Source organism: Oscillibacter sp. (genome assembly GCF_031978065.1).
GTDB lineage: Bacteria > Bacillota > Clostridia > Oscillospirales > Oscillospiraceae > Oscillibacter.
The window spans coordinates 1-43,259 of the sequence record NZ_DALZCH010000015.1 but is presented as its reverse complement, the minus strand read 5'-3'; the positions used below and the strand labels follow the sequence as shown (position 1 = coordinate 43,259).

34 protein-coding genes, 1 tRNA gene and 1 pseudogene are annotated in these 43,259 nt (G+C 52.3%); 16 read left to right on the top strand and 20 right to left on the bottom strand.

Going from position 1 to position 43,259, the window contains the following annotated elements; all coding sequences use genetic code 11:
• The 5 genes from RTK01_RS04025 to RTK01_RS04005 form a co-directional block, all read right to left on the bottom strand.
• Window positions 1-1,213, bottom strand: a 1,213-nt coding sequence (locus RTK01_RS04025; protein WP_312279742.1) for a malonate decarboxylase subunit alpha, incomplete at its 3' end; no start/stop codon positions are given.
• Window positions 1,214-1,225: 12 nt separating this feature from the next.
• On the bottom strand, window positions 1,226-1,951 hold the full coding sequence (locus RTK01_RS04020; protein ID WP_312279741.1) for an SDR family oxidoreductase: 726 nt from the start codon (window positions 1,949-1,951) through the stop codon (window positions 1,226-1,228).
• 29 nt (window positions 1,952-1,980) lie between these two features.
• Entirely contained in the window at window positions 1,981-3,264 is a 1,284-nt protein-coding gene (locus RTK01_RS04015) for a TRAP transporter large permease (RefSeq protein ID WP_312279740.1), read from the bottom strand.
• Window positions 3,261-3,761, bottom strand: coding sequence for a TRAP transporter small permease (locus tag RTK01_RS04010; RefSeq protein ID WP_312279739.1), 501 nt, complete (start codon window positions 3,759-3,761; stop codon window positions 3,261-3,263). The genes RTK01_RS04015 and RTK01_RS04010 overlap by 4 nt, the downstream gene beginning before the upstream one ends.
• A 138-nt stretch (window positions 3,762-3,899) precedes the next feature.
• On the bottom strand, window positions 3,900-4,976 hold the full coding sequence (locus tag RTK01_RS04005) for a TRAP transporter substrate-binding protein (protein WP_312279738.1): 1,077 nt from the start codon (window positions 4,974-4,976) through the stop codon (window positions 3,900-3,902).
• Between the two features lie 453 nt (window positions 4,977-5,429).
• On the opposite strand from RTK01_RS04005, the gene RTK01_RS04000 reads away from it, so the two are divergent.
• Window positions 5,430-6,890, top strand: a complete 1,461-nt coding sequence (locus RTK01_RS04000) for a sigma 54-interacting transcriptional regulator (RefSeq protein WP_312279737.1) — start codon at window positions 5,430-5,432, stop codon at window positions 6,888-6,890.
• Window positions 6,891-7,355: 465 nt separating this feature from the next.
• Window positions 7,356-8,426: a hypothetical protein gene (locus tag RTK01_RS03995; RefSeq protein WP_312279736.1), complete on the top strand. Its 1,071-nt coding sequence runs from the start codon at window positions 7,356-7,358 to the stop codon at window positions 8,424-8,426.
• A 48-nt stretch (window positions 8,427-8,474) separates the two neighbouring features.
• On the opposite strand, the gene RTK01_RS03990 is transcribed toward RTK01_RS03995, so the two are convergent.
• Both RTK01_RS03990 and RTK01_RS03985 read right to left on the bottom strand, forming a co-directional pair.
• The gene (locus RTK01_RS03990; protein ID WP_312279735.1) at window positions 8,475-10,316 is read right to left on the bottom strand and encodes a P-loop NTPase fold protein; all 1,842 of its coding nucleotides are present in this window, start codon (window positions 10,314-10,316) and stop codon (window positions 8,475-8,477) included.
• 206 nt (window positions 10,317-10,522) lie between these two features.
• Window positions 10,523-11,161: a hypothetical protein gene (locus RTK01_RS03985; protein ID WP_312279734.1), complete on the bottom strand. Its 639-nt coding sequence runs from the start codon at window positions 11,159-11,161 to the stop codon at window positions 10,523-10,525.
• A gap of 480 nt (window positions 11,162-11,641) precedes the next feature.
• On the opposite strand from RTK01_RS03985, the gene RTK01_RS03980 reads away from it, so the two are divergent.
• Window positions 11,642-11,977 carry a plasmid mobilization protein gene (locus tag RTK01_RS03980; RefSeq protein WP_312279733.1) on the top strand — a complete coding sequence of 112 codons (336 nt, stop codon included), beginning with the start codon at window positions 11,642-11,644 and terminating at the stop codon, window positions 11,975-11,977.
• Between the two features lie 4 nt (window positions 11,978-11,981).
• Window positions 11,982-13,847, top strand: coding sequence for a relaxase/mobilization nuclease domain-containing protein (locus RTK01_RS03975; protein ID WP_312279732.1), 1,866 nt, complete (start codon window positions 11,982-11,984; stop codon window positions 13,845-13,847).
• A 258-nt stretch (window positions 13,848-14,105) separates the two neighbouring features.
• Here RTK01_RS03975 and RTK01_RS03970 read toward each other — a convergent pair whose 3' ends face one another.
• Genes RTK01_RS03970 through RTK01_RS03960 form a run of 3 tightly spaced genes read right to left on the bottom strand, consistent with a single transcriptional unit; the run spans window position 14,106 to window position 15,373 of the window.
• Window positions 14,106-14,276, bottom strand: a complete 171-nt coding sequence (locus tag RTK01_RS03970; RefSeq protein WP_312279731.1) for a hypothetical protein — start codon at window positions 14,274-14,276, stop codon at window positions 14,106-14,108.
• A gap of 46 nt (window positions 14,277-14,322) precedes the next feature.
• Window positions 14,323-14,748: a hypothetical protein gene (locus tag RTK01_RS03965; RefSeq protein ID WP_312279730.1), complete on the bottom strand. Its 426-nt coding sequence runs from the start codon at window positions 14,746-14,748 to the stop codon at window positions 14,323-14,325.
• 37 nt (window positions 14,749-14,785) lie between these two features.
• Window positions 14,786-15,373 carry a hypothetical protein gene (locus tag RTK01_RS03960; protein WP_312279729.1) on the bottom strand — a complete coding sequence of 196 codons (588 nt, stop codon included), beginning with the start codon at window positions 15,371-15,373 and terminating at the stop codon, window positions 14,786-14,788.
• Between the two features lie 87 nt (window positions 15,374-15,460).
• Between RTK01_RS03960 and RTK01_RS03955 the strand changes: the two genes are divergently transcribed.
• From RTK01_RS03955 to RTK01_RS03940, 4 genes are all read left to right on the top strand, one after another.
• Complete coding sequence (locus RTK01_RS03955; RefSeq protein WP_312159416.1) at window positions 15,461-15,661, top strand: CopG family transcriptional regulator; 201 nt, start codon at window positions 15,461-15,463, stop codon at window positions 15,659-15,661.
• 144 nt (window positions 15,662-15,805) lie between these two features.
• Entirely contained in the window at window positions 15,806-16,870 is a 1,065-nt protein-coding gene (locus tag RTK01_RS03950; protein ID WP_312279728.1) for a Fic family protein, read from the top strand.
• 27 nt (window positions 16,871-16,897) lie between these two features.
• Complete coding sequence (locus RTK01_RS03945) at window positions 16,898-18,649, top strand: site-specific DNA-methyltransferase (protein ID WP_312279727.1); 1,752 nt, start codon at window positions 16,898-16,900, stop codon at window positions 18,647-18,649.
• 14 nt (window positions 18,650-18,663) lie between these two features.
• Entirely contained in the window at window positions 18,664-21,276 is a 2,613-nt protein-coding gene (locus tag RTK01_RS03940; protein ID WP_312279726.1) for a DEAD/DEAH box helicase family protein, read from the top strand.
• Window positions 21,277-21,503: 227 nt separating this feature from the next.
• On the opposite strand, the gene RTK01_RS03935 is transcribed toward RTK01_RS03940, so the two are convergent.
• Window positions 21,504-21,983: a helix-turn-helix transcriptional regulator gene (locus RTK01_RS03935; RefSeq protein WP_312279725.1), complete on the bottom strand. Its 480-nt coding sequence runs from the start codon at window positions 21,981-21,983 to the stop codon at window positions 21,504-21,506.
• Window positions 21,984-22,458: 475 nt separating this feature from the next.
• Between RTK01_RS03935 and RTK01_RS03925 the strand changes: the two genes are divergently transcribed.
• A complete protein-coding gene (locus tag RTK01_RS03925) occupies window positions 22,459-23,838 on the top strand; it encodes a site-specific integrase (protein WP_312279724.1) in 1,380 nt (459 codons plus the stop codon).
• 247 nt (window positions 23,839-24,085) lie between these two features.
• Here the strand turns inward: RTK01_RS03925 and RTK01_RS03920 are convergent.
• A tRNA-Arg gene (locus RTK01_RS03920) sits at window positions 24,086-24,162 on the bottom strand.
• A 386-nt stretch (window positions 24,163-24,548) separates the two neighbouring features.
• Here RTK01_RS03920 and ymfI point away from each other — a divergent pair.
• Complete coding sequence (gene ymfI, locus RTK01_RS03915; RefSeq protein WP_312279723.1) at window positions 24,549-25,286, top strand: elongation factor P 5-aminopentanone reductase; 738 nt, start codon at window positions 24,549-24,551, stop codon at window positions 25,284-25,286.
• A 78-nt stretch (window positions 25,287-25,364) separates the two neighbouring features.
• On the opposite strand, the gene RTK01_RS03910 is transcribed toward ymfI, so the two are convergent.
• From RTK01_RS03910 to RTK01_RS03885, 6 genes are all read right to left on the bottom strand, one after another.
• A complete protein-coding gene (locus tag RTK01_RS03910) occupies window positions 25,365-26,450 on the bottom strand; it encodes a branched-chain amino acid aminotransferase (protein WP_312279722.1) in 1,086 nt (361 codons plus the stop codon).
• Between the two features lie 443 nt (window positions 26,451-26,893).
• Window positions 26,894-27,430, bottom strand: coding sequence for a 2-oxoacid:acceptor oxidoreductase family protein (locus tag RTK01_RS03905; protein WP_312279721.1), 537 nt, complete (start codon window positions 27,428-27,430; stop codon window positions 26,894-26,896).
• Between the two features lies 1 nt (window position 27,431).
• Window positions 27,432-28,181, bottom strand: coding sequence for a thiamine pyrophosphate-dependent enzyme (locus tag RTK01_RS03900; protein ID WP_312279720.1), 750 nt, complete (start codon window positions 28,179-28,181; stop codon window positions 27,432-27,434).
• 1 nt (window position 28,182) lies between these two features.
• Window positions 28,183-29,253 carry a 3-methyl-2-oxobutanoate dehydrogenase subunit VorB gene (locus RTK01_RS03895; RefSeq protein WP_312279719.1) on the bottom strand — a complete coding sequence of 357 codons (1,071 nt, stop codon included), beginning with the start codon at window positions 29,251-29,253 and terminating at the stop codon, window positions 28,183-28,185.
• Between the two features lie 19 nt (window positions 29,254-29,272).
• The gene (locus tag RTK01_RS03890) at window positions 29,273-29,494 is read right to left on the bottom strand and encodes a 4Fe-4S dicluster domain-containing protein (RefSeq protein WP_349680149.1); all 222 of its coding nucleotides are present in this window, start codon (window positions 29,492-29,494) and stop codon (window positions 29,273-29,275) included.
• Window positions 29,495-29,523: 29 nt separating this feature from the next.
• Complete coding sequence (locus RTK01_RS03885; RefSeq protein WP_294852751.1) at window positions 29,524-30,213, bottom strand: hypothetical protein; 690 nt, start codon at window positions 30,211-30,213, stop codon at window positions 29,524-29,526.
• 230 nt (window positions 30,214-30,443) lie between these two features.
• Between RTK01_RS03885 and RTK01_RS03880 the strand changes: the two genes are divergently transcribed.
• On the top strand, window positions 30,444-31,127 hold the full coding sequence (locus RTK01_RS03880; RefSeq protein ID WP_312279718.1) for a FadR/GntR family transcriptional regulator: 684 nt from the start codon (window positions 30,444-30,446) through the stop codon (window positions 31,125-31,127).
• A gap of 136 nt (window positions 31,128-31,263) precedes the next feature.
• Here RTK01_RS03880 and RTK01_RS03875 read toward each other — a convergent pair whose 3' ends face one another.
• Window positions 31,264-31,869 (bottom strand): NAD(P)H-dependent oxidoreductase, encoded by a 606-nt coding sequence (locus RTK01_RS03875; RefSeq protein ID WP_312279717.1) that lies wholly within the window; start codon window positions 31,867-31,869, stop codon window positions 31,264-31,266.
• A 592-nt stretch (window positions 31,870-32,461) separates the two neighbouring features.
• Here RTK01_RS03875 and glnA point away from each other — a divergent pair.
• The 5 genes from glnA to RTK01_RS03850 all read left to right on the top strand — a co-directional run bounded on the left by glnA (window position 32,462) and on the right by RTK01_RS03850 (window position 42,494).
• Window positions 32,462-33,793, top strand: coding sequence for a type I glutamate--ammonia ligase (glnA, locus tag RTK01_RS03870; RefSeq protein WP_312279716.1), 1,332 nt, complete (start codon window positions 32,462-32,464; stop codon window positions 33,791-33,793).
• Between the two features lie 146 nt (window positions 33,794-33,939).
• Entirely contained in the window at window positions 33,940-34,488 is a 549-nt protein-coding gene (locus tag RTK01_RS03865; RefSeq protein WP_312279715.1) for an ANTAR domain-containing protein, read from the top strand.
• Between the two features lie 120 nt (window positions 34,489-34,608).
• Window positions 34,609-39,141 carry a glutamate synthase large subunit gene (gene gltB / locus RTK01_RS03860; protein ID WP_312279714.1) on the top strand — a complete coding sequence of 1,511 codons (4,533 nt, stop codon included), beginning with the start codon at window positions 34,609-34,611 and terminating at the stop codon, window positions 39,139-39,141.
• Window positions 39,142-39,154: 13 nt separating this feature from the next.
• On the top strand, window positions 39,155-40,558 hold the full coding sequence (locus RTK01_RS03855; RefSeq protein ID WP_312279713.1) for a glutamate synthase subunit beta: 1,404 nt from the start codon (window positions 39,155-39,157) through the stop codon (window positions 40,556-40,558).
• Window positions 40,559-40,736: 178 nt separating this feature from the next.
• Window positions 40,737-42,494 (top strand): ammonium transporter, encoded by a 1,758-nt coding sequence (locus RTK01_RS03850; protein ID WP_312279712.1) that lies wholly within the window; start codon window positions 40,737-40,739, stop codon window positions 42,492-42,494.
• A 132-nt stretch (window positions 42,495-42,626) separates the two neighbouring features.
• Here the strand turns inward: RTK01_RS03850 and RTK01_RS03845 are convergent.
• A pseudogene (locus RTK01_RS03845) lies at window positions 42,627-43,259 on the bottom strand (sodium:proline symporter); the annotation flags it as partial.

Sequence of the window (43,259 nt, the reverse complement as noted above, 5' to 3'; positions counted from 1 at the left end):
TTTTGACGTTTTGGGAGATGTCGATAAAGCCGCCGCAGCCGGTCACCTTTGTGCCGAAGCGGGATACGTTGATGTTTCCTCTGGCGTCGCACTGGGCAAGCCCCAAAAACGACATGTCCAGACCGCCGCCGTCGATGAAATCAAACATATAGGGCTGGTCGATAATCGCGTCAGGACAAATGCACGAGCCGAAATTCATATCACCCAGCGCAACGCCGCCGATGGCTCCGCTTTCGATGATGGAGGTAAAGCGCCCGCTTTGACCTTCCTCATTTAAAACAGCCATCACCGTTTCCGGTATGCCGATTCCAAAGTTCACCACCCGCATATCCCTGCCAAGGCACATGGCGGCTCTCCGTCCAATAATTTTGCGAACGCCCATTGGCGCTTGCACCGCCGCTCCCTCCACAACAATGTCGCTGCGGGTAAAGCGGGGGTCAAAATATGTACCATAGTTTTGTCGGTGATATTCCTCCGGCTTCGTGGTCACCACAATGTAGTCCACCAGAATGTGGGGAATCCGCACATTTTGAGGCAGAATCGCGCCTTTTTTCACCACCTTCTCCACCTGCACGATGACAATGCCGCCATGATTTTTCGCAGCGGTGGCAATGGAGATTCCCTCCAGCGTCAGCGGCTCGTTTTCAAAGGAGATGTTGCCCTGTTCGTCGGCTGTGGTGCCGCGAATCATGGCAACCGTCACCGGCGGAACGTGGTAGCTGAGATACTCCTCTCCGTCGATTTGTACCTTATCCACCATTGTCCCCGTCGTAATGCCGTTGACTCTGGCGCCGTCCAAGTCGGGATCCACAAAGGTTCCAAGTCCCACCTTGGTAATCAGCCTTGGGCGCATGGCCGCGCTCTCACGATAGAGATGGGAAAGGATGCCCTGCGGAATATTAAAGGCTTCGATTTTTTCCTGCTCCACCATGGCCCCAAGCTTTGGAATTCTGGCAAAGTGGCCGCCGATCAGCCGCTTTACCAAGCCCTCGTGGGCAAGATGGTTGTTTCCTGCGTCCTTGCCGTCCCCCACGCCGCCGGTATGAAGCAGCGTCAAATCTCTGGGGTGCCCCTCCGTGAGGAAACGGGTTTCAATGGCAATGTTGATTTCCTCCGCCGATCCGATGCCCAGAAAGCCGCCGATGCCGACATAGGCTCCGTCGGGGATTACACCGGCGGCTTCTTTGGCAGACACAAATTTTTCGTTTAGCATGGATGTACCGCCTTACAGCCGCAGGCCACCGTTTACGCAAACCACCTGCCCGTTGATGAAGGACGCTTCCTCGCTGGCGAGGAACAGCGCCGTATTGGCAACTTCAATGGGCTGGCACATGCGCCCGAGCGGCGTGCGGGCAATTAGGGGATCCAAAATCTTCGCTGGAATGGTTTTTGCCATTTCGGTTTCAATGTTGTCGGGTGCCAAAACATTGCAGCGGATTTGCTCACCGTGGAGATTCAGCTCCTTCGCCCAGGAGTAAGTCATGCCAATCAGGCCCGCCTTTGTGGCGGCATAGTTGGTTTGGCCGATGTTGCCGTAAACGCCGCTGCCGGAGGAGATGGAGAGAATGCAGCCCTTCTTTTGTTCACGCATGAAGGGCACCAATGCCTGCGTAATATTGAATGTCCCCTTCAAATTTACATCGATCACCGCGTCCCACTGCTTCTCCGTCATTTTATAAAGCATGGAATCTCTGGTAATGGCGGCGTTATTGACGAGCACGTCCACATGGCCGAACTCCTCTCTCACTTGCAGGGCAAAAGCCGCAAGAGACGTCCGGTCGGTAATGCTCAGCTTAACCGGGTGCACCAGCGGATGGGCATAGCCCCCGTCTGCCATATCAATGGAGTAAATTACCTCGGGATTTTCCTGCGCGAAGCGCTCGCACATACAGTAGCCAACGCCTCTTGCGCCGCCGGTAATTACAACAACTTTTCCTTTTAATCTGTCCATGACAGCCATATCCTTTCGAAGTCCGTGCTTTAAGCCATCATGTTCGGAAGGAACATCACCAACGGCTCGCAGTAGGTAATTATTAAGAGCGCGATCACAGAGGCAATAATGTAGTTCACCAAGTGCCTGTTGATCACCTTATCGACCTTATCGCGGGTAAGACCCGCCGCGACGTACAGGTTCACGCCCAGCGGCGGTGTTGCGCAGCCGATTGCCAGATTCACGCATACGATGATGCCAAAGTGGATGGGGTTGATGCCAAATGCCGCAACCGCCGGAAGCAGCACCGGCGCAATAATCAAAATTGCCGCCGTGGTTTCAAGGAAGCAGCCCACAATCAGCAGCATGATGTTCACCAGCAGCAGGAATACATACTTGTTCCCAGCCACGCTGATCAGCACTGCCGCCACTTTGGCCGGAATCTGTTCACGGGTCATGACCATGCCGAAAATACCGGCGCAGGCAATGATGATCATTACCATGGCCGAGGAGGACGCGGAGTCAACAAGAACCTTCTTCAAATCGGCAACCTTCAGCTCACGATAGAAGAAAATGCCGACAATCAGCCCGTAAATACAGGCAATGGCCGCGGATTCGGTGGGTGTAAAAATGCCGGTATAAATACCGCCGAGAATAATGACTGGCATTAAAAACGCGCCGATACCGCGAATAAAGGTCCGCCCCACCCGGCGAATGCTGAAGGGAATCCGGGTAATTTCCGCCTTGTGCTTTATGCCATAGCTCACCGCAATCACCATCATGCAAACGCCCAGCGCAACGCCGGGAAGAATGCCGCCCATAAACAAGGAGCCGATGGACACATCCGTGCAGGATGAGTAGGTAATCATAATCGTGCTGGGCGGGATAATTGTTCCCAGCAGACCCGCTACCGCGATGGTGGATAGTGCGAATTTTTTAGAATAGCCGTTTTCAATCAGCGCGGGTACCAAAATCCCACCGATGGCCGCCGTTGTCGCCGTGGGCGAACCGGAGAGCGCGCCGAAAATCATGCAGGACAAAATGGATGCGCAGGCAAGGCCGCCGGGAAGCCAGCCAATCAGGGAGTTTGCAAAATCGCAAAGGCGCTTGGATATGCCGCCGGAGGACATGAGATTGCCCGCAATCATAAAAAACGGGATTGCCATGAGGGTGAAGCTGTCGATAGAGGCAAACAGCCTCTGCGCACAGACAAACAGGTCCACGGTTCCGCCCACCATGGTCGCTAAAATACCGCCGCCGGCAAGGCAGAGCGCAATCGGCACGCTGAAGAACATGCAGATTAAAAAGCCGCCGAATAAAGCCGCCGTAATCATACGCTCTCCACCTCCCTGTCTTCGGGCTTGTCATGCAGGTGCATCAGAAGATGCACGATGTAGTGCCAGGTGGCCAGAAAAAGACCAATGGGCACACAGGAATACACAATGTTCATGGGAATACGCATGATGGTGGAAACCTGCCCTGTGGAGCCGTACTGCACAAACATCCGGCAGGAGAGCACAAACAAAACACCAAAAATCACCACCGTGATGGCATACTTTATTTTTATAGAAATACACTGTGCCGCTGCGGGAAGCATAGAGACGAATGCCTCCACGCCCACGTGGTTTTCTCCCTTGGCCGCAATAGAGCAGCCCCAGAATACGAACCAAATCATCAGATCTCTGGCTGCTTCCTCTCCCCATGGAAGCGGAGCCACCAGAATGTAGCGCCAAATGACAATCATACAGGTGACCACCAGCATGGCCCCACAGATAATGCCGCATATTACGCTTTCAACAATGTTTAAAGCGCGATCAATTTTTTTAAGCATACACGATCCCCGAACGGCGCCTGCCGAACGGGAATACTCCTTTCCTCAAATTATTTTCCCCATTCCCTGCTTTAGCGAAATTCTATCCGGGCGAGACGAGAAACGTCTCGCCCGGCGTTTATTTGTACAGACCTAAAATCAAGAAATCGCGGCCACCTCACTCTGGATTGCGGTAACCAGGTCCGGGTTAATCTGGTTTGCGCCAGTACCGACGTACTTTTCATAAATCGGTGCGCAGGCATCGCCCCATGCGGCGGTATCAATGTCATAGAACGTGACGCCGCCGTCTTCCAGTTCATCCTGCAAGGAGGTGAGCATTGCGTCAATGTATCTGTACTGATAGTCGCGGGCCTCATTGGCGCATTCCATAATCAGCGCCTGCGTGTCCGCATCCAGAGAATCCCACAGAGCCTGACTCATCGCAAAAAGGCAGGGGCTGTATCCGTGGTTGGTCTTGGTGATATACTTGCCGACCTCATAGAACTTCGCAGAGTACATGTTGGGAATCGTGGTGGAGGAAATCCCGTCGCAAACACCGGTTTGCAAAGAGGTGTAACAATCGCCCCAGGCGATGGCCACGCCGGTGGCGCCGAGGGCCGCGTATGTATCGGTTTGCAGGTTGGATTCAATGGCCCGGATTTTCTTGCCGCCCATGTCGCTGAGGTCTTTAATGGGTTCTTTGGAGATGATGGCATAAATGCCGTTTTCAAAATAGGTCAGGCCCTTGATAGAAGCATTGGACAGTTCTCCCAGAATCCCCTGACAGGTTTCGCCCTGCAAAACCTCGCGGGCCACTATGGAGTTGGGGAACAGATAGGGCAAATCATAGATGGTCTGAGATGCTGTGAAGTTAGAGCAGGTTGCGGTGGAGGCAACTTCAAAATCAACGGTGCCCATCTGCAGCCCTTCCATGCACTCCTTTTCGGTACCCAGCGTGCCGGCGTCAAATACTTTTATCGTAATTGCGCCGTCGGACTTTTTATTGATCAAATCTGCGAACTGATGCAGCGCGACGCCGTAAACGGAGTCCTCAGCCAAGACGTTTGCGGCAGTCCACTCGTACTTGGGATAGCCGCCTGCGCTGCCGGAATCGGAAGACTGGCCTTTATCGCCGGATGAAGACGGGGTGCTGCTGCCGGAATTGCCGCCGCCACAGGCGGCCAGAGTAAATGCCATACACAGTGCAAGAATAAAACTTAAGCCCCTCTTTTTCATATTGAAACTCCTCCTGTTTTCTCCATTTGGACGTTGCTCTGCAAATATATACAGCAATGACCGTGCCACTTTTTTGAACGACGCACTTTTTTGTTTATAATATCAATTACAGGGTTTCTTCCTGTTTATCTCTCACAAAGTATCTTTGTGTGCGGCAGGAAAACAGCGCGGTGATACCGCCGCCCCGCCTTTTCCGCGAAACAAAAATGATAAATGCCAATCATGGTGATATAAAACTGTATCGCCGCCTGCGTAAGCATATATTTCCATCCTGTTTTCAAGGGGTTTGTGATTTTTCAACCGACAAACACCGGCTTTGAAACGGTTGTAAATCAAAATTATTATGATAATTGATACAGAATTGTATCAAATTTCTTTTTCCAGTCCTTGCCGCCTTGCAAAACAAATCGCAATCATTTAAAATAGAAGGAAATCATCGAGAGGAGAATCCCTATGCAGGAGTCAAATTGGCACTTGGTGGCAGCGTGCATGCTGCTCTTTCAATACACCGGCGACGCCGCCTACATCGTAATGCCTGACGGACGGATTGTTGAGGCAAATGACACCTGTCAGGAAATCTTGGGGATTCATCGTGACGATATTCTTGGGAAAACCGTGGACGACTTGTGGGATGCGGGCATTTTCGACGAGAAAGTCAACGTCTTTCTCGGTTACGATGATACAGATGTGAATACACTTCTTCACAGTCTCAACGAAAACGGGCTGGAGGAGTATAACGTGAAGGACGCGCCCCGGCTTTCCCTGTATGCCATTGAGCGAAAAACCGCAGTCACCGGCATCAATAAGCTTGCCAGCAACGGAAAAATCGTTTTATACGTCTGTATCCCCATCTTCAAAGACGGCGGCGCGCTGGACTTTGTAATTTCCATTGTGCGGGATTTAACCGACACGATGCTGCTGAAAAGCAAGCTGGGCAAAATGGCGCAGGATTTGGAGTATCTGAAGACCTTGCAGTTCGGCTCCTCTTTTATTGGCAGCTCCCCTGAAATGATACGGGTAAAATACCTGATCAGTCAGGCCGCCTCCTCGGACGCCACCATTCTCATCAGCGGGGAGACAGGCACCGGAAAAGAGGTTGTCGCCCGGGACATTTTTTCCAAAAGCAATCGGCGGGACAAGCCGTATATCCGCATTAACTGCTCCGCCATTCCTGATGCGCTCTTTGAATCAGAGCTGTTCGGATATGAAAAAGGCGCCTTTACCGGCGCCTTGAATACCCGCAAAATCGGCCTTTTGGAGCTTGCAAATGAAGGCACGGTCCTTTTGGATGAGATCGAGGATCTGCCGCTCACCATGCAGGCAAAGCTTCTGCGGGCATTGCAGGAGCAGGAAATTATCCGTGTGGGCGGAAATGAAATTGTAAAAATAGATATCCGCGTCATTGCGACCTCCAACAAGGATTTGAAAAAAATGGTGGAGGATGGCCTGTTTCGCCGGGATTTTTACTATCGTTTGAATGTGGTGTCCATCAACATCCCGCCCCTGCGGGAGCGGCGAGAGGATATTGTTGCGTTGGCGGGTACGTTTTTAAATCGGGCCAACGAGAAATACAAGCGAAGTAAATTTTTCGAGCCTTCGGCCATTACCCGTCTGGAGGCCTATGAGTGGCCGGGAAACGTGCGGGATTTGGAGCACACGGTGGAACGGTTGGTGATCATTGGCGACCAAAGCGAAATTACCGGTGAGGACATCGAAATGGCCATTAACGGGGACCGTGTGTCGCCGGTTAAGGAAATGCCGCATTTACAGGATATGATGGACGCCTATGAGCGTCAGCTTCTGGAAAACGCCGCGAAGAAATACAAAACCAGCCGAAAGATGGCTGAGGCTCTGGGCGTCTCCCAGCCGACGATTCTGCGAAAGATGAAGCACCTCGGGGTGAAGCCGGAGTAGCGCGGATAGCCTTTCCTTTTGTTTAAAAGAGCACGCTCCCGCGGATTGGAGCCTGCTCTTCTGTTTAGCGTGTGGTTCCATAAACTTTTCATCTGTAAAAATCTAATACTATTGGCAAATCCATAGAGTGCAAAATACAAAAGCCGAAGACCCTGATCAATCAGGGTCTTCGGCTTTTTTATATGTGGCGTCCCCGGGCAGATTCGAACTGCCGGCCTTCCGCTTAGGAGGCGGAAGGCCTCAGTTTCCTCTGTTTTCCGGGTGCTGTTTCATACGAAAATGGGCAAATTATGCAGATTATTGGTGCTGATTCGTCAGAATAGGCTTTGAAATTTGTTTTGCTCTAATGGATGTTATCAGGTTTGTTAGCATCATGTTAGCACGAAAACGGCGGTCGCCCCTTACCGTCACCTGCATATTTTGCAGGTGATTTCTTTTTGTAACAAGATAAGGGAGGATACACGCATGAAAAGCGGTTCAGTAGATATGGGCGTATTTCGCAAAAAAAAGGGTTTCACAATTTCAAGCAACAGTGCAATCAGAGATGCAAATCTGTCGCTGAAAGCAAGGGGACTCTACGTCTTGATTCAGTCCTATATCACCTTGGAAACCATCGATCTGACAAAAACTTATCTGGTTAAACATTGCAATGAGGGAGACACAGCATTCGACTCTGCTTGGAACGAGCTGAAGAAGAACGGATATTTGAAGGTCCATATCTATCCGGCAGAACGCGGGCGCTTCTGCTATGAATACGAGCTCTTGGATGAAGCCAACTTGCGCGGCGGCGTATATCTTTATCGCTATAATTCTAAAGGAGAAGTGTCAAGCACAAACGCGGGGGCTGATGAGCCAACAGTGAAAGAACCCCTGCCTGCCCACCACCCCGATTTCCACCCCAGTGGTAAGCACCCCGGTGGTGACCATGCCAGTGGTGACCACCACGGTAGTAACAGGGGTGGTAATATAATACTCCCATTAAATACTAAAGATAATACTCTAAATAAAGACTCTATCAATCTATCGGACGTTAAAACAGTGCAGGCATCGGAAAGCGATGGATTGAGTGAAGCTGAAATAAAAGAACAGGTTATTGACGAATTGGGAGATCAACAGAAAGTTCCATACGTTTATGCTTCCGACCAGCGGAAAATGCAAGCAGCCATTCACTATTTGACTGAATGGGATTTTTTTCAGAAGCATCCCTATACCACATTGCGTGGTTTCGTTGATGAGCCGAGAATGAACGCTTTTAATTTCTGCGTGGACTGCCTTATTGATATGGCCTGTGCGCAGGAAATCCGCAATTATCGTGGAGCCAGCATTTCCTATGCCAAGGTAATTGACGCCATCAACAATAACTCAAATCATTGCTGCGAGGGTGGACTGCTTGAATTTTTGGAAGAAGCTATGGACGATTTTATCAAGGCGTATGAGAACACGGATGTTCGAGATAAGCGGAAGTATGCTATGTCTGTCCTTTGGAATTGCTTTTCTACCTATAAGGTGAAGCAGGACGCGGAATATATCGGATAGAAAGCATTATAAACATTACACGAAGCTGTAATAGCAAAAATCACTTACTTACGCTATGTCATCACTCTTAAGTTTTTCAAGCATATTGGTCAATTCTTCAACCACTTGTATAAATGTTTGTATATGTAATATTGTAAAAGCTTTTTCTTTTATTTGAGGATCTTCAATTTGCTCTTTCAATAAATCCTTAAGTTCCGAAAATCCTTTCAGACCTTCTTCAATCTTTAAATCTCCGGTTTGAATATTGCATACCCAAATTTTTTGGAAGTAGTTAGCAAATAAATCTTTACCAGCATTATTTTCTCCGGCGAACGCTTTCGCTGTAATGATTGCCATTTCATCATCGAACACATTAAACCTCTTATTTTGAATGATTACAAAAGATGCAGATGCAAGCTCTTTCATTTTTTCAATATATAATCTTCGATTCTTGAAAAACATATATCCATCATCAAGTGCAAAGTCATAAATAAGCTTATACATACTCCATTCCTCACATGTGAAATGTTCTCTATTCTCTTCACCAATGACATGAAATAATATTTGTCCATCCGGCAATTCCCTTTTAATGCTCTCTATGCACTTGCAGACTCCACTCATAGCTTTTTCCCAATCTATGGCTTCTGGGAAGGAGTAGCCGTAGCTCCTTGCCCAACTGCTATTTTCAATAAAACGGACATAATCATCTAAAGTTAAACTGCCATCATAAACGTTATATAGAAACTCACCAAAGCCTTTGTCAAGTACATCTTCCTCAATATCCATTATTCGATTGACTTTTATAATCTCCCAAGGCTTTAGAGGTTCTTCACGTTTCTTAATAATTTCAATTTCATAAGAAATAGCATCCCCATTCCAAATGCCAAGAAGTATCCACTGCTTTACGGCGTCAAACATATATTTATTTTGAAAAGCCGGGTATAATTTACGCACTTCCTCGTCTGAAAAAAGAGTACCGTATGAACTTTCTTTAGCAATATTAGCCTTATATGAAATTACATATGATGTAAAACTATAAAACCATTCAGCAACATTGGTAAAATTATTATCTTGTAAAATTTTGTACACTCGATAAAAGTCACTTATAGCACATTTTAAACTTCTGATGTTATGGGGCCATCTTTCCCCTGACTTTCGTTTCTCAACATACCCAAAAGCATTTCTGTCCGGCGCAAATAATTCTAATAGACTTTCCTCGCATTTTTCCACGAATGCTTTATACTCACCATCTACATGTTTTGTTTCGTTTATAACGGCATGTACTATTTTCGGGTAGTCAGGCAAATATTGCACTGTTCGCTGAATAATTTTTTCTTTTATTTCCGAGTACGAAATCTCTCCCTGTTCTCCTTGAGCGGGTTTTGTAACTGGTTCTTGTTTGATTTTAATCTTCTCTTGATTTGCGACGATAATCGTATGATACTTTTGATTCTCGCAGTAATCGTTGATAATGCCCAACACTTCTACACTACTCATACGACAACGTTCTAGATCATCGAAAATAAGTATTACTGATTTGTCCACCATTTTGTTGCTAATTGGGAAGAAAGAAGTTATGTCTGTAGTAGCGATACCCCTAACCCATTCAGGAAGAAATTCCAATTTTGAAATAAGCTTTTTCCCTTCAACAACTTTTTCGGATACTCCATCAAAACCTTTAACTTTGCAATATTCTCCTAACCATGCACTTTTTACAGCATTATGTATTTCTTCATGTGAAAATATGCCAAACAATGATACTCTGAGAACTACTGCTTGGCCTGCAAGAGCATCTTTTAATTCATGCTCTATAAAATAAGTTTTTCCACACCCCCACTCTCCTGTTAGTAGCAGAGCACCTACCGGCTCAATTTCTCTGCAATAGTATAATAATTCATCAATGGTGTTCATATCGCTATGCGTCCTCCTTCCAAGATTTACATTTCGCTCAATTGCCCAAAAAGGTAAACGCGCACATTCTTTCGATCTGTACGATATTGCTATAGCTTTCACAGGACAAAAAAGTTTTTTCTTCGAGCCCATCTTTTATTGGAAAAACTCATATTAACAAGATAAGAATAATATGGACACTCGTTGTAATAAATTAGTGGTTAAATTTATATGCCAAGAAAGTATGCTAAAACTGCTCCAAGAATAATAATTACCAAAGAAACGTACAAAATTATCATTACTTTATCTTTAAGTACTGACATTACAAGTTGTTTTGTTGATAATTGCTTATATGTACTATACTCTTCAACAATTCCATTGCTTATGCGATCCAAATCATCCACTAATGCAAAATTGCAGTCTTTTAATGAATTAACCTTTCGGGTGTACGCACTCATCTGTTGCAAAAGATTTACAAGAGAACTATCATTAATATGAATTTTAACGATGTCTTCATACATTATTGACGCTCTGTCTTGAGTATCCTTAATCATTTTTCTTAAGAGTGCCTCTGCATCAATCCATCGGCATTCCTTGTGGTTTGTATAGTATTCACATTCCGATTTATATCCTCTTTCTGCGGTTTCTTTGCGCTTCCTTGAATCCTCATCATAATCGGTTTCAAGGACTTTTCGAATTCCAAAAAGCATGCCACGGATGTACTCCATATGTTTGAGAATGTGTTCAACACTTTTTAATTGGTTTAAATATTCTGCCTGAATTAGAAAAACCCTTGATACGATAAGACTGGAAATGATGCCGCCAATGATTCCAAGAATTATATTTAGAAACATGCTGAAAAGCATGTAATCACCTCATTCTAATTCTGATAATAGAACTTCGCGTAATTGCTAAAACATGCATTTGTTCAATATGGAACCTACCATAGTCCAATAAAAATTATACCATGTACATTTTAAAATCACAATGTTCTATTGCCTTATGTAATACTTATTTCCAGCAGATTTTTTCTTTTACTGCTTTGCAAAATACGCGCTTATGCAATTTAAGCATCTGCAAAAATGCTCCGTTTTTATTCTCCATTTAGAACCCTGTTTTACAGCGTAGCAAGCAGTGGATAACGGATAGCCACAGCGTTCCGCTTTGACTCTCCCATTATCCGGCTTGTTAGTCCGAAACCGCGCCGCGTTTTTGTGGGGCGACGCCCCCTAATACCCCTGCCCCGATTTTCCGGCAGCGCGGAAAATCCATACCGCAATCTCTCACCGTGAGAGAATAAATATATCAAACCCGTTTGCTCATTTTACGAAAGAGGGTGCATCACTTTGAGTGAAGAAGGACGAATGAGAAAAAAACAAATGATCGTGCGACTGCTGGAAGAAGAAAATGAAGTGCTTTGCATGAAAGCAGAGGAAGCTCAAATGTCAAAAGCAGAGTATTTGCGAAATGTAATTCTGTACGGCGCGGCGCATAAGACTACCTATTTTTCCGCAGAAAATCAGAAAAAAATTATCATGGAAATGAGCTGCATCGGAAACAACATAAACCAGATTGCGCGTATAGCAAACAGCACAAAAACGGTCAATCAGGATGAGATTGAAAGCATTGAAACCGCAGTCTACGATCTGAACGATTTGATTCTTGATTTTACGAGTAGATGACGCTATGGCTTACACAGAGATTCACGCAGTCACCGCAACCCCTGATCGCGCGATTTCCTACGTTTTGTCCGATAAAACAGAAAGAATCGAGACAGAACATGAGGCGTTTTTCGATGTCCGGCATGATGTTTTTTGCCGTGAAGATCAGCTATATGTTCACTATCCCACGTTGGCTTCCTTCATGGGAATCAGCCGCCGTTATCCAATGCTTTCCTTTAACTGTTTACGTGAAAACGGGCAGGGAAAGTTTCAATCTGGCGGGAGCAGAGCTAAGAATGGAAAAGAACCGCTGCTGTATCACATGACGCAGAACTTCAACGGTCGGGAACTCTCGCCGGAGTTGGCAAATGAAATCGGCATGAAAATCTGTTTAGAGGTTTTCCCTAATTTTGCTTTCATCGTTACGACGCACATCAACACGAACAACATTTACAACCCTTTCATCATTTCCGCATGGGACAACGACGGCAAAAAAGTCAATGACTGCCTTGCGCTGAAACGCCAGATACGCCGCGTGTCCGACAGACTTTGCCGTGAACACGGCCTGTCTACGCTTGATAAAACAGCGGGCATGAAAGTAGTCAAATACAAAGACAACGTTGGCGTCACGCGCTTCTACGAGCCGACAGAACGTAAAGCCGAGCTGATTGCAAAGCGCAAAGATCGGACAGCCATCAAGGACAGCATCAACAGCTACCGGATTACGCTGCCATATGAACGCGAGCAATACCAGAGAAAGCGGAATTGCGATTTGATTAAGATGGATATTGACAGTTTCCTGCCGATATGCGCAAGCTATGACGAATTGCTGAAACGGTTGCAGGATATCGGGTATACTATCCGTGCGAAGAAGAAAAACGGAGATTGGCTTGCCCATGTATCGTTCCAGCCGCTAACCGCCGACAAAGCGACACGGGAGGATAAAATCGGCGCGTTCTATCTGCGGGAGAACCTGACGGCTTATCTGGAAGAACAGGCACAACGCGAAGAGCGATCCTATGAGACAACTGACGCGCCGGTAATCCCCTATTTTGCCGACTATGTGTATGGCGAAACAGACCTTGCAAGTATCGACCTTAATTATCGAAGCGTTAAGGTGAAGGACGGCTATTCCGTCGTTCCGAGGACAGAAGGAGAAAAGAAGCTCATTACTTCTGCGCTTGCCTGTAACGCTAAGGCATGGGATATGATGGATATGGAGGCGCTTTCCAATCTGATTGCATTACAGCTTAACGAAAAGGACCACCGCAGACCGTATTTCAAGCGAACGGAGGAACAACGCTTGGTGGCCCAGATCAATGATAGTTTAGATTGCCTACGCTTTACAGAAAAGCATGGCCTGTTTTCTTATGAGCAGTTCTTTGCGTCTTATCAAAACTATCAAAGAATCTATAACGATGATATGGAAAAGCGGAAGGTCATTGTTGATACGATTGCAAAGCTGAAAGACGCGGCAACGCTACCAGAGAAAGCACAGGCGCTGGAGCAGCGCATTCATGATCACAGAGGCAATGCAGCCTACATATTCGACGAGTGCCGCTTTGATGAAGCGGAATTGGAGAAGTGCAGAGCATTGATGCGGAGCTACAAAATTGATGCGCTGGAAAAGCAGCAACAGTTGAGAGATACCGTTGCCGGTTTTGAGGCACGGTTGCAGAAGGTCGATGTGATTATTGAGGAAGTGCGGGAACGAATGCAACAAATTGACCTTTGCGTAAGAACCTATGACCGCATTGACATTGCCGCCGGAAAGCAGGATGTTGATTTCATCCGCAGATACGAGGCTATGAAGCGCGGCAAGTCAGAACAAGCCGATATATATATCGTGCCGGAAAAGCTGAAAAAGCAGCGGGAACAGGAACGGGAATAGTTTGCTCTCACCGTGAGAGATTTGGCATCGAAACTATAAAAGGTCGGCAGGAATCCCTGCCGACCTTCTCGTTCATTTGAAACGGGCAACTTTCACAACGCCGCTTACCCGTAAAGACGGCACCAGATTTTCGGAGCGATTTATTACCGCCGCCTACTCCAACTGCGGCTCAATTTGATAGCTGTATTTTAGCAGAATGTGCATAATTCGTCAAGTCAACACACTGTGCGGAAAACTCTCACCGTGAGAGCTATGCGCTTACTTGCACGACGGTTCTCCCTGCTCTTGCCGCATTGGCATCATGTACGGCGCTTGTTCAGGCGAATTTATGTATTGTTCCTCCGCCTTGCGCTGGGCCTCGATCAAAATATCGATTGCTTTTTCTGTCTCCCGAAAAAGCTGAAAATACATTTCCTTGTAGTTTGGCATAACCGATCTCTCCTTCAACTTTCTCTGGAAGCGGTATCATTTAGCTTTAAGACTTCAAGGGCAGACGGGAACAATTACGCTCCCAAATCGGCGCTTTCTTCTCTTGCCATTTTCGAACGTGCGCTACTTCATCCAAAACAGATTGAATCAATTCCCCGTCGGACGTACTTGCCTCGACCAAATCTCTCACGGCAGGGTGTACATCAGAGAAATCTTCTTGTGGTGGCTCGACCAGCGCCCCGATCTCATTTAGCCATACAATGGCGTCCATAAAGCCAATCAGATGAAAATTTCGTTCGTTTTGAGACATGTTGAAAAATCCAAGCTTCTTGTATATATCAATTCTGTTTGGATCAGAAAAAAAAGACTGAATATCCTTTCCTGCGCTCAACATGGCATGCAGCCCCACTGTTGAATCATCAAACTCATTGATTGCAATACTGGCTATCATATCAACGATTTCTCTATCCACAGGCATTCATCCCTTTACTGTTTGCTTTCGTGCGTTGTTATGACTGGTTTATTTCTGACGGGTCAATTACCCGCATATGCTCCATTCGGTCAAGTACTTCTTCCGTGGTCGGCTTTCGACCGAACTCCTGCTCCAAGACATCTGCAACGGATAGTACAAAGGTCGGATTGCTTTTCAGGTCATTCATACTCGGCATGTTGGCTTCTGTATTTTCAGATATGGACGGTTCAGCCTGTACTGCAACTGCCTGTACTGCTTTAGACTGGCGCAGGCTGCGAATGATGTAACGAATATCCAGTATCATGCAGAGCGTAGCAATACCGATAAAAATCCAGTACATACGCTCGTCATCCAGCCACGATACAGACATGGAAACTTTATCCATGACCCATGCTATACAGAAAAAGCCCGCGACTGTACCAATCAGCGACAGTAAACCGCCCATCATGGGACTTAACAAGCTAAATATAGAAACGGCGACATAGGCAGCAGACGCAATCAAAAAGCCTGTACCAAGATATTGAAGGGAAAGGCCTCCGTAATAACCGTTTGCCCAGATTAGATATGCACCAAGCCCAGCAAAAAAGGCAAGTATTTTCAAAACTCTGCGTGATACCACACTCATAATTCACCTCCGACTTATTATAACACAAATTATAACATATATATCACCGAGAATCAAACATAAAATATGTTTGTCGGAGGCGATGATATGAGCAACGATAACCTCATTGTAAAAGCAAAGCGTTCCAAGGGAGACGACGGCTATAAAACATTTTCTGTGCGTATAAAGGAAGAAACTGTCGCTAAAATTGATGCTGTTTCTTCGAAAACGGGGCGCAGCAGGAATGAGTTGATCGGTATGTTTCTGGAATATGCCGTTGACCGCTGTGTGGTCGAAGGGCAAGAGTGAAAATCGGCGCTGTGCAATGCCGCACAACGCCGATTTTTTTATAATAAATAATTTTATCTGCCACATTTGCCTTTTAATCTGCAACAACAAATGCTATAATGTAGCAAATGGACTTTGCGTGTAGGAATTGAAAGGAGCGGTTTCATGCGCGAATTTGACTACTCCCATATTACTGACCAGTTGCTGACGCCGGAGATCGTGAATCTGGTTTCCGCAATTCACGAATATAGGGGCAAGCAGACACTTTATTTGGAGGCCAAGGCCGACTCCTTAACCAGTATGCTTGAAATTGCAAAGATTCAAAGCACACAGGCATCCAACCGCATTGAGGGCATCTATACTTCGGATGCCCGTCTTGCCGAGATCATGCAGCAAAAGGCCGAGCCTGCCAGTCGCAATGAACAGGAAATTGCGGGCTACCGCGATGTGTTAGCTACCATTCATGAAAATCATGAATTTATTTCTCTGCGTCCCTCTATCCTTTTACAACTTCACCGGGACTTGTACCGCTACAATGGCGCCGGGATGGGCGGTACTTTCAAAAACGGCGATAATGTGATCGAGGAAGTGACCTCTGACGGACAGCACAGAGTGCGGTTCAAGCCCGTTTCCGCCTTTGAAACGCCGGATGCGGTTGACCATCTTTGCGAGGCGTACCAACACGCAATTACTTTGCCAGAGGCAGAGCCTCTTTTGCTGATTCCGCCCTTTATTCTGGACTTTCTATGTATTCACCCGTTTAACGATGGCAACGGGCGCATGAGCCGCCTACTTACCCTTTTGCTGCTTTACCGTGCCGGTTACATTGTCGGCAAGTATATCAGCATTGAAATGATTATCGAAAAGACCAAGGACACCTACTACGATGTGTTGCAGCAGAGTAGCACCGCATGGCAGGACGGTAAAAATGATTACAAACCCTTTGTGCGGTACTATCTGGGCGCACTTCTAAGCGCCTACAAGGACTTCTCTCGGCGGGTAGAATTCATTTCCACCAAAGGTATGACCGCAGCGCAGCGCGTCGCGGAGATCGTCAGAGAGAAGGTCGGAAAGATCACAAAAGCAGAAATTGCCGCCATGTGTCCCGATTTGAACAGCGGCACCATCGAACGGGCTTTGACCGAGCTCGTCAAGGCAGAAACCATTTTGAAAATTGGCGGAGGCCGCTATACGGCCTACACCTATAATCATGAAAAAGCCGCTGATTAACAGCCGCTCAGAACGGAGGAAACGTCCATGCCCACATTGGAATGGATTGGAAAAGATAAAGTTGTGAATCATCATTTGGATGTTCCGTACCGGGTACTGGAGCGTCAGTACAGCTTTGACGAGCAGGGACAGCGCACAGAGGACAACGGCAGTGAAAACATGATTATCCACGGGGACAACCTTTCCGCATTGAAATCACTGCTGCCCCGCTATGAGGGGCGGATTAAGTGCATCTATATAGATCCGCCCTACAACACTGGCAACGAGGGCTGGGTGTACAACGACAATGTAAATGACCCACGCATCAAGAAGTGGCTGGGGGATGTGGTCGGCAAGGAGGGCGAGGACTTGTCGCGCCATGATAAGTGGCTGTGCATGATGTACCCTCGCCTGCGGCTGCTGCAAAAGTTGCTGGCGGAAGATGGGGTAATCTTTATCAGTATTGATGATACAGAGTATGCTAATTTGAAATCAATCTGTGATGAAATATTTGGCGCAAACTGCTTTGTATCCAACATTTCGTGGCAGCGAACCTACTCTACCCGCAATGATTCTAAGGGCATTGTCAATGAAGTGGAGCATATTCTTGTATACAGTAAGCAGCCGGAGTGGAGTCCTAATAAATTGCCTCGGACAGAAGCAATGAATTCTATATACAAGAACCCAGATAACGACACGACCTTATGGACAAGCGATAATCCGTTTGCGCCTGGGGCTGCGACGCATCAAGGCATGGTTTACGCAATACAGCATCCATTTACGGGAAAAATGATTTACCCAAGCAATAATGCCTGTTGGCGCTATCAGCAAGATACCATGTTGGAAATCATGAATGGTTGGACACGCTACAAGTTGGAAGATTTACACGACGAAAAGGAACGTGCCCATGTATGCGGTGTTTCGGAGAATAGTGTACGCCCCGGTGTGCAGGCTATCGTATTGGCAGACCCGTTAGAAATTGCGCAAGAGAATGCGCAGAAAATTCTAGAACGCGGCCAATGGCCTCGGTTTTACTTTACAAAAAGCGGAAAAGGCGGCGTGCGTAGAAAGACTTATCTTGAAAATGTTGGCGGGCGTCTGCCCACAAACTTTTGGCCATATTCTGAAACTGGCCATACCGATGAAGCAAAAAAGGAAATGCTGGCTATTTTTGATGGCAGAGCGACTTTTGATACACCAAAACCTTCCCGACTGGTTGAGTTTGTTCTGCGTATTGCAGGAAACGAAAACGCGCTTATCCTCGATTCTTTCGCCGGTTCCGGCACGACCGCCCATGCGGCGCTGAATCTGAACAAAACCGACGGCGGCCACCGCAAGTTTATCTTAATTGAAATGATGGACTATGCAGACTCGATCACCGCAGAACGCGTGAAGCGCGTGATTCGTGGCTACGGAGAAGGCAAGAGCGCCGTTCCCGGTACGGGCGGAGATTTCAGCTACTACGAGCTGGGAAAGCAGTTGATGAACGGGCGGAATCTGAACGAAGCAGTGGGCGTTGAAAAAATCCGGGAATACGTGTATTTCACAGAAACCAAACAGCGTCTGCCCGCACCCAAAGCGGACGAGCCATATTTGCTTGGCGCTCATCTCGATTCCGCATTCTACTTCTATTATGAAAAAGAGCAGATCACCACATTAAACCGGGAGTTTCTGCATACCGTCAAGACCGCCGCAGGCAGTTATGTTATGTATGCAGACCTCTGTACACTCAGCGAAACGGAGTTGGGCAAATACCATATTACCTTCAAGAAAATCCCACGTGACATTACCAAACTGTAAAGGAGGGCCGAAAAATGGAACTGAAAAGCTATCAAACGACGGTCATGAATAATTTAACAGCCTATCTAAACAGCGTGAATGTGGAGCCGGATTTGTTTGCCGCATGGAAAAACTATTGGATGAAGCAAGATGTTTACGTCGGATTTGGTGGCGTTCCGGCCTATAACAACGCGATTTCCGGCGTTCCGCATATCTGTACCAAAGTACCGACCGGCGGCGGCAAAACTTTTATGGCTTGTGCCGCTGTCAAACGCATTTTTGACGCCATGCCTTCCGACAAGCCCCGCGTGGTGGTTTGGCTGGTACCGTCCGATTCGATTTTGAACCAGACAATAAAAAATTTGTCTGAAGTGACGCACCCCTACCGTCAAAGGCTAGATGCAGATTTTGCCGGGCGCGTGGCGGTCTATACCAAAGAAATGCTGCTGAACGGACAAAATTTCTCGCCGGATACCGTGCGTGAAATGCTGACGGTCTGTATTTTAAGCTACGGTTCTCTTAGAATCGACAGCAAAAAGAAAGATGTACGCAAGGTCTATCAGGAAAACGGAAATCTCCTGCGCTTTGCAGAATATTTCAAGGATGACGATGTGCTTCTGGCAGACACGCCGGACACAGCGCTGATTCAGGTATTGCGCCATTTGTCGCCGGTAACGGTGGTGGATGAGAGCCACAACGCCGGTTCAGATTTGAGCGTTGAAATGCTGAACAATCTCAATCCGTCCCTTGTGCTGGATTTGACGGCGACGCCGCGAAGAAACAGCAATATCATCTCCTATGTGGACGCCCGTGAACTGAAAAAAGAAAACATGGTGAAGCTGCCTGTCGTGGTCTACAACCGCACCACGCGACAAAGCGTGATTCAGGATGCCATCCAACTGCGCAGCAGCATCGAGCAGCAGGCCGAGGCAGAGGAAAAGGCCGGAGGGCCGTATAATCGTCCCATTGTCCTGTTTCAGGCTCAGCCAAAAACCAATGAGGACAGCGAGACCTTTGACCGAGTAAAATCCATGCTGGTGGATATGGGAATCCCCAAAGAGCAAATTGCGATCAAAACGTCTAAGGTGGATGATCTGGGAAAAACTGATCTCATGAGCCGGGATTGCCCCATACGCTACATCATTACCGTCAATGCGCTGAAAGAGGGCTGGGACTGCTCCTTTGCCTATATTTTGGCGTCGCTGGCGAATAAGACTTCTACGGTGGATGTTGAGCAGATCGTTGGGCGTATCTTGCGCCAGCCACACGCCAAGAAATACTCTGCCGCACTTTTGAATACTTCTTATGTTTTGACTTGTTCCAATGACTTTCACAACACACTGGATAATGTCGTGCGTGGGCTGAACAACGCCGGTTTTTCACGCAAGGACTGCTATGCAGCACAAGAACCTGTTCCCGCACCTATGCCGGAGCCGACTGGTGCGCAGATGGAAATACCGCCACAGGCGGAAGGGCAGCCAGACAGCTTTGACGATATCGTTTCTGCCGAAATAAAAGCATCACTGGAAACGCAGGGTGAGACCGGCACGGCAAGCCCCGCTGTCAACGAAATGGTGCAGGCAGCCACGCAGCAGGCCGCGCAGTACGAAGGAACAATGAATGGCCCCGCCAATTCTGGCTTCTTGGGAGGTGAATTGGGGACAATGCTGAAACAGAATGCCATGCAGCCTCAGTTTGCCGAAGGAGCAGAAAAATTGCGGGTTCCGCAATTCTTCCTAAAAACAGTCCCGGATTTATTCGGCGACGAATTCTCGCTGTTGGAACCAGAAAACTTATCTGACGGTTTCTCGCTCAGTGGACAGGATGCCAAAATCAGCTTTGAGCTTGCTACCGGCGAAATGTATCAGGTTGATATTCAGGAACAGGGCGAGGCCGTGCCGAAGTACAAGCGGACTTCTAAGCTGGAAAGCGAGTACATTCGGGCAAAGCTGGCGACAATGCCGCAGGAACAAAAAATAGCACAGTGTACGGATATGATCTGCGCCCAAATCAACCGGAACAATCGGTATGCCGCAGCGGAGATCACAGACTATGTACGGCGAATTGTCGGGAATATGAAAGAAGATGAGATTGCCGCCATGGAAACGGCAATTCCTGTCTATGCGCAGAAGATTCAGAAAAAGATTGATACGCTGGAAGATAGTTTCCGCGAAGAGCAGTTCTATCGCTGGCTGGACAGTGGAAAAATTGTTTGTCGGGAGTCCTATGCCCTGCCCCCTGTTATTACGCCTGCTGAAACGACGGATTCCATTCCCAATTCGCTGTACGAGGCGGAACGGGACGATATGAACCCGGAGGAGCTGAATACGCTTGACGTGGTTGTCGGGATGGACAATGTTCTCTGGTGGCATAGGATTATTGAGAAAAAGGATTTCAGGATTAACGGCTGCATCAATCATTATCCTGATTTTATGGTAATGATGAAATCTGGAAAACTGGTTTTGATTGAGTATAAAGGCGCTGACCGCGACAATAGCAATAGTAAGACAAAGCTGAAATTGGGACGGAAGTGGCAAGATAAAGCTGGTGATACATACCGTTACTTCATGGTATTCAAGGACAGAGAATTGGGACTGGATGGCGCATATACGCTGGATCAGTTTGCAGGCATTTTGAAAGACCTGTAAAAGCTGAAAGCATGGAAGCAAATCTCTCACGGTGAGAGCTCTCACCGTGAGAGATCTCTATATCTGCAAAGCTGTGTACGGACAAATACTTGACATTATGCTATTATGGCTGAAATCGTCTGTAAGGCGTTTTAACGCGTCTCTCTCCTGAGACATGAATAATTACCGCTGATGATATGAAAGCCGCCTTAACGAGCGTTAAGGCGGCTTAATGCTATTTCTGTGATCTAATCTGAAGAATCCTCCGTTTTTTCCTCAAGTGGCATTTGATTCATCTCTCCAAGATGCGGGGGAAATACTTTCGCATATTTTATTTTCCATTCCTCATAATCTTTTGCCTCGAGAGTGCAGTTCTCGTAGGCTTCCTTTTGCTTGCCCCAATATTCGACCCGATACCTTAAATCCGGGTCAGTAATAAGAATAGAGCCTCCGTCGCCATCGTTAGATATTGTTATTTTTTTTAATGATTCAAGTTCAAACAGATAATACATGATCTCTATGTTGGTATCAGTGTTATTTGCAGCGAGAAAGGATGCAGGAACTCCAAGAGCACCTGCCAAATCAATTATTTTTTTCCTGGATGGGACACGGATTCCTAATTCGTACTGCCGAATTCTCGAATCAGATTCCTTTGTGACAAAACCAAGTTCTTTTTGTGTCCAACCCAGCATATTACGCGCAATTCTAATTTTATCGCCTACTGTCATATCATGTTCCCCGCTAACACTTAAAAGTGAATATTATTGTCATTATATCAAATTGGATTTTACTATTGACAAAACTGGGCGGACAAATTATTATAAGAAATAACAGATCCAAAATACGGACCTAGTAAGGACCTTATTTAGAAAACGGCCACAGTTCAGAAATTGTTTGCATATCTATTTTATCACACACGAAATGAATAGGATAGTAGAAATTTTAGCTTTTAAGAAAGGATTGACGATTATGGTACAGACTATTGCTCAAAAAGACTCACGAAACTACGAATGCCGCACCCTTAGGGTAGAGGACATTCAAAACATTTTGGGAATTGGGCGTTCCCAAGCATATAGCATGGTGAACCATGCCGCAGATCATGGAGAACCATTTCGGGTTATACGCGTTGGAAGTGCGCTTCTTATATCCAAAAAATCGTTTGATGAATACTTGGATGTACATGGTCTATAAAGGAGGCTGCTTATGGCAAGCATACAAAAACGCCCCAAGGATGGCAGTAAGCTAAAGAAGCGTCGCAAATACGACGAGGACGAGTTGCGCTATAACATATCATACCGCGCCGAATTGTGCGAAGGGATCAAAAAGCAGCGTCAGAGAACGGTCAGCTGTTCTGACGAAGCAGAAGCAGTAAAATTACTCCCCTTTGTTCAAGAAGCGGAGGATGAGCATCGTATCTTTGACAAAGCTGCTGTTCTAAAACAGAGCGCCTCAAGTACAAGTGATTTAAATGTATCTCAATCAAGCGAAGACATGACCATAGCTGCTTTGGTATCAGAATATGCGCGTTTGCAGGTATCCTTAAAGGAGTGGGAGGGCAGCACAAGCAAGAGTTCATGGGGAACGATTAACAACTACATTATCCCATATTTCGGAGAATTAAAGGTAACTGAGGCAAACACTCTGGTTTTTCAAAAAATTTTTGATGATTTACAGAATCACAGCGCCGCGTCAGGCAACCATACATCCGAGCCTGATAAGATAGGACCAAATATCTTAGATGATATAAAAAAGATATTACGCCCGGCCTATAATATGGCCAAGCGTTATGGTTTCGTCAAAGATAATCCGGTTGTAGACGTAAAGCTGCCCAAACCACCGGCGTATGATCGCAAAGTATTGACCGAAGAAGAATTCTTGCAGGTGGTAAGAGCTTGTAGTGATGAATATTTGCTCCTTTCCATGCTGACCATGACGTCGCTGACATTGCGGACAGGTGAAATGGAAGCGCTTACTTGGGACTGCCTACATCTAACCAATAAAAGCAACCGGCCAGAATGGAAGCCGTATGCGCATATCGGAAAGTCAGTTGCGAGAATTGACAAGCAAAACTTTCCGAACACGCCTATTTTGTTCGCGTTTCCAGATATTTCACCTAGTTGCACATCCAGCCTTGTCTTAAAGCTTCCCAAGACAAAGGAAAGCGTCAGAGACATCTATATGCCCGATTCTTTGCGGTTGATGTTATTGGAGCTCCAGAAGCGTCAGAAAGCATACATAGAGCAAGTCGGAGGCCTATATCAGGACTACGGTCTTGTCTTTGCACAGAAAAATGGACGCCCGTATGTAAACGATATGTTTAACAAGAGATTCCAGAAACTAATTCACCCCCTTGGGTTTGAGGGGTATACGTTTTATTCCTTGCGTCATACCGGCGCTACGATCAAGTTAAGCGCAACAAAAGATGTAAAAAGCATACAAGCAGACCTTGGGCATTCTACGCCGGATATGACGCTACGCCTGTATGCCAAAGTGGTTGATAAAGACCGTAAGGTTACGGCGGATGAAATGGAAAAGTTGGTTCTCGCAAAGCTGAAAGCGCCGGACGAAGAGGAACAAGACTAACCAGTTAAAACGAGATAATATGACGCACACCAGATGGACGATATGACGATGTTAGCATTTTTGTTAGTAAAACGGCAGCGGTTTTCAAGAGACATAAAGATATGTTAGCCTGCATCATAGATCAAAAATTAAGCCTAATTCATCTTCCATACTGCAATGCAGATCAAAATATTAGCAATGGTTGAGCAAAAGAAAACAAATAAAAAGCGACCAAAACGGTCGTAAAAACGACGGTTTTAGCCACTTTTGGCACCCTTGACGCGATTCGAACGCGTGGCCTTCCGCTTAGGAGGCGGACGCTCTATCCATCTGAGCTACAAGGGCTTATGAACTTAATTGAATACGCAGACGACGGTAAGGCGGTCACTCGAGCGAAGAATTAGGAGGCGGATGCTCTATCCGGCTGAGCTACGGAGACATATCTAAGTGCGGAGGAGTGGAACCGCTTGCTATTCTACCCGATTTCCGCCCCGCTGTCAATTGAAAAGCCCGGCACAACTTTGCCCCGGCCGGATTTTCCTTCCTTGGTTCAAACGGCAAAAAAGCTTTAAAGCGCGGCGATTCGGTTGAAAAGGCCGTTGCAGTCCTGATAAAAAGCATTTATAATATCCGCAGACGGACAGGACGGCACACCCAGAGAATTCAGCGCGTCCAACCCGCAAACCACAGTTCTGCCCTCCGGACGGGCAGGAGCAAAGGAGCGAACAGGCATGACAAACGTGGCACTGGTGACAGGAGGAAGCCGGGGAATTGGTCGGGCAATTGCCCGAAAGCTTGCCCAGCAGGGCTATGACGTGGCCATCAACTATCACCGCAGCCGCCAAGCCGCCGAGGATCTGGCGGACGAGCTGCACCGCGCCGGGTGCAACGCCGCTGCGTTTGGCGCGGACATGGCGGATTCCGGCGAAGTGGACGCGATGTTCCACGCCATTGAAACCGCACTGGGGCCAGTGGGTACGCTGATCAACAACGCGGGAATTGCCCCTCCCAGAGGACTGTTTCAAGACGCGGACGATGAAAGCTGGAATCGCACTTTTGCGGTGAATGTAGGCGGAATGCGCGGTGCCATCCGCCGCGCTCTGCCTCACATGCTCCACGAAAAGCGAGGCAGCATTGTCAACATCTCTTCCATCTGGGGCCTGCGGGGGGCCTCCTGCGAAACGGTATACGCCGCCACAAAATCCGCTGTGATCGGACTTACCCGCTCGCTGGCTCTGGAGCTGGCCCCATCCGGCATCCGGGTAAACGCGGTGGCGCCCGGCTGCATAGAAACGGACATGCTCCGCACCCTCGACCCGGAGACGCTGGCAGATCTTGCCGCGCAAACGCCCCTCGGCCGTTTGGGAATGCCGGAGGACGTGGCTGCTGCGGCGGCGTTTCTGGCGAGCGACGAAGCCGCCTTTATCACCGGACAGATCCTCACGGTGGACGGAGGTTTCACCGGGTAGAGGATGGCTTTATCACCCCGAAAGCACCCCGCCCGGCTGCAAAAGCAACCGGGCGGGGAATTAAAAATCAGGCGAAAATCAAGCGTTGCAAACCGGGACGATCCAGCCCTTCGTGTCGGGGATTCTGCCCCACTGGATGCCAGTAAGGGTATCGTACAGCTTCTGGGTCAGGGGGCCGATTTCGCCGTGGCCGATCTGGGCGGTCTGATCCTCATAGTCCAGCTTCTTGACGGGGGAGACGACAGCGGCGGTGCCGGTGCCGAACACCTCCTCCAGCTTGCCCTCGCGGGAGGCCTTCATCAGGTCGTCGACGGCCAGCTTGCCCTCCACAACCTCATAGCCCCAGTCTTTCAGCAGCTCGATGATAGAGCGGCGGGTGACGCCGGGGAGCACGGTGCCGTCTCGGTCCTGCGCCTCGGCGGTATAAAGCTTGCCGTCGATCTTGAAGAAGATGTTCATGGCGCCCACTTCTTCAACATACTTGCGCTCCACGCCGTCCAGCCACAACACCTGGCTGTATCCACGCTCCTCGGCCACCTTGGCGGCAAGCAGAGACACCGCGTAGTTTCCGCCGCACTTGGTAAAGCCGGTGCCGCCCGGGCAGGCGCGGACATAGGTGTCCTCCACATAGATGTCGATGGGGGCCAGACCCGCCGCGTAATATGCGCCGGAGGGGGCGCAGATGATGATGAACTGATAGGTGGTGGACGCGTGAACGCCAAGCTGGGCCATGGTGGCAATGGTGAACGGACGGATGTACAAAGACGCGCCCTCGGAATGGGGAACCCAGTCCTTCTCGACCTCCACCAGCGCGCGGATGGCCTCCACAAAATCCTCTTCGGGGATGGCGGGCATGCACAGGCGCTCCTGCGTGTTGTTCATGCGGCGGGCGTTGCAGTCCGGGCGGAAAAGCTGAATTTTGTTCTCGGCGGTGCGATAGGCCTTCAGGCCCTCAAAGCACTCCTGCGCATAGTGGAACACCACGGCGGAGGGCTCCAGAGAGATGGGAGCATAGGGCACAATGCGGGCATCGTGCCAGCCCTGACCCTCGGTATAGTCCATAATAAACATGTGGTCGGAAAAAGTTTTTCCGAAGCCCAGCTTGGACTCGTCCGCAGGCTTTACTTTGGGGGAAGTCGTCTTGGTGATCTTGATGTTCAGCATTTGAAATTCTCCCTTACTTTTATTTTGAACTGATAAAGCAAAAGGCTCTCGCACCCCTGAAATCAGGGAGGCGAAAGCCAAACTTCCGTGGTACCACTCTCTTTGCCGCAACGCGGCCTCTTATGTACGCTTCCGCGCACCGCCCCTGTAACCGGGAGGCCCCCGTCGCCGCCTACTGAAGAAACTTCTCTTTGGGCGGGCCGCTTCCGGGCCAGACCGATCAAGCCGCGTCCGCTGCCTCGCACCGTGCGGCAGCTCTCTGAAGTCGGCGTTCCTGACGGCAATTCCCGTTCATCGCGTTTTGAATATTAAATTATTTATACGCTCCCGGCAGGAGAAAGTCAACTGTTAAAATATACAGAACAGGCGCGGGACGGGATATTTGTCCGCCCGCCCGCCGGCTTTCCGGCGGACGGGGGACGTTCAATTTACAGCAGACAGCGTTATCCGACGCAGGCCATGCCCCGACGGAATGCCTCGATGTTCAGGGGAACCAGCTTGGCCTTGGCTCCGGTAAACATCTCCTCAATCATCGCCTCGATGGCCTCGGGCTTCAAAATTTTGGTGGCAGCCACATACGCCCCCAGCATGGCCATGTTGGCCACCTTGGCGTTGCCCACCTGATCGGCAATTTCCCCGCAGGGGATGTAGTACGCGGCCAAATCCGGGCGCGTCACCTTGTCGGTGACAACCGAGCTGTTGACGAACACGGCGCCGCCGGGAACCACGCCCGCTTCGAATTTTTCAAGAGAGGGCTCGTTCATGGCGATCAGCTCCGTGGGATGGTTAAACACAGGGGAGCCCACCGGCCGGTCGGACAGCACCACAGAGCAGTTGGCCGTGCCGCCCCGCATCTCGGGCCCGTAGGACGGGGCCCACGTCACGTTCAGCCCCTCGGCCATGCCGGCCTCCGCCAGATTTTTGCCGATGGCAAGGCCGCCCTGTCCGCCGAAGCCGGAAATGATAATTTCCTTTTTCATCTCACTTCACCTCCGTGCCGGTATCCTTGATCAAACCCAGGGGATAGTAGGGAACCATGTTCTCCTTCAGCCACTCCATGGACTTCAGCGGCGTCATGCCCCAGTTGGTGGGGCATGTGGCAAGAACCTCCACGAAAGTAAAGCCCTTGCCCTCCATCTGAAGCTGGAATGCCTTTTTAATGGCCTTCTTTGCCTTATTCAGGTTGGGAATGTCGGTGGCGCAGACCCGCTCGGCATAGACGCAGCCGTCAAGCGTTGAAAGCATCTCCGCCATGCGGATGGGCATACCGGCTTGCTCACGGGTGCGGCCCTGCGGGCAGGTGGTGGCTCTTTGTCCGATGAGGGTGGTGGGAGCCATCTGGCCGCCGGTCATGCCGTAAATAGCATTGTTGATGAAAATGGTGGTAAACTTCTCTCCCCGCATGGCGGCGTGGACAATTTCCGCCGTGCCGATGGAGGCAAGGTCGCCGTCACCCTGATAGGTGAACACCGGCTGGTGGGGATGGGTGCGCTTGATGCCGGTTGCGACGGCGGGGGCGCGTCCGTGGGCGGCCTCCTGCATGTCGCAGCTAAAATACTTATAGGCAAACACCGAGCAGCCCACAGGACACACGCCGATGGCCGTATCCAGCAGGTCCATTTCCTCCATCGTCTCAGCCACCAGCTTGTGAATGATGCCGTGGGTGCAACCGGGGCAGTAGTGGAACTCCACGTCCGTCAGTCCCTTGGATTTTTGATAAACAACCGCCATGTTACTCCGCCTCCTTCAGGGCCTTTTTGCCCGCTTCCACGATTTCTTCCACAGTGGGAATCACGCCGCCGGCGTGGCCCAGATAGGAGATGGGCTTGTGGCCCTCCACGCTCAGGCGCACATCTTCGATCATCTGGCCGTCAATGCTCATTTCCACGTCCAAAATCGCCTTCACATTATCCCGCAGGGCCAGATCGTGCAGCGCCTTCTCCGGGAAGGGCCACAGCGAAATGGGACGGAAGAGCCCCGCCTTAATCCCCTCTACCCGAAGCTGTTCCAATGCCGTGAGGACAATGCGGGCGGGTGTACCGTAGGCCGTGATGAGAAGCTCGGCGTCCTCCGCGTCCTTGCCGGTCCAGCGGACTTCGTTCTCCTTGATGACCTGATACTTCTTTGCAAGCTCCACGTTAAAGTCGTCGCACTCGTTGGGATCGATATACAGGGAGTTGATCACGTTGTGGTGCGCACGGCCCTTGCGGCCTGTGGCGGCCCAGTCCTTGGGCGCCAGCTTGCGCTTTGGAATCTCGCGCCACTCGATGGGCTCCATCATCTGACCGATCATGCCGTCCGCCAGCACCAGCACGGGGTTGCGGTATTGGTCGGCGATGTCAAACGCCTCCTGCACCATGTCCACGGCCTCCTGAATGTTGGCGGGGGCCAGCACCACCGTGCGATAGTCGCCGTTGCCGCCGCCGCGGGTGGCCTGAAAATAGTCGCTCTGACCGGGCTGAATCGTTCCAAGGCCCGGTCCTCCGCGCATACAGTTGACAATTACGGCGGGCAGCTCCGCGCCCGCAAGATAAGTAATGCCCTCCTGCTTTAGGGAGATTCCGGGAGAGGACGAAGAGGTCATAACCCGCATTCCGGCGCCTGCGGCCCCGTATACCATATTGATAGCGGCCACCTCGGACTCCGCCTGAACAAACACCTTGCCGTGCTGCGGCATATGCAAAGAGAGATATTCCGGAATCTCGCTCTGCGGGGTAATGGGATACCCAAAGAAGCAGTCGCAGCCCGCGCGGATGGCGGCCTCTGCAATCGCTTCATTTCCTTTCCAAAGCTCTTTTCCCACGAAAATTCAACCTCCTTCGTCAGATTTTTTCCACGGTAATCACGGAATCCGGACAGATTTTTGCGCAGCTTGCGCAGGCAATGCATGCCGCTATATCCACCACCCCGGCGGGATGATAGCCCTTGCGGTTGATGACGTCCATGTCAATTGCCACGATATGCTTGGGACACACGGAAACGCACAACTCACAGCCCTTGCACCGGTCCCGGTCAAATGTTACCCTTGCTGCCATGATACTCATTTGCCTCCCTTCATGTTGTTGGGAGCCTTTTACAGCTCCCACGGTTTTTTCATATAAATGTCAATGGGAAACAGCTTAAGGCCCGCGAGGCTTTCCTCGCCGGTGAAGCGCCGCTCCGCCACATGGCACATAACGGGAATGCCGGTTTCCCGCGAAACCGCTTCGGCCAGCTCCGCGCCCTTGAGAATCTCTTCAGGCGTCGTCTCGCCGCACAGATGGGTATTGTTCACAATGCCGCCGCACGCAAGACCCGTCACGACCTCGATGCTGCGAAGATAGGCCACGGCGGCCTCTGCCGTGCGCACCTCGGGCCGGTTGGCGTTGAGCACGAAGAGAAGCTTGTAATCCTCCGCAATAATTTTGGGCTGAAACCGGGCCAGCACCCGTGCGCCCACCGGATCGCCGCCCACATCCATCACGCCCCGGATTTCCCGGTTTTCCAGAATGGTCAAAAGCTCCGCCGGAAGGGCGGGCACGTCCGCGTCGCTGCACGCCTGAGAAGAGGAGATCACCCGGATCCCCGCCCCCTCCAAAAGTTTTCTCCGCTCTCTGGAGCGGAAATAGGGGTTCACGATGTCCACGTCCGCCAGCATGGCGGCGTGCCCCTCATGGGCCAACCCCAGCGCATAGTTTACGGCAAACTCGGTCTTCCCCGTCCCGTAATGCCCACAGACAAGTACGACGCGGTTGGAGCAGACCTGATCGGATGTCAGAATCAAAATGGCCCCCTCGCTTTCAAAATATCAAAAAAGAGTTGTATTATTATCGTATGCGTTGTATGATGTCAGTATAACTGATTTGGTTGGAGATGTCAAGGGAAGTTATTGTGCCTTTTGCCGAAACTCTGTCGATCTTTTCTTGAAATTTGATGTGAATAAGAAGTTTGCAGGCAAAGCGGCAGCACTTTAAAACATGAAATACGCCCCCACAGGGGCGAAGGAGGACTTTTATGGAGGGACCAAAAAAGGCAAAGCTGTCTCAGCGGGCGGCGGAGCGATTGCTGGACATGATCGCAGAGGAGCACCGGTATGAAACCGGCGGCAAGCTGCCCAACGAAAACGAGCTGAGCGAGCTTTTAGGCGTCAGCCGCACTACGCTGCGGGAGGCGATTTCATTTCTGGTTGCACAGGGCGTGCTGGAAATTCAGCGGGGCAAGGGCACATTTGTGGCCCGGGAACTGCCCCGCTTCCCGGTGGATATGACGGCGCTGACGGATTTGAGGTCCCGGACCAGAGCCAGGGACCTGTTTGAGATGCGCCTGATTTTCGAGCCTGCCACAGTGGCGCTGGCCTGCCAGCGGGCAAGCGACGAGGAACTGGACCAAATCCGCCGCAAAGCGGAGCGAATGGCGCAGATTGCCGCCTCCGGCGGAGACTGGCCCTCCGCGGATCAGGACTTCCATCTGAGCATCATCCGCGCGTCTCACAACGAATACATGCGCCGCCTTTATCCCATCATCAACGACGCGGTGAGCGAGATTATGCAGATTTCGGAGAATCAAAAGCACATGCAGGAAATTGCCGTGGCCGACAACCTGCTGATTGTGGATTTTCTGCTGCGCCGGGACGACGTGGGCGCGCGCTACGCCATGAGCATCCACATGAAGCACCTGATTCAAACTCTGCGGGTATAGCGCGCCGTGAGCGTTATTTCCCCCAAGCCATGGCCTCCCCGTTCCTTATTAAACAAAACGCGCCTGCCCCGGCAATGCCGGGGCAGGCGCTTTAGCCTATTGGTAGCTTTGCAGACCTCCATTGCCGGGACGCCACTCAGCAGGTTTGGGCGGGCAAGAGGGTCCGCGCAAGGGCCGCCGCCTCGGCGCAGGCGTCCGCCAGCAGGGCCTCCGGGTCCGCGCCGTCCAAGTCCAGCCCGTCCGCCGCCACGCAGGTCAGATCGCCAATTCCGAAAAATATCTGAATGGCCCGCAAGTAGGGCACGGCCTGTTCCAGCGGGTCCCCGGCGGGATAGGCGCCGCCCCGGGTGGTGAGAAACACGCATCGCTCCGCCGCGCACAGGCCCTTCAGGCCCTCCGCAGTGCTGCGGAAGGTGATGCCCTCCACCGACACGTTTTCAATATAGACCTTCAGCAGTGCGGGAAAGCTCATGTCCCAAAACGGCGCGGCAATTACGATCAGGTCCGCCGCCGCCAGCTCCCGCGCCCGGTCAAACCGGGGATCGTCCGTTTTTCCGGCTTTCAGCAACGCTTCCCGCCGTTCAAAAAACTCGCCAGCTAAAGGCTGAAAATCCTCTTCCATAAGATTCACAGCAGTCACCTGCCAACCATCCGGCAGCGCGGCAAAAAACGACTCCGCCAGCTTCCTCGTACGGGATGCTTCTCCCCGGATGCAGCAGTCAATATACAATGCCTGTTTCACAAAATGCCTCCTGACGTTCCTCTCCGGGAGGGCCTATACGCATCCTCACCGAAAAGCCCCTTCTTACAGTATGTTACTTTAGTATACCGTCCCCGGAATGCGCCGTCAAGACCGGCAATCCCTGCCTTAAAATTTTTGGGCGCAGAGCTGCTTTGTGGCGCGGCGAAGTTCCGTTTTTCCGCTTCCAAGATCTCCGCGCCGCCAGATACGCCGCCCCCCGCCATTTGGCTTTGCTTTGACTTCGCGCCAGCTTCAAGATTCTTAAAAAATTTTTTATTTTCCGAAATCGTATGTCTCTTGAATATAAATGTCCGCTTTATGAAAACAGCCGCAAGTCATATGAAATTGCACAAAGTTTTTTTGCGGAAACTTCCGGTTTTAGAAAAAGCCATGAAATGAGCACTTTTTTCCCGTCATCCGGGGCAAAAGCGTTGACAACAATCCATTTCGCCGCTATAATTCCCAGCAAGAGAGCGCAACGGGGCACCCTCAGGGGCTTTGCCGCGTTCTTTTTGTATTCCACGCTTTATTGCGCTATTGTGAGAAACCGAGCGCAAACGCATAAACTCTCAGTTGAAAGGAGACTGTTTTTATGAGCGGATTCAGCAAGGAAGATATTCTCCGAATGGTTCAGGAGGAGGACGTTCAGTTCATCCGCATGCAGTTTACGGATATTTTCGGCCAGATGAAAAACGTGGCCGTCTCCGTCTCTCAGCTTGAGCGGGCGCTGAACAATCAGATTATGCTGGACGGCAGCTCCATCGAAGGTTTTGTCCGCATCGAGGAATCCGACCAGTGTCTCTGGCCGGATCTGGACACCTTCGCAGTGCTGCCCTGGCGGCCCCAATACGGGAAGGTGGCCCGGCTGATCTGCGACGTTCACAACCCGGACGGCGCATCCTTTTCCGGGGACCCGCGAAACGTATTAAAGCGGGTGGTCAAGCGGGCGGCAGATATGGGCTTTACCTTTAACGTGGGGCCGGAGATGGAATTTTTCCTGTTCCAGACCGACGGTGAGGGCAACCCCACCACCGTCACCGGAGATCAGGCGGGCTACTTCGATCTGGGTCCTTTGGACCACGGAGAGGGAACTCGGCGGGAAATCTGTCTGGCGCTGGAGGCCATGGGCCTCGAAGTGGAAGCCAGCCACCACGAGGTTTCCGCCGGTCAGCACGAAATCGACATGAAATACGCCGACGCCATGAAGGCCGCCGACGGGATTATGACCTTTAAGCTGGCGGTAAAGACTATGGCGCAGAAAAACGGGCTTCACGCCACTTTTATGCCAAAACCGGTTTTCGGCGCGGCGGGCAGCGGTATGCATGTAAACATGTCCCTATTCCGGGACGGGAAAAACGCCTTTTACGACGAAGCGGACGCAAGAAAGCTTTCGCCGCTGGCCTATCACTTCATCGCGGGACTTCTGGCTCACGCCGGGGGCTTTTGCGCGGTGACCAACCCGCTGGTAAATTCTTATAAGCGGCTGGCTTCCGGCTACGAGGCTCCCAACTGCCTTGCGTGGTCGTCGTCCAACCGCTCCGCGCTGGTCCGCATTCCGTCCCCCCGGGGGCAGGACACCCGGGTGGAGCTGCGCAGTCCCGACCCCTCCTGCAATCCGTATCTGGCGCTGGCCGTGTGTCTGGCGGCGGGGCTGGATGGAATCGAGCGGAAGCTGACGCCGCCGGAGGAAACGGTGGAAAACCTGTACGCCATGGACGTGGAGACTCTCCGCCGCCAAGGCATTGCCAATCTTCCCGCCACGCTGGAGGAGGCCGTTTTTGCCATGGAATCCGACCAGGTCGTCACCGACGCGCTGGGGCCTCACGTCACAAGCCAGTATATTGCCGGGAAGCAGCGGGAATGGGCGGAATACCGCACGCAGGTCACGGCCTGGGAGCTGGGCAAATATCTCGTGACCTACTGATTTCTCTGGGGCTGTAAGGCGTCATCGGACGCGCCGTCGGTCGCTTTTCATATACGCGGCCACGGCATGGGTATCCGCGCGGAGATTTGCGCCCGCCGGGCAAAAATCAGCGCGGCCTGTTGCCCGGGAGAGGAGGGATGGAAGCCATGTCCGGAATCATCGTCGCGTTTTCCAACGAGGAAGCGCAGCGGCGCACCGTGCTGCTGCTGGAATCGGGCGGCTATATCCCTGCCGCCTGCTGCGCCACGGGGGCGGAGGCCATTCGCGCCGCCAGAAAGCTTGGCGGCGCGTCCATCATCTGCGGCTTTCGCCTGCGGGATATGACGGCAAACGATCTGGCGGCCTCCCTCCGGGGCGTCAGTGCCCTTTTGGTGGTGTCCACCGCCGCAAACCTGGATTTTTGCGAAGGAGAAAACCTGTTCAAGCTGGCCTCCCCCACCCGCAAGGCGGATTTCTTTACCTCGCTGGAGCTTCTGCTGGCCTTTCGTCCGACCAGCCCTCGCCATCCCTCGCCATTGCGGGACGAACCGGAGCAGCGGCTGATTCGCCGAGCCAAGGAGCTTTTGATGGATATTAACCGCATGTCCGAGGCCGAGGCCCACCGTTTTCTGCAAAAACGCAGCATGGACGCGGGCATGAAGCTGGCGGAAACCGCACAGTTGATGATAGAAGCTTATACCGACGTCCACGGCTGAAATTTCGCATTTTCTCTGCCAAACGCCATTCCGGTATTGCCCAAGGTGCATTTTATAAACTGCCGCGGGGGGAGCAATCCACCCTGCGGCTCACTTTATCACAGATAGGAGCTGTTTTCCATGATTGACCCTACTCAGCGGCCCACACTCCTTTACAATCCCCTCGTTGATCACGACGCCTGCGGCATCGGTGCTGTGGTCAGCCTACGAGGCGAAAAAACCTGGCGCACGGTGGACGACGCGCTGAAAATCGTGGAAAAGCTGGAGCACCGCGCGGGAAAGGACGCTACCGGAAAAACCGGCGATGGCGTGGGCCTGATGCTTCAAGTCCCCCACAAGCTGCTGGCAAGGGCCGCGCTGGAGGAAGGCTTCTCTCTGGGGAAAGAACGAGATTACGGCGTGGGCATGCTTTTCCTACCCGCAGATCGGCTCAAGCGTGCGCAGGCGCAGAAAATGCTGGAGATCATCGTTGCCAAAGAGGGCATGGAATTCTTAGGCTGGAGGGATGTTCCCATCCGCCCGGACGTGCTGGGCGATAAGGCCCGGAGCTGTATGCCCCATATCTGCCAGTGCTTTGTAAAGCGTCCGGAGGGCTGCGCCACGGGACTGGATTTTGATCGGAAGCTGTATGTTGCCCGCAGGGTCTTCGAGCAGTCCAGCATTGCCGCCTACGTCCCCTCGTTTTCCAGCCGCACCATTGTGTATAAGGGGATGTTTCTGGTGGGGCAGCTTCGGGAATTTTATCCCGACCTCTCCGACCCGGACTGCGAAAGCGCCATCGCGCTGGTCCACTCCCGGTTTTCCACCAACACAAATCCAAGCTGGGAGCGCGCCCATCCCAACCGCTATATCATGCACAACGGAGAAATCAACACCATCCGGGGCAATGTGGACCGGATGCTGGCCCGGGAGGAAACTATGTTCTCGTCGGTTATGGAGGAGGACATGGACAAAATTCTCCCCGTGGTGGACCAGAACGGGTCTGATTCCTCCATGCTGGACAATACGCTAGAATTTCTGATGATGAACGGCGTTCCCCTGCCTCAGGCGGTGATGCTGTGCCTTCCCGAGCCGTGGGCCAACGACCGCAGAATGGACCGGGAAAAGCGGGACTTCTATCACTATTACGCCACCATGATGGAGCCTTGGGACGGCCCCGCCGCCATCGTCTTTTCCGACGGAGACACGGTGGGTGCGGTGCTGGACCGGAACGGCCTTCGCCCCTGCCGCTGGTACCTCACGGACGACGAGACGCTGATTCTCTCCTCCGAGGTGGGCGTTCTGGACATCCCGGCGGAAAAAATCGTGAAAAAGTCCCGTTTGCAGCCCGGAAGGATGCTGCTGGCGGATTTGACCCTTGGGCGGCTGGTGGACGACGCGGAGCTGAAGGGGAACTATGCCCGCCGTCGGCCCTACGGCGAATGGCTGGACCAGCATCTGGTTTACCTCAAGGACATCTCCATTCCCAATCGGCAGGTGGAGCACCACCCGCAGGAACTGCGGGACCGGCTGTACAAGGCCTTTGGCTATACTTATGAAGAGGTGAAGGACTCCCTCCTCCCCATGGCCCGGGATGGTGCCGAGCCTACCTGCGCCATGGGCGTGGATACGCCCTTGGCCGTGCTCAGCGAACAGCACCAGCCCTTGTTCAACTATTTTAAGCAGCTTTTCGCCCAAGTCACTAATCCGCCCATGGACGCCATCCGGGAGGAAATCGTCACAGACACCACGGTTTACGTGGGCGCGGGCGGAAACCTGTTGCAGGAGCGGGCGGAAAACTGCACCGTGTTGGAAATCCAAAACCCTATTCTCACCTCCTTGGATTTAATGAAAATCCGCTACATGAACCGCCCCGGCTTTCAAGTGGAAACCCTGTCCCTGCTATATTACCCCGGCATGCCCTTGGAGCACGCGCTGGACCGCCTGTTTATCAACTGTGACCGGGCCTACCGCCATGGGGCAAATATCCTGATCCTTTCCGACCGGGGCGTGGATGAAAACCACATGGCCATCCCCTCCCTTCTGGCGGTTTCGGCATTGCAGCAGCATTTGGTGCGCACCAAAAAGCGCACTGCCCTCTCCATTCTCCTTGAGAGCGCGGAACCCCGGGACGTGCATCATTTTGCCGCACTGCTGGGCTATGGCGCGCAGGCCGTCAACCCCTATCTGGCGCAGGAGTGCGTGGCGGAGCTGGTGGAGGTGGGGCTTCTGGACAAGGACCCCGGCGCCGCTGTCAGCGATTACAACAGCGCCATTCTTCACGGTATCGTAAAAATCGCCTCCAAAATGGGAATATCTACCATACAGTCTTACCAGTCCGCCCAGATTTTCGAGTGTGTGGGCATCCACCGCTCCGTAATCGACCGGTATTTTACCAACACCGTCAGCCGAGTGGGGGGCGTGGGCCTTGCGGAAATCGGCGAAGGCGTGGAGTGGAACCACAACCGGGCTTTCGACCCTCTGGGCCTTGGCTATGACACCACGCTGGATTCCGTCGGAGCCCTGAAACTGCGCTCCGGTCCCGACAAAGAGGACCATATGTACAATCCCCGCACCATTTTGCTGCTGCAAAAGGCCGCGCGGGAGGGAAGCTACGACACATTCAGGGAATACGCCGCCGAGGTAGACCGGGCTGACAAGCCCCATACCCTGCGGGGCCTGCTGGATTTCCGATTTGACGAGGGCGGCGGCATTCCCATCGACGAGGTGGAGCGCGAGGACTCTATTGTCAAGCGCTTTAAAACCGGAGCCATGAGCTACGGCTCCATTTCTCAGGAGGCCCATGAGTGCATGGCACTCGCCATGAACCGCATTGGCGGAAAGTCCAACTCCGGCGAGGGCGGCGAGGATCCCGCCCGCTTTGGCACCAACCGCAATTCCGCCATCAAGCAGGTTTCCTCCGCCCGGTTTGGCGTGACCAGCGAATACCTTTGCAGCGCCGAGGAAATTCAGATTAAAATGGCGCAGGGAGCCAAGCCCGGCGAGGGCGGCCACCTTTCCGGTGCCAAAGTCTATCCGTGGATTGCCAAAACCCGCTGTTCCACGCCGGGCGTGACGCTGATCTCTCCCCCGCCCCACCATGACATTTACTCCATTGAGGATTTGGAGCAGCTCATTTACGACCTGAAAAATGCTAACCGCCGCGCCCGCATCAGCGTGAAGCTGGTGTCCGAGGCGGGGGTTGGAACCATCGCCTCCGGCGTTGCCAAGGCGGGAGCGCAGGTGGTGCTCATCTCCGGTCACGATGGGGGCACGGGCGCGGCTCCCAAAAGCTCCATTCAGGGGGCGGGCCTTCCGTGGGAGCTGGGCGTTGCCGAGGCGCATCAGGCTCTGATTCAAAACGGACTGCGCAGCCGCGTGGTCATTGAAACCGACGGCAAGCTGATGACCGGCCGGGACGTGGCCATTGCCTGCATGCTGGGAGCGGAGGAATTCAGCTTTGCAACCGCCCCGCTGGTGACCATGGGCTGCTGCATGATGCGGGTATGCAATCTGGACACCTGTCCCGCAGGCATCGCCACCCAAAATCCCGTCCTGCGTAAACGTTTTGCGGGAAAGCCGGAATATGTGGTCAACTTCATGTACTTTGTGGCCCGGGAGCTGCGGGAGCTGATGGCGCAGCTCGGTGTGCGCACCGTGGACGAACTGGTGGGCCGCAGCGACCTTTTGCGGGTCCGGGAAAAGCTTGTCACCCATCGGGCGGAAGCTTTGGAGCTGGGCGGACTACTGGGCAATCCCACAGGCGAACGCGCTCCCCACTTTGACCCGGCGAACGTGTATGACTTTGCCCTTGAAAAGACGGCGGACATGCGCATCCTGATGGAAAAGCTGGGAAAATCCCTGAAGGGAAAACGCGGCGGACGACTGGAGCTGAGTGTGTCGTCCACCGACCGATCCTTCGGCGTGCTTTTCGGCTCCGAGATTACCTCTCGGTGCGGCAATACCCTGCCGGACAACAGCTATGTCGTCACATGCCACGGCGGCGGCGGGCAGTCCTTCGGCGCGTTTATCCCCACGGGGCTGACCCTGACGCTGGAGGGCGACTGCAACGACGGCTTTGGAAAGGGCCTGTCCGGCGGCAAGCTGATTCTCTATCCCCCTAAAAGCAGCGTTTTCAAGCCCGGTGAAAACGTCATTGTTGGAAATGTGGCCCTCTACGGGGCCACGGCGGGCCGGGCGTTTATCAACGGCATGGCGGGTGAGCGGTTCTGCGTGCGCAACTCCGGCGCCGTGGCGGTGGTGGAGGGCGTGGGCGACCACGGCTGCGAATACATGACCGGGGGCCGGGTTGTCATTCTCGGCCCCACCGGGAAAAACTTCGCGGCGGGCATGTCCGGCGGCGTTGCCTACGTGTTGGACGAAAAGCACGATTTGTACCTGCGGCTGAACAAGGAGCAGGTTTTGACAGACACGCTGACCGAGGCCCACGACATTCAGGAGCTTCGTGCCCTCATTGAGGAGCATGTGGCCGCCACCGGTTCTCCCCGGGGCAAAAAGATTCTGGCGGCATTCCAGTCCTACATCCCCTGCTTCAAGAAGGTCATGCCCATCGACTATGACCGGATGCTCCGGGCCATCGCCCAGCGTGAGGAAAAGGGTATGAGCCGCAATCAGGCAGAAATCGAGGCATTTTATGCCCGGACGCAGGCATGAAGGGAGACTACATATGGGTAAGATTACCGGATTTTTAGACTATTCCCGCCGGGACAACGCGCAACGTCTTCCTGCGGAGCGGGTGGAAAACTGGGAGGAATTTCATCTTCCCCAGCCCGATACCGAGCGCGCCCAGCAGGGCGGGCGGTGCATGAACTGCGGCACGCCTTACTGTCAGGCTGGAATGCTTTACAACGGAGCGGTGTTCGGCTGTCCGCTTCACAACCTGATTCCGGAGTGGAACGACATGCTCTGGTCCGGCAACCGGGGCCATGCTCTGAGCCGCCTTCTCAAAACCAACAACTTTCCGGAATTTACCGGACGGGTTTGCCCCGCCCCCTGTGAGCACGCGTGCATCTGCGGGCTGTACGGCGACGCGGTGACGATCCGGGACAACGAGCTTTGCGTGATTGAGGATGCGTTTTCCTCCGGCGGCGTGAAACGCCGCCGCCCGCCTCAGTGGTCCGGAAAAAAGATTGCCGTGGTAGGCAGCGGCCCGGCGGGGCTGGCCGCTGCGGACCAACTCAATCACCGGGGCCATTCCGTTACCGTCATTGAGCGGGAGGCTTACCCCGGTGGACTTCTGACCTATGGAATCCCCAACATGAAGCTGCCCAAGTCCGTGATAATGCGGCGTGTCAGCCTGATGACGGACGAGGGCGTGTCCTTCGTCACCGGCGTGGATGCGGCAGCGCCCGAAACGGCCCGGCGGCTCACAGAGGAGTACGACGCTGTGATTCTCTGCTGCGGCGCGGAGCAGCCCCGTCCCCTTGGCCTTGACACGGCGGGGCTGACAGGCGTTCTCTATGGCACGGAGTATTTAAAAGTCGCCGTGGAGCGGCAGGCATTTCGCTTGGAAATTCCAGAAAGCGCCCTTGCAAACGGCAAGGACGTAGTGGTCATCGGCACGGGAGACACCGCCTCGGACTGCGTGGCCACCGCTCTGCGGCAGGGCTGCAAATCCGTGGTTCAGCTGGTGCGCCGCCCCAAGGAGGACTATCTTGCCGCTGACGGCAGTCTTCCCGCGGACTATGCCCACGAGGAAGCCGCTGCGGTATTCGGGGCGGACCCACGGCGCTTTGGCACGCAGGTCCAAAGCCTTGTGTCTGGAGAGGCCGGAGCGCTGACCGCCGTCGTCACCGCGCAGGGTGAAACGCTTCCCTGCGGGCTTTTGATTTTTGCCACCGGCTTTTCCGGCTGCGAGGAAACCGTCTGCCGCGCCTTCGGCGTGGAACAAAGCGACGCCGTTTTCACAGACGCGCACCGATTTTGCACAAATGTGGGAAAGGTCTTCGTCGCCGGAGATATGCGCCGTGGCGCGTCGCTGGTGGTCTGGGCCATTGCGGAGGGGCGCACAGCAGCCGCAGAGGTGGATCGGTTTTTAAGCGGGTACACAAATCTTGTCCAAAGTGTATAATATTGCAGAAATTTTTGTTTGGTATGTTAATTTTGTTGAGAGATTCGCCAGTTGACGCACATTCGTTTTCGTAGTAAAGTCATATCAATATAACTGGCAAAGGCGCCGGAGAGAGCAAATCGCTCTCCGGCGCCTTTGCCAATTTTTGTAGCTGTGTGCAAATGGAGGAGGAAAAACTATGAGCGCTATCGACACCTTATGGGTCCTACTGGGGGCCACGCTGGTCTTTTTCATGCAGGCCGGCTTTGCCATGGTGGAAACCGGGTTTACCCGTGCCAAAAACGCAGGCAACATCTGCATGAAAAACCTGATGGATTTCGTCTGCGGCACCATTGTCTACTGGCTGATCGGCTTCGGCATCATGTACGGCGCGGAGCTGATTCCCGGCGTGATGGGCACGCCGGCAGTGGCCTCGGCGGCAGACACGGACTGGACCTTTCTCATCTTCCAGACGGTATTCTGCGCCACCGCCGCCACCATTGTCTCCGGCGCCATGGCGGAGCGGACAAAGTTTAAGAGCTATCTTGTCTACTCCGTGATTATTTCCCTGTTCGTCTATCCCGTCTCCGGCCACTGGATCTGGGGCGGCGGCTGGCTCAGCACGCTGGGAACGCCCGACGGGCTTTTGTCCGGCCTTGGGGCATACGGCTTTCACGATTTTGCAGGCTCCACCGCCGTACATATGGTGGGCGGACTCAGCGCCTTTATCGGCGCGCTGATCCTCGGGCCTCGCATTGGAAAATACACTAAGGATGGCAAATCCCGCGCCATCCCCGGCCACTCCATCACGCTGGGCTGTCTGGGCGTGTTCATTCTGTGGTTCGGGTGGTTCGGGTTTAACCCCGCCTCCTCCCTCGCCATTGACGGGCTGACCCAAAACGTGGGCCGCATCTTCGTCACCACCAATATGGCGGCCGTCACTGCGACCCTCACCGCTATGTGCATCACTTGGGTAAAATACGGCAAGCCCGACGTGTCCATGACGCTGAACGGCTCTCTTGCGGGCCTTGTGGCCATCACCGCCGGGTGCTCCACCGTCACCGTCACCGGCGCGGCCATCATCGGCATTATCGCAGGTTTTACCGTGGTATTCGGCGTGGAATTCATCGACCAGAAGCTGAAGGTAGACGATCCCGTGGGTGCGGTGGGCGTTCATGGCTGCTGCGGCGCGGTAGGTACTCTGCTGGTGGGCGTATTCGCCTATTTCGACCCCTATACAGACGCGGAGGTGCTGACCCGGGGCACGGGACTGGGTCTTGTTTATGGCGGCGGCTTTGCCCAGCTTCTAGTGCAGCTCATCGGGGTTCTGGCGGTGGCCGCATGGGTAAGCGTCACCATGACCTGCATGTTCCAGCTTATCAAGCATACGATTGGTCTGCGGGTCCCCCGGCAGGAAGAGCTGGAGGGACTGGATTCCACCGAGCACGGCCTGCTCAGTGCCTACGCTGACTTTACGGTTGCCCGCAGCGATTACGACGACGAGGCCCTCTTAGGCAATGTCCCCGTGCGGGAGGCCGTCCCCGTGGAGCTGGTGGTCCCCGTCGCCGGGGACGCCGTTCCTGTTGCTCCCGCGGGCGTTAAAATCACCAAAATCGAAATTCTCTGCAACCAGGGCAAGTTTGACGCGCTGAAAACCGCCCTGTTCGATATCGGCATCACCGGCATGACCTGCACCAACGTCATGGGCTGTGGCGAGCAGCGGGGCGCCAGCGAATACTATCGCGGCGTAAAAATGGAGGTCAATATCCGGCCAAAGCTTAAGGTGGACATTGTGGTGTGCAAGCTGCCCGTGTCCCTCGTGGTGTCCACCGCCAAACAGGCGCTGTACACCGGCCACATCGGAGACGGGAAGATTTTTGTCTACGACGTGGAAAATGTCATCAAAGTCCGCACCGGTGAAGAAGGCTACGACGCCTTGCAGGATGACGTCGGCTGAGCCTTCCCTCCGCGGAACATACACACCCCCTTCTAAACGGAAGCCGCCCGGAGCAATGCTCCGGGCGGCTTCCGTTTTATGCTTTTAATAATTTGGGGAAATGCTCCGTCGTCCGTCAGGGTCGGCAGGTCGTCATAGGGCCTTCACGGCGTCGAAGTCGTCGGTAATCTCGCGGCCGGGAGCGCGGGTCGCAAGGCTGACGATGACGATGAAGACACAGGCGGTCAAAAATGCGGGCAGCAGCTCGTAGATGTTCCATGCGCCGCCCAAAGGCCGCACCAGATACTTCCACACGAAAACCATGGTGCCGCCGGAGATCATGCCCGCCAGCGCCCCCTGCCAGGTGCCCCGCTTCCAGAACAAAGCAGACAGGACCACGGGACCGAAGGCCGCGCCGAAGCCCGCCCACGCGAAGGACACGATGCCGAATACGGAGCTGTTGGGGTCCCGCGCCAGAATCATGGAAATCAGAGCAATCCCCAGCACCGTCATCCGGGCGGCAGCCACTTTTTTCCCTTCGCTCATTTTCACATGGAAACACTCGTCCAGCAAGTTCTGAGACACGCTGGAGGCCGCCGCCAGAAGCTGAGAGTCGGCGGTGGACATGGTGCTGGCCAGAATCCCCGCCAGCACCACACCGGCAAGCAGCGCCGCGGGAATGCCAAAGGTGGACAAAAGGCCCGACAGCCGCACAATAATGGTTTCGGAGGCGGAACCTTCCAAAAACCCAATGCCGCCCGCCACGGTGACGCTATAGCCCACGAT

Bases quoted from the DNA above. Each gene is read 5' to 3' on its own strand.
- RTK01_RS04020 (WP_312279741.1), bottom strand. From the start codon at position 1,951: ATGGACAGATTAAAAGGAAAAGTTGTTGTAATTACCGGCGGCGCAAGA.
- RTK01_RS04015 (WP_312279740.1), bottom strand. From the start codon at position 3,264: ATGATTACGGCGGCTTTATTCGGCGGCTTTTTAATCTGCATGTTCTTC.
- RTK01_RS04010 (WP_312279739.1), bottom strand. From the start codon at position 3,761: ATGCTTAAAAAAATTGATCGCGCTTTAAACATTGTTGAAAGCGTAATA.
- RTK01_RS04005 (WP_312279738.1), bottom strand. From the start codon at position 4,976: ATGAAAAAGAGGGGCTTAAGTTTTATTCTTGCACTGTGTATGGCATTT.
- RTK01_RS04000 (WP_312279737.1), top strand. From the start codon at position 5,430: ATGCAGGAGTCAAATTGGCACTTGGTGGCAGCGTGCATGCTGCTCTTT.
- RTK01_RS03995 (WP_312279736.1), top strand. From the start codon at position 7,356: ATGAAAAGCGGTTCAGTAGATATGGGCGTATTTCGCAAAAAAAAGGGT.
- RTK01_RS03990 (WP_312279735.1), bottom strand. From the start codon at position 10,316: ATGAACACCATTGATGAATTATTATACTATTGCAGAGAAATTGAGCCG.
- RTK01_RS03985 (WP_312279734.1), bottom strand. From the start codon at position 11,161: ATGCTTTTCAGCATGTTTCTAAATATAATTCTTGGAATCATTGGCGGC.
- RTK01_RS03975 (WP_312279732.1), top strand. From the start codon at position 11,982: ATGGCTTACACAGAGATTCACGCAGTCACCGCAACCCCTGATCGCGCG.
- RTK01_RS03970 (WP_312279731.1), bottom strand. From the start codon at position 14,276: ATGCCAAACTACAAGGAAATGTATTTTCAGCTTTTTCGGGAGACAGAA.
- RTK01_RS03960 (WP_312279729.1), bottom strand. From the start codon at position 15,373: ATGAGTGTGGTATCACGCAGAGTTTTGAAAATACTTGCCTTTTTTGCT.
- RTK01_RS03955 (WP_312159416.1), top strand. From the start codon at position 15,461: ATGAGCAACGATAACCTCATTGTAAAAGCAAAGCGTTCCAAGGGAGAC.
- RTK01_RS03950 (WP_312279728.1), top strand. From the start codon at position 15,806: ATGCGCGAATTTGACTACTCCCATATTACTGACCAGTTGCTGACGCCG.
- RTK01_RS03945 (WP_312279727.1), top strand. From the start codon at position 16,898: ATGCCCACATTGGAATGGATTGGAAAAGATAAAGTTGTGAATCATCAT.
- RTK01_RS03940 (WP_312279726.1), top strand. From the start codon at position 18,664: ATGGAACTGAAAAGCTATCAAACGACGGTCATGAATAATTTAACAGCC.
- RTK01_RS03935 (WP_312279725.1), bottom strand. From the start codon at position 21,983: ATGACAGTAGGCGATAAAATTAGAATTGCGCGTAATATGCTGGGTTGG.
- RTK01_RS03925 (WP_312279724.1), top strand. From the start codon at position 22,459: ATGGCAAGCATACAAAAACGCCCCAAGGATGGCAGTAAGCTAAAGAAG.
- ymfI (WP_312279723.1), top strand. From the start codon at position 24,549: ATGACAAACGTGGCACTGGTGACAGGAGGAAGCCGGGGAATTGGTCGG.
- RTK01_RS03910 (WP_312279722.1), bottom strand. From the start codon at position 26,450: ATGCTGAACATCAAGATCACCAAGACGACTTCCCCCAAAGTAAAGCCT.
- RTK01_RS03905 (WP_312279721.1), bottom strand. From the start codon at position 27,430: ATGAAAAAGGAAATTATCATTTCCGGCTTCGGCGGACAGGGCGGCCTT.
- RTK01_RS03900 (WP_312279720.1), bottom strand. From the start codon at position 28,181: ATGGCGGTTGTTTATCAAAAATCCAAGGGACTGACGGACGTGGAGTTC.
- RTK01_RS03890 (WP_349680149.1), bottom strand. From the start codon at position 29,494: ATGAGTATCATGGCAGCAAGGGTAACATTTGACCGGGACCGGTGCAAG.
- RTK01_RS03880 (WP_312279718.1), top strand. From the start codon at position 30,444: ATGGAGGGACCAAAAAAGGCAAAGCTGTCTCAGCGGGCGGCGGAGCGA.
- glnA (WP_312279716.1), top strand. From the start codon at position 32,462: ATGAGCGGATTCAGCAAGGAAGATATTCTCCGAATGGTTCAGGAGGAG.
- RTK01_RS03865 (WP_312279715.1), top strand. From the start codon at position 33,940: ATGTCCGGAATCATCGTCGCGTTTTCCAACGAGGAAGCGCAGCGGCGC.
- gltB (WP_312279714.1), top strand. From the start codon at position 34,609: ATGATTGACCCTACTCAGCGGCCCACACTCCTTTACAATCCCCTCGTT.
- RTK01_RS03855 (WP_312279713.1), top strand. From the start codon at position 39,155: ATGGGTAAGATTACCGGATTTTTAGACTATTCCCGCCGGGACAACGCG.
- RTK01_RS03850 (WP_312279712.1), top strand. From the start codon at position 40,737: ATGAGCGCTATCGACACCTTATGGGTCCTACTGGGGGCCACGCTGGTC.